Origin of the sequence: Rhodoferax sp. BLA1, from assembly GCF_013416775.1 — a bacterium.
Taxonomy (GTDB): Bacteria; Pseudomonadota; Gammaproteobacteria; order Burkholderiales; family Burkholderiaceae_C; genus Rhodoferax.
In genome coordinates this window covers 57672-112177 of sequence record NZ_SZVI01000004.1, presented here as the reverse complement: position 1 = coordinate 112177, position 54506 = coordinate 57672, and the positions used below count along the sequence as shown (strand labels likewise).

63 protein-coding genes and 1 tRNA gene (2 of these 64 cut by a window edge) are annotated in these 54506 nt (G+C 59.7%); 11 read left to right on the top strand and 53 right to left on the bottom strand.

Going from position 1 to position 54506, the window contains the following annotated elements; all coding sequences use genetic code 11:
- The 5 genes from FDG13_RS05515 to FDG13_RS05495 form a co-directional block, all read left to right on the top strand.
- Nucleotides 1-477 carry the 3' portion of a Vat family streptogramin A O-acetyltransferase gene (locus tag FDG13_RS05515; RefSeq protein WP_180125808.1) on the top strand. It extends 162 nt beyond the left edge of the window, so the window shows 477 of its 639 coding nt (coding positions 163-639); its start codon lies beyond the left edge, outside the window; its stop codon occupies nucleotides 475-477.
- Nucleotides 478-572: 95 nt separating this feature from the next.
- Nucleotides 573-1244, top strand: a complete 672-nt coding sequence (locus FDG13_RS05510) for a class I SAM-dependent methyltransferase (RefSeq protein ID WP_180125807.1) — start codon at nucleotides 573-575, stop codon at nucleotides 1242-1244.
- Between the two features lie 51 nt (nucleotides 1245-1295).
- A complete protein-coding gene (locus tag FDG13_RS05505) occupies nucleotides 1296-1772 on the top strand; it encodes a cupin domain-containing protein (RefSeq protein WP_180125806.1) in 477 nt (158 codons plus the stop codon).
- Nucleotides 1773-1959: 187 nt separating this feature from the next.
- Nucleotides 1960-2616, top strand: coding sequence for a DUF4145 domain-containing protein (locus FDG13_RS05500; RefSeq protein WP_180125805.1), 657 nt, complete (start codon nucleotides 1960-1962; stop codon nucleotides 2614-2616).
- 132 nt (nucleotides 2617-2748) lie between these two features.
- Entirely contained in the window at nucleotides 2749-3219 is a 471-nt protein-coding gene (locus FDG13_RS05495) for a tRNA (cytidine(34)-2'-O)-methyltransferase (RefSeq protein WP_180125804.1), read from the top strand.
- A gap of 45 nt (nucleotides 3220-3264) precedes the next feature.
- On the opposite strand, the gene FDG13_RS05490 is transcribed toward FDG13_RS05495, so the two are convergent.
- The 5 genes from FDG13_RS05490 to FDG13_RS05470 all read right to left on the bottom strand — a co-directional run bounded on the left by FDG13_RS05490 (nucleotide 3265) and on the right by FDG13_RS05470 (nucleotide 9843).
- Nucleotides 3265-3738 carry an NUDIX domain-containing protein gene (locus FDG13_RS05490; protein WP_180125803.1) on the bottom strand — a complete coding sequence of 158 codons (474 nt, stop codon included), beginning with the start codon at nucleotides 3736-3738 and terminating at the stop codon, nucleotides 3265-3267.
- The gene (locus FDG13_RS05485; RefSeq protein ID WP_180125802.1) at nucleotides 3735-4628 is read right to left on the bottom strand and encodes an ATP-binding protein; all 894 of its coding nucleotides are present in this window, start codon (nucleotides 4626-4628) and stop codon (nucleotides 3735-3737) included. Before FDG13_RS05485 ends, FDG13_RS05490 begins: the two co-directional genes overlap by 4 nt.
- On the bottom strand, nucleotides 4625-5854 hold the full coding sequence (argJ, locus tag FDG13_RS05480; RefSeq protein ID WP_180125801.1) for a bifunctional glutamate N-acetyltransferase/amino-acid acetyltransferase ArgJ: 1230 nt from the start codon (nucleotides 5852-5854) through the stop codon (nucleotides 4625-4627). The genes FDG13_RS05485 and argJ overlap by 4 nt, the downstream gene beginning before the upstream one ends.
- An 89-nt stretch (nucleotides 5855-5943) precedes the next feature.
- A complete protein-coding gene (gene secA / locus FDG13_RS05475) occupies nucleotides 5944-8688 on the bottom strand; it encodes a preprotein translocase subunit SecA (protein ID WP_180125800.1) in 2745 nt (914 codons plus the stop codon).
- A 168-nt stretch (nucleotides 8689-8856) separates the two neighbouring features.
- The gene (locus FDG13_RS05470; protein ID WP_180125799.1) at nucleotides 8857-9843 is read right to left on the bottom strand and encodes a M23 family metallopeptidase; all 987 of its coding nucleotides are present in this window, start codon (nucleotides 9841-9843) and stop codon (nucleotides 8857-8859) included.
- Nucleotides 9844-9863: 20 nt separating this feature from the next.
- Between FDG13_RS05470 and FDG13_RS05465 the strand changes: the two genes are divergently transcribed.
- On the top strand, nucleotides 9864-10172 hold the full coding sequence (locus FDG13_RS05465; protein ID WP_180125798.1) for a hypothetical protein: 309 nt from the start codon (nucleotides 9864-9866) through the stop codon (nucleotides 10170-10172).
- 468 nt (nucleotides 10173-10640) lie between these two features.
- On the opposite strand, the gene FDG13_RS05460 is transcribed toward FDG13_RS05465, so the two are convergent.
- From FDG13_RS05460 to FDG13_RS05420, 9 genes are all read right to left on the bottom strand, one after another.
- Nucleotides 10641-10716: transfer RNA gene (locus FDG13_RS05460), tRNA-Thr, on the bottom strand.
- Between the two features lie 41 nt (nucleotides 10717-10757).
- Nucleotides 10758-11165, bottom strand: coding sequence for a ClpXP protease specificity-enhancing factor (locus FDG13_RS05455; RefSeq protein WP_255435113.1), 408 nt, complete (start codon nucleotides 11163-11165; stop codon nucleotides 10758-10760).
- Nucleotides 11166-11172: 7 nt separating this feature from the next.
- The gene (locus FDG13_RS05450) at nucleotides 11173-11784 is read right to left on the bottom strand and encodes a glutathione S-transferase N-terminal domain-containing protein (protein WP_078364154.1); all 612 of its coding nucleotides are present in this window, start codon (nucleotides 11782-11784) and stop codon (nucleotides 11173-11175) included.
- Nucleotides 11785-11885: 101 nt separating this feature from the next.
- Nucleotides 11886-12641: a cytochrome c1 gene (locus FDG13_RS05445; RefSeq protein ID WP_180125843.1), complete on the bottom strand. Its 756-nt coding sequence runs from the start codon at nucleotides 12639-12641 to the stop codon at nucleotides 11886-11888.
- Nucleotides 12642-12673: 32 nt separating this feature from the next.
- Nucleotides 12674-14074: a cytochrome bc complex cytochrome b subunit gene (locus tag FDG13_RS05440; protein ID WP_180125797.1), complete on the bottom strand. Its 1401-nt coding sequence runs from the start codon at nucleotides 14072-14074 to the stop codon at nucleotides 12674-12676.
- A gap of 11 nt (nucleotides 14075-14085) precedes the next feature.
- On the bottom strand, nucleotides 14086-14700 hold the full coding sequence (petA, locus tag FDG13_RS05435; protein ID WP_180125796.1) for a ubiquinol-cytochrome c reductase iron-sulfur subunit: 615 nt from the start codon (nucleotides 14698-14700) through the stop codon (nucleotides 14086-14088).
- Between the two features lie 96 nt (nucleotides 14701-14796).
- Nucleotides 14797-15876 (bottom strand): 4-hydroxythreonine-4-phosphate dehydrogenase PdxA, encoded by a 1080-nt coding sequence (gene pdxA / locus FDG13_RS05430; protein ID WP_180125795.1) that lies wholly within the window; start codon nucleotides 15874-15876, stop codon nucleotides 14797-14799.
- A 7-nt stretch (nucleotides 15877-15883) separates the two neighbouring features.
- Nucleotides 15884-16642: a Nif3-like dinuclear metal center hexameric protein gene (locus tag FDG13_RS05425; RefSeq protein ID WP_180125794.1), complete on the bottom strand. Its 759-nt coding sequence runs from the start codon at nucleotides 16640-16642 to the stop codon at nucleotides 15884-15886.
- Between the two features lie 51 nt (nucleotides 16643-16693).
- Complete coding sequence (locus tag FDG13_RS05420; protein ID WP_180125793.1) at nucleotides 16694-17065, bottom strand: hypothetical protein; 372 nt, start codon at nucleotides 17063-17065, stop codon at nucleotides 16694-16696.
- 66 nt (nucleotides 17066-17131) lie between these two features.
- Here FDG13_RS05420 and FDG13_RS05415 point away from each other — a divergent pair, with 66 nt between their 5' ends.
- Nucleotides 17132-18271: a trypsin-like peptidase domain-containing protein gene (locus FDG13_RS05415; protein WP_180125792.1), complete on the top strand. Its 1140-nt coding sequence runs from the start codon at nucleotides 17132-17134 to the stop codon at nucleotides 18269-18271.
- Between the two features lie 22 nt (nucleotides 18272-18293).
- Here the strand turns inward: FDG13_RS05415 and tatC are convergent, their stop codons facing one another.
- The 14 genes from tatC to FDG13_RS21010 form a co-directional block, all read right to left on the bottom strand.
- Nucleotides 18294-19091 (bottom strand): twin-arginine translocase subunit TatC, encoded by a 798-nt coding sequence (gene tatC / locus FDG13_RS05410; RefSeq protein ID WP_180125791.1) that lies wholly within the window; start codon nucleotides 19089-19091, stop codon nucleotides 18294-18296.
- On the bottom strand, nucleotides 19091-19546 hold the full coding sequence (tatB, locus tag FDG13_RS05405; protein ID WP_180125790.1) for a Sec-independent protein translocase protein TatB: 456 nt from the start codon (nucleotides 19544-19546) through the stop codon (nucleotides 19091-19093). Before tatB ends, tatC begins: the two co-directional genes overlap by 1 nt.
- 25 nt (nucleotides 19547-19571) lie before the next feature.
- Entirely contained in the window at nucleotides 19572-19805 is a 234-nt protein-coding gene (tatA, locus tag FDG13_RS05400; RefSeq protein ID WP_180125789.1) for a Sec-independent protein translocase subunit TatA, read from the bottom strand.
- Nucleotides 19806-19873: 68 nt separating this feature from the next.
- Nucleotides 19874-20236, bottom strand: coding sequence for a histidine triad nucleotide-binding protein (locus FDG13_RS05395; protein ID WP_180125842.1), 363 nt, complete (start codon nucleotides 20234-20236; stop codon nucleotides 19874-19876).
- Between the two features lie 8 nt (nucleotides 20237-20244).
- A complete protein-coding gene (locus FDG13_RS05390) occupies nucleotides 20245-20658 on the bottom strand; it encodes a hypothetical protein (protein ID WP_255435112.1) in 414 nt (137 codons plus the stop codon).
- Complete coding sequence (locus FDG13_RS05385; RefSeq protein ID WP_180125788.1) at nucleotides 20655-21044, bottom strand: phosphoribosyl-ATP diphosphatase; 390 nt, start codon at nucleotides 21042-21044, stop codon at nucleotides 20655-20657. Before FDG13_RS05385 ends, FDG13_RS05390 begins: the two co-directional genes overlap by 4 nt.
- A 5-nt stretch (nucleotides 21045-21049) precedes the next feature.
- Nucleotides 21050-21439, bottom strand: a complete 390-nt coding sequence (gene hisI / locus FDG13_RS05380) for a phosphoribosyl-AMP cyclohydrolase (protein WP_370528168.1) — start codon at nucleotides 21437-21439, stop codon at nucleotides 21050-21052.
- 83 nt (nucleotides 21440-21522) lie between these two features.
- The gene (hisF, locus tag FDG13_RS05375) at nucleotides 21523-22323 is read right to left on the bottom strand and encodes an imidazole glycerol phosphate synthase subunit HisF (RefSeq protein ID WP_180125786.1); all 801 of its coding nucleotides are present in this window, start codon (nucleotides 22321-22323) and stop codon (nucleotides 21523-21525) included.
- Nucleotides 22323-23063, bottom strand: a complete 741-nt coding sequence (gene hisA, locus FDG13_RS05370) for a 1-(5-phosphoribosyl)-5-[(5-phosphoribosylamino)methylideneamino]imidazole-4-carboxamide isomerase (protein ID WP_180125785.1) — start codon at nucleotides 23061-23063, stop codon at nucleotides 22323-22325. The genes hisF and hisA overlap by 1 nt, the downstream gene beginning before the upstream one ends.
- Before the next feature lie 138 nt (nucleotides 23064-23201).
- Entirely contained in the window at nucleotides 23202-23909 is a 708-nt protein-coding gene (gene hisH, locus FDG13_RS05365) for an imidazole glycerol phosphate synthase subunit HisH (protein ID WP_180125784.1), read from the bottom strand.
- Nucleotides 23910-23959: 50 nt separating this feature from the next.
- Nucleotides 23960-24598 carry an imidazoleglycerol-phosphate dehydratase HisB gene (hisB, locus tag FDG13_RS05360; protein WP_180125783.1) on the bottom strand — a complete coding sequence of 213 codons (639 nt, stop codon included), beginning with the start codon at nucleotides 24596-24598 and terminating at the stop codon, nucleotides 23960-23962.
- Complete coding sequence (hisC, locus tag FDG13_RS05355; RefSeq protein ID WP_180125782.1) at nucleotides 24595-25728, bottom strand: histidinol-phosphate transaminase; 1134 nt, start codon at nucleotides 25726-25728, stop codon at nucleotides 24595-24597. The genes hisB and hisC overlap by 4 nt, the downstream gene beginning before the upstream one ends.
- A gap of 21 nt (nucleotides 25729-25749) precedes the next feature.
- Nucleotides 25750-26226 (bottom strand): PIN domain-containing protein, encoded by a 477-nt coding sequence (locus FDG13_RS05350; protein WP_255435111.1) that lies wholly within the window; start codon nucleotides 26224-26226, stop codon nucleotides 25750-25752.
- Nucleotides 26219-26443: a CopG family transcriptional regulator gene (locus FDG13_RS21010; RefSeq protein WP_227330555.1), complete on the bottom strand. Its 225-nt coding sequence runs from the start codon at nucleotides 26441-26443 to the stop codon at nucleotides 26219-26221. Before FDG13_RS21010 ends, FDG13_RS05350 begins: the two co-directional genes overlap by 8 nt.
- A 467-nt stretch (nucleotides 26444-26910) precedes the next feature.
- Between FDG13_RS21010 and FDG13_RS05345 the strand changes: the two genes are divergently transcribed.
- From FDG13_RS05345 to FDG13_RS05335, 3 genes are all read left to right on the top strand, one after another.
- Entirely contained in the window at nucleotides 26911-27498 is a 588-nt protein-coding gene (locus FDG13_RS05345) for a DUF4145 domain-containing protein (RefSeq protein WP_180125781.1), read from the top strand.
- A gap of 81 nt (nucleotides 27499-27579) precedes the next feature.
- Nucleotides 27580-28332: a hypothetical protein gene (locus FDG13_RS05340; protein ID WP_180125780.1), complete on the top strand. Its 753-nt coding sequence runs from the start codon at nucleotides 27580-27582 to the stop codon at nucleotides 28330-28332.
- A 131-nt stretch (nucleotides 28333-28463) separates the two neighbouring features.
- On the top strand, nucleotides 28464-29096 hold the full coding sequence (locus tag FDG13_RS05335) for a cold shock and DUF1294 domain-containing protein (RefSeq protein ID WP_180125779.1): 633 nt from the start codon (nucleotides 28464-28466) through the stop codon (nucleotides 29094-29096).
- Nucleotides 29097-29186: 90 nt separating this feature from the next.
- Here FDG13_RS05335 and hisD read toward each other — a convergent pair whose 3' ends face one another.
- The 3 genes from hisD to FDG13_RS05320 all read right to left on the bottom strand — a co-directional run bounded on the left by hisD (nucleotide 29187) and on the right by FDG13_RS05320 (nucleotide 32023).
- A complete protein-coding gene (gene hisD, locus FDG13_RS05330; protein WP_180125778.1) occupies nucleotides 29187-30512 on the bottom strand; it encodes a histidinol dehydrogenase in 1326 nt (441 codons plus the stop codon).
- A gap of 196 nt (nucleotides 30513-30708) precedes the next feature.
- Entirely contained in the window at nucleotides 30709-31188 is a 480-nt protein-coding gene (locus FDG13_RS05325) for a GNAT family N-acetyltransferase (protein ID WP_180125777.1), read from the bottom strand.
- A gap of 97 nt (nucleotides 31189-31285) precedes the next feature.
- Nucleotides 31286-32023, bottom strand: coding sequence for a metallophosphoesterase (locus FDG13_RS05320; RefSeq protein WP_180125776.1), 738 nt, complete (start codon nucleotides 32021-32023; stop codon nucleotides 31286-31288).
- Here FDG13_RS05320 and FDG13_RS05315 point away from each other — a divergent pair.
- Nucleotides 32022-32321 (top strand): hypothetical protein, encoded by a 300-nt coding sequence (locus FDG13_RS05315; RefSeq protein ID WP_180125775.1) that lies wholly within the window; start codon nucleotides 32022-32024, stop codon nucleotides 32319-32321. The genes FDG13_RS05320 and FDG13_RS05315 overlap by 2 nt on opposite strands.
- Before the next feature lie 33 nt (nucleotides 32322-32354).
- Here FDG13_RS05315 and FDG13_RS05310 read toward each other — a convergent pair whose 3' ends face one another.
- The 22 genes from FDG13_RS05310 to pilQ all read right to left on the bottom strand — a co-directional run.
- Nucleotides 32355-32933: a YfbM family protein gene (locus tag FDG13_RS05310; protein ID WP_180125774.1), complete on the bottom strand. Its 579-nt coding sequence runs from the start codon at nucleotides 32931-32933 to the stop codon at nucleotides 32355-32357.
- Between the two features lie 459 nt (nucleotides 32934-33392).
- Nucleotides 33393-34028 carry an ATP phosphoribosyltransferase gene (gene hisG, locus FDG13_RS05305; protein ID WP_180125773.1) on the bottom strand — a complete coding sequence of 212 codons (636 nt, stop codon included), beginning with the start codon at nucleotides 34026-34028 and terminating at the stop codon, nucleotides 33393-33395.
- A 62-nt stretch (nucleotides 34029-34090) separates the two neighbouring features.
- Nucleotides 34091-35365, bottom strand: coding sequence for a UDP-N-acetylglucosamine 1-carboxyvinyltransferase (gene murA, locus FDG13_RS05300; protein WP_180125772.1), 1275 nt, complete (start codon nucleotides 35363-35365; stop codon nucleotides 34091-34093).
- A gap of 13 nt (nucleotides 35366-35378) precedes the next feature.
- Complete coding sequence (locus FDG13_RS05295; protein WP_180125771.1) at nucleotides 35379-35621, bottom strand: BolA family protein; 243 nt, start codon at nucleotides 35619-35621, stop codon at nucleotides 35379-35381.
- Between the two features lie 57 nt (nucleotides 35622-35678).
- Nucleotides 35679-36434: an ABC transporter permease gene (locus FDG13_RS05290; RefSeq protein WP_180125770.1), complete on the bottom strand. Its 756-nt coding sequence runs from the start codon at nucleotides 36432-36434 to the stop codon at nucleotides 35679-35681.
- A complete protein-coding gene (locus FDG13_RS05285; protein ID WP_180125769.1) occupies nucleotides 36431-37381 on the bottom strand; it encodes an ABC transporter ATP-binding protein in 951 nt (316 codons plus the stop codon). Before FDG13_RS05285 ends, FDG13_RS05290 begins: the two co-directional genes overlap by 4 nt.
- A 12-nt stretch (nucleotides 37382-37393) precedes the next feature.
- Nucleotides 37394-37675, bottom strand: a complete 282-nt coding sequence (locus FDG13_RS05280) for an STAS domain-containing protein (RefSeq protein ID WP_180125768.1) — start codon at nucleotides 37673-37675, stop codon at nucleotides 37394-37396.
- Nucleotides 37676-37677: 2 nt separating this feature from the next.
- The gene (locus FDG13_RS05275; protein WP_180125767.1) at nucleotides 37678-38328 is read right to left on the bottom strand and encodes a phospholipid-binding protein MlaC; all 651 of its coding nucleotides are present in this window, start codon (nucleotides 38326-38328) and stop codon (nucleotides 37678-37680) included.
- Between the two features lie 18 nt (nucleotides 38329-38346).
- Nucleotides 38347-39105, bottom strand: coding sequence for a VacJ family lipoprotein (locus FDG13_RS05270; protein ID WP_180125766.1), 759 nt, complete (start codon nucleotides 39103-39105; stop codon nucleotides 38347-38349).
- A gap of 20 nt (nucleotides 39106-39125) precedes the next feature.
- The gene (gene mlaD, locus FDG13_RS05265; protein WP_180125765.1) at nucleotides 39126-39605 is read right to left on the bottom strand and encodes an outer membrane lipid asymmetry maintenance protein MlaD; all 480 of its coding nucleotides are present in this window, start codon (nucleotides 39603-39605) and stop codon (nucleotides 39126-39128) included.
- A gap of 80 nt (nucleotides 39606-39685) precedes the next feature.
- Entirely contained in the window at nucleotides 39686-40468 is a 783-nt protein-coding gene (gene mlaE / locus FDG13_RS05260) for a lipid asymmetry maintenance ABC transporter permease subunit MlaE (RefSeq protein WP_180125764.1), read from the bottom strand.
- On the bottom strand, nucleotides 40465-41283 hold the full coding sequence (locus FDG13_RS05255) for an ABC transporter ATP-binding protein (RefSeq protein WP_180125763.1): 819 nt from the start codon (nucleotides 41281-41283) through the stop codon (nucleotides 40465-40467). The genes mlaE and FDG13_RS05255 overlap by 4 nt, the downstream gene beginning before the upstream one ends.
- A gap of 88 nt (nucleotides 41284-41371) precedes the next feature.
- Entirely contained in the window at nucleotides 41372-42838 is a 1467-nt protein-coding gene (locus FDG13_RS05250; protein ID WP_180125762.1) for a glutamate synthase subunit beta, read from the bottom strand.
- Between the two features lie 27 nt (nucleotides 42839-42865).
- Nucleotides 42866-47620, bottom strand: coding sequence for a glutamate synthase-related protein (locus FDG13_RS05245; protein WP_180125761.1), 4755 nt, complete (start codon nucleotides 47618-47620; stop codon nucleotides 42866-42868).
- A 176-nt stretch (nucleotides 47621-47796) separates the two neighbouring features.
- The gene (locus FDG13_RS05240) at nucleotides 47797-48501 is read right to left on the bottom strand and encodes a transposase (RefSeq protein WP_180125760.1); all 705 of its coding nucleotides are present in this window, start codon (nucleotides 48499-48501) and stop codon (nucleotides 47797-47799) included.
- 25 nt (nucleotides 48502-48526) lie between these two features.
- A complete protein-coding gene (locus FDG13_RS05235; protein ID WP_255435110.1) occupies nucleotides 48527-48994 on the bottom strand; it encodes a hypothetical protein in 468 nt (155 codons plus the stop codon).
- Between the two features lie 27 nt (nucleotides 48995-49021).
- A complete protein-coding gene (locus FDG13_RS05230) occupies nucleotides 49022-50017 on the bottom strand; it encodes an SAM-dependent methyltransferase (protein WP_180125759.1) in 996 nt (331 codons plus the stop codon).
- Nucleotides 49998-50603 carry a DUF1415 domain-containing protein gene (locus FDG13_RS05225; protein WP_180125758.1) on the bottom strand — a complete coding sequence of 202 codons (606 nt, stop codon included), beginning with the start codon at nucleotides 50601-50603 and terminating at the stop codon, nucleotides 49998-50000. Before FDG13_RS05225 ends, FDG13_RS05230 begins: the two co-directional genes overlap by 20 nt.
- 84 nt (nucleotides 50604-50687) lie before the next feature.
- Nucleotides 50688-51896 (bottom strand): deoxyguanosinetriphosphate triphosphohydrolase, encoded by a 1209-nt coding sequence (locus FDG13_RS05220; protein ID WP_255435109.1) that lies wholly within the window; start codon nucleotides 51894-51896, stop codon nucleotides 50688-50690.
- A gap of 49 nt (nucleotides 51897-51945) precedes the next feature.
- Nucleotides 51946-53052 carry a 3-dehydroquinate synthase gene (gene aroB, locus FDG13_RS05215; RefSeq protein ID WP_180125757.1) on the bottom strand — a complete coding sequence of 369 codons (1107 nt, stop codon included), beginning with the start codon at nucleotides 53050-53052 and terminating at the stop codon, nucleotides 51946-51948.
- Between the two features lie 20 nt (nucleotides 53053-53072).
- Complete coding sequence (locus tag FDG13_RS05210; protein ID WP_180125756.1) at nucleotides 53073-53597, bottom strand: shikimate kinase; 525 nt, start codon at nucleotides 53595-53597, stop codon at nucleotides 53073-53075.
- A gap of 29 nt (nucleotides 53598-53626) precedes the next feature.
- Nucleotides 53627-54506, bottom strand: the final stretch of a protein-coding gene (pilQ, locus tag FDG13_RS05205; protein WP_180125755.1) for a type IV pilus secretin PilQ. Its footprint extends 1175 nt past the window's final position; only the last 880 of its 2055 coding nucleotides appear in the window; its start codon lies beyond the right edge, outside the window — the gene reads right to left on this strand; the stop codon is at nucleotides 53627-53629.

Here is a 54506-nt window from a genome sequence, read left to right as displayed (position 1 = left end):
TTCCCGTTCATTGGCGACCGGCTGATCATCGGCAAATTCTGCGCCATAGCCCGTGGCGTCAAGTTCATCATGAACGGCGCCAACCACAAGACATCCGGTTTCTCCACTTACCCCTTCCAGATTTTTGGCAACGGGTGGGAGAAGGTCATGCCCCAGCCGAGCGAGCTGCCGTACAAAGGCGACACCGTCATTGGCAACGACGTGTGGATTGGGTATGACTGCCTCATCATGCCCGGCGTAAACATCGGCAACGGCGCCATCATTTCATCGCGCTCCGTGGTGGTGGCCGATGTACCGGCCTACACCGTCATCGGCGGCAACCCGGCCAAAGTCATCAAGGAACGCTTCCCACCAGACACTGTCTCGGCGCTGGAGGACGTGGCGTGGTGGAACTGGCCGATTGAAAAGATCACCCAACACCTGCCCGCCATCGTGGCAGCAGACGTTGACGCGCTACGTGCGTGTTCAGAGGCGTGAGCCCAACCGCTCCATCAACTTCACGTCAAAACCGCGCTCACCACAACAAGCAGGCAAGTGGTGGCCTCTCCATCTCCAAATTAAGGCAACACTGCATGTCATCCTTCTCAGATCCCAAGGCCATTTCCGACTACGCACAAAACGCACTGCGCCGTGTTCCTGGCTTGCGTGCCGTTCATCGTATGGCAGGCCTGCTGATGGCCGAAAGCACCCCCGCCGATGGGCGCGTGTTGGTCATTGGCGCTGGCGGTGGTTTGGAACTCACCGCCTTTGCCGAGTCGTTTCCTGGTTGGGCGTTGGATGGTGTTGACCCCTCCGCCGACATGTTGGGTCTGGCCAAGACGGCGCTCGGGCCCCTGGCTTCGCGCGTTCAGTTGCACCAGGGTTATGTTGAAGTTGCGCCCAAAGGGCCGTTTGATGCCGCGTCTTGCCTCTTGACGCTGCACTTCACCACCGAAGCGGAGCGTTACCGCACACTGTGTGAAATCCATGCTCGGTTAAAGCCCGGTGCGGTGTTTGTTGCCATGCACTACAGCATGTCTGATACGCCGGGCGAACGTGATTTGTGGTTGTCCAGATGTGCGGCGTTTGCCATCGCTTCTGGCGTCGATCCAGAGCAGGCCAAGACGGCAGCGGCGGCGATCAGCCAACAGTTGCCGATCCTGACACCGGACCAGGACGAAGCACTCATGAAGCAGGCCGGTTTCTCAGACATCAGCACCTTCTACCAAAGCCTGGCGTTTCGCGGATGGGTCGCACACGCCTGAGCCAAACGACACCTCACAAACCCCTCACACCACCCCTCCCACAGACCCACCATGCAAAACCACCCACTTGCCCTTGTGGCGCTGAACGCCGCGCCACGCACAAAACCTTCCAACTACCCGGAGCCATTTCGTTCGATGATCACAGGCCGGGTGAAACGCCCGCTGGGTGACCTGTTTGGCCTGAGCAACTTTGGCGTGAACATCACCACACTGCCACCCGGAACCATCTCGGCACTGCGGCATGCCCACACCCAGCAGGACGAGTTTGTTTATGTTGTGTCAGGCTGCCTGGTGTTGCTCACCGATGAAGGACGCACAGAACTCAGCGCAGGCATGTGTGCCGGCTTCAAAGCAGGCAGCGGCAACGCCCACCAACTGCGCAACGAATCCACGATGGATGCGGTCTACCTGGAGGTTGGCGACAGGACACCGGTGGACGAAGTGATCTATCCGGACGATGATCTGGTGGCCCGTTCAGAGAATGGGGTTTGGGTCTTCTCTCACAAGGATGGGCGGGTGTATCCGTAGCGCCACAGGGTGGGTGGCATCGTTTGATATGGCGCAACTTCGTCGTCGACACCTTGCTATCAAATGACCGCTGACTGGCTCCCGCGGCAAGCTGGGGAAACCTTGAGGTCCAGAATCATCTGACGCTGTCTGAGGTATTTGCCGGTTTTTTAAAACTGTATTGACATACCATGCAAGGGGCTAGCGAATGCATCTTGATCCAATCATTGTCAGACGCTTTGGCGAACTAAATACTAAAGCTGAGGCTGTGCTGGCAGCGAAAGAGGTGGACTTTGTGAACAACGAAGGCAAAGCCTATTACAAGGTGCCATCTGATCTGTACAAAGAGTGGGCGACAAATGTTCTGAATCTCTTGAACAGAACATTTGGTGAATCCAGCGTTCACTACAAAAATCTAGCCGAGCACTACACGAAATTTGGTGGATGGGTCTCAGATTTCAACGACAGCTATGGAATCTTTCGGGCAGCCCGGGAGGACTATGAAGGTGGCTACCTATTCAACATACGAACTCTTGCAAAAGCAGAGGTTCTATCCGATGCAATTAGCCAAGCAAAAGAACTTTTGGCCTCTGGATATAAAGATCCGGCATGCATCCTCGCCAGAGTCTCACTTGAGTCGGCCCTGAAGGACTTGGCGAGTAGGTATGGCGTGAGCGAAGGCAAGCTAGATCGAATGAATGCCGATCTCACTAAAGTCGGTGCATTCAACATGGCTAAGCAGAAACAAATAACCGCTTGGGCAGAGATCGGCAACAAAGCCGCTCACGGGGAGTGGACGCAATACACCGAGCAGGATGCAGCCGCAATGGTGTCTGGCGTCGAGACACTGGTTGCAGACCTGTAGCACCCTGTAGCGAGTGGGCCATTGGGGTGCACCGATGTCGCAAAGCGAAGCGCGTCTGAGGTGGGCCCCAATGGCCCACCCGCTGCCACCCAAGGCGCAAAACACCTGAGGCCAAGCAGCGACAATCCACCCATGTTTCACATTGTCCTGGTCGAACCCGAAATCCCGCCGAACACCGGCAACGTCATCCGCCTGGCGGCCAACACCGGTTGCACGCTGCACCTGGTGGAGCCGCTGGGGTTTTCGATGGACGACAAACACATGCGCCGCGCCGGGCTGGATTACCACGAGTACGCCACCGTCAAGCGCCACGCCGACTGGGCCACGTTTCTGGCCACCCAAAACCCGCCGCCTGAGCGCATGTTTGCGCTGACCACCCGCGCCAGCCGCAACGTGTTTGAGGTGGCGTTCCAGCCGGGGGACTATCTGGTGTTTGGCTCGGAAACCAAGGGGCTGAGCGACGCGGTGCGCTTGGCCTTTGCCCCCACCACATCGATCAAGTTGCCCATGGTGCCTGGCCAGCGCAGCCTGAATTTGTCCAACGCGGTGGCGGTGACGGTGTTTGAGGCTTGGCGGCAAAACGGGTTTGCCAGCCTCTCTTAAGCCAAATCGGCCTCTAGCCCTTATACATCAAGGGCTAGTAGCTCTTTAATACAGAGCACCCGTCCAGCCGATGTCGGCGGCCAGCCATTGCAAGACGGGAACAGTGCCGGGCAAGACCGGGCCCACTTTCACCGGAATCTGCTGCCAGGCAAAACTCTGTGCCTCGCGCATCTGCAACTCACCCGACCAGTCCAGCACCTTGCAAAAATGCAGGCGCACCAGGGCGTGCGGGTAGTCCACCAGCTCCTCGCGCCAACGCTGGATCTGGCCGGTGGTGATGCCCAGTTCTTCGTGTAACTCACGCGCCAGGGCTTGCTCCACGGTTTCACCGGCTTCGAGCTTGCCACCGGGAAACTCCCAATAACCGGCGTAGACCTTGCCCTCGGGGCGCGAGGTCAGCAAGAAGTGACCATCGGGCTGGATCAGCACGCCCACAGCCACATCGACCACCTTGCGGTTGGGGCCACCTTCTCGCGCCTCGTGTCCATCGGCCACCAATGGCTTGTTTGGCTGGCTCATGGCTGGGCGGCGCCGTGTGCGGCCGATTGGCGGCCCGCCAGATCACGGGCAAACTGGTAAGCGACACGGCCGCTGCGGGCGCCGCGCTCCAGCGCCCAGACCAGGGCCTCGGGCCGGGCGGCTTCGATCACGCTGGTGGCCACACCAAAGGACGTGAGCCACTGCGCCACGATGGCCAGGTACTCGTCCTGGTTGAAGGAGTAGAAGCTGACCCACAGGCCAAACCGCTCGGAGAGCGAGATTTTTTCTTCGACCACCTCACCCGGGTGCACCTCGCCGTCTGGGGCGTGGGTGTAGGTGAGGTTGTCCTTCATGTGCTCGGGCAACAGGTGGCGGCGGTTGCTGGTGGCGTAGATCAGCACATTGGGCGTGGTGGCGGCCACCGAGCCGTCAAGGATCGACTTGAGCGCCTTGTAGCCGGGTTCGCCGTCTTCAAAACTCAGGTCGTCACAAAACACGATGAATTTTTCGGGCCGGTCCGACACCAGCTCCACGATATCGGGCAGGTCTACCAGGTCGGCCTTGTCGACCTCGATCAGGCGCAGGCCCAGGTGGGCGTATTCGTTGAGGCAGGCGCGGATCAGGCTGGACTTGCCGGTGCCACGGGCGCCGGTGAGCAACACGTTGTTGGCCAGGTCACCACGTACAAACTGCCAGGTGTTGCGCTGGATTTTTTCCTTTTGTGGCTCGATGGCTTTGAGGTCGGCCAGCTTCATCGCGCCAATGTGGCGCACCGGCTCCAGGCTGCTGCGCCCGGCACTGCGTTTGCGGTAACGAAAGGCGCTGGAGGCGGCCCAGTCCGGCTGCGCCAGCGGTTGCGGCAGCACCGACTCAATGCGGGCCATCAGCTGCTCGGCACGGGCCAGCAGCTGGTCAAAACGTTCGTTCATGAGCGGTAATCAGCGTTGATGGTGACGTATTCGTGGCTCAGGTCGCAGGTCCAGACGGTGTCTGCCGCGCTGCCCCGGCCCAGCAGCACCCGCACGGTGATTTCGCTTTGTTTCATGACACGCTGGCCGTCTTCTTCGCGGTAGGCCGGGTTGCGGCCACCTTTGACCGCCACATGCACGTCGTCCAGGTACAGGTCAATGCCGGTTTGGTCCAGGTCGGTGATGCCGGCGTAACCCACGGCGGCCAGGATACGGCCCAGGTTCGGGTCGCTGGCAAAAAAAGCGGTTTTGACCAGTGGCGAGTGCGCAATGGCGTAGGCCACCTGGCGGCACTCGGCCTGGGTCAAACCACCTTCAACCTTGATGCTGATAAATTTAGTAGCACCCTCCCCATCCCGCACAATGGCTTGCGCCAGTTTTTGTGCCACACCGAGCATGGCAGCCTTGAGGGCTTGACCAGCCGGGCTGGCCAGCGAGTCAATCACCGGGTGCGCCGCCTTGTTGGTGGCGATCACCACAAAGGAGTCGTTGGTGGAGGTGTCGCCGTCGACGGTGACGCGGTTGAACGAACCTTCGGCCAGCTCGGTGGCCAGTTGTTTCATCAGACCCGGGGCGACATTGGCGTCGGTGGCCATAAAACCCAGCATGGTGGCCATGTTCGGGCGGATCATGCCCGCGCCTTTGCTGATGCCGGTGATGCTGACCGTCACACCATCAATGCTCACCTGCGCGCCAAAAGCCTTGGGGGCGGTGTCGGTGGTCATGATGGCGTGCGCGGCGTTGAGCCAGTTGTTGGGCTTGGCGTCAAGAATGGCGGCGTCCAGCCCGGCCTCGATACGCTCCACCGGCAGGGTTTCCATGATCACACCGGTGGAGAACGGCAGCACTTGCTGCGCGCTGATGCCCAGACGGCTTGCCAGTGCGGCGCAGCTTTGTTGGGCGCGGGCCAGGCCGTCGGCACCGGTGCCCGCATTGGCGTTGCCGGTGTTGATGACCATGGCGCGAATGCCCTGGTTGCCCGCCAGATGTTCGCGGCAAATCTGCACCGGGGCGGCGCAGAAGCGGTTTTGGGTGAACACACCCGAGACCGAGGCACCCGCGGCGATTTGCACCACCGTGAGGTCCTTGCGGTTGGCTTTGCGGATACCGGCCTCGGTGATGCCGATGGTCACACCGGCGATGGGGAAGAGTTCAGCGGGATTCGGGGCGAGCAGGTTGACGGGCATGGTGGTCTTTCAAAACGTCAAAACACATTCGGGGGAGCCAAATAAACAAAATCGGGCGCTAGGCCCGATTTTCATGCAGTCAGTGTGGCTTAGCTCAGCTTGCCGTGGCACTGCTTGTATTTTTTGCCGCTGCCGCAGGGGCAAGGGTCATTACGACCGACACGCGGCACCTCTTGCGCCACGGTGGTCGCGTCCACCGTGGTTTCGACCTCACCGGTCTCAGTAGGCGCGCTGTAGGTGACGTTGCTGACACGCTCGGCCCGGTCTTCCATGGCGGCGGCGGCTTGTGCGGCTTCTTCTTGCGACTGCACGCGCACCGTCATCAACATTTTGGTGACTTCGTTTTTGACCGAGTCGAGCATCTGGCCAAACAGCTCAAAGGCTTCGCGCTTGTACTCCTGCTTGGGCTGCTTCTGCGCGTAACCACGCAGGTGGATGCCCTGGCGCAGGTAGTCGAGTGAACTCAGGTGGTCGCGCCAGTTGCTGTCGATGGTTTGTAACAGCACCATACGTTCGAACTGGGTGAAGTTCTCACTGCCCACCAGCGCCACTTTGGCGGCAAACAGTTCATTAACGTGGGCCTTGACGGTGTCGACCAAGTCGTGGTCGGTGATGGCGCTGGCGGCGTTGACCTGGGCTTGTAACGCCAGGCTGATTTGCCATTCGTCTTGCAAAGCTTTTTCGAGTGCCGCCAGGTCCCACTGCTCTTCCACCGACTCAGCGGGCACAAACTGGCGCACGATGTCTTCAAAACAGCCTTCACGCAGGCCCTGGATCTGTGCGGACAAGTCAGCAGCGTCCAGAATTTCGTTGCGCTGCTGGTAGATCACCTTGCGCTGGTCGTTGGCGACGTCGTCGTATTCGAGCAGCTGTTTACGCATGTCGAAGTTGCGCGCCTCGACCTTGCGCTGGGCACTTTCGATGCTGCGGGTGACCATGCTGGCTTCAATCGCCTCACCTTCGGGCATCTTGAGGCGGTCCATGATGGCCTTGACCCGGTCACCGGCAAAGATACGCATCAGCGCGTCGTCCAGACTCAGGTAAAAGCGCGAAGACCCTGGGTCACCCTGGCGGCCCGAGCGGCCACGCAGCTGGTTGTCGATACGGCGTGACTCGTGGCGTTCGGTGGCGATGATGCGCAGGCCACCGAGTTGGGTGACCAGCTCGTGGTCTTTGGCCCACTGGTCGCGGATGGCCTGGATTTGCTGCTGCTTTTGCGCCGCGTCCAGGGCCTCGTCGGCCTCAATGGCTTCGATCATTTTGCTGACATTGCCACCCAACACGATGTCGGTACCGCGACCGGCCATATTGGTGGCGATGGTGATCATCTTGGGCCGACCGGCCTGGGCCACGATGTCGGCCTCACGCGCATGTTGTTTGGCGTTGAGCACCTGGTGCGGCAGTTTTTCTTTCTCCAGCAGGTCGGCGATTAACTCGGAATTCTCAATCGAGGTGGTGCCCACCAGCACCGGCTGGCCACGCTCATAACACTCGCGGATGTCCTTGATGGCGGCGTTGTACTTTTCTTGGGTGGTTTTGTAGACGCGGTCGAGCTGATCGTCGCGGCGGCTGGGTTTGTTGGGTGGCATCACCACGGTTTCCAGGCCGTAGATTTCCTGGAACTCGTAGGCTTCGGTGTCGGCGGTGCCGGTCATGCCCGCCAGCTTGCCGTACAGGCGGAAGTAGTTCTGGAAGGTGATCGAGGCCATGGTCTGGTTTTCAGGCTGGATCGCCACACCTTCCTTGGCTTCGACGGCCTGGTGCAGGCCTTCGCTCCAGCGCCGGCCGGTCATCAGGCGGCCGGTGAACTCGTCAACAATGGTCACCTCGCCGCCCTGCACCACATAGTGCTGGTCGCGGAAATACAGGTGCTGTGCACGCAGCGCGGCGTACAGGTGGTGCATCAGGGTGATGTTGGCCGGGTCGTATAGGCTGGCGCCTTCGGGCAACATGCCCAGTTCCACCAGGATACGTTCGGCGTTTTCATGACCACGTTCGGTCAGGAACACCTGGCGGCTTTTTTCGTCCAGCGTGAAGTCACCCGGTTTGGTGATGCCCTCGCCGGTGCGCGGGTCGGCTTCACCTTCCTGCTTCTCCAACTGCGGCACGATGCGTTTGATGGCCTGGTACAGGTTGGTCTGGTCTTCGGACTGGCCGCTGATGATCAGTGGTGTACGCGCTTCGTCAATCAGGATCGAGTCCACCTCGTCGACGATGGCGTAGTTCAGCCCGCGCTGCACACGGTCTGCCGCTTCGTACACCATGTTGTCGCGCAGGTAGTCAAAACCGTACTCGTTGTTGGTGCCGTAGGTGATGTCGGCGCGGTAAGCGGCCTGCTTGTCCGGGCGCTGCATATTGGGCAGGTTGATGCCCACACTCAGGCCCAGGAAGTTGTACAACTTGCCCATCCACTGTGCATCGCGGTTGGCCAGGTAGTCATTCACAGTGACCACATGCACGCCGTTGCCAGTCAAGGCATTGAGGTAGACCGGCAGCGTGGCGGTCAGGGTTTTGCCCTCACCGGTGCCCATTTCGGAAATTTTGCCTTCGTGCAAAGACATGCCGCCGAGTAACTGCACATCAAAGTGGCGCATCTTCATGACACGTTTGGAGCCCTCACGCACCACGGCAAATGCTTCGGGCAAGAGGTTGTCGAGCGACTCGCCCTGGCTGATGCGTTGTTTGAATTCGTCGGTTTTGGCGCGCAAAGCCTCATCGCTGAGTTGCTCGTAGCCCGCTTCCAGCGCATTGATCTTGCTGACCGTGTGGCGGTATTTCTTGAGCAGGCGGTCATTGCGACTGCCGAAAATTTTGGTGAGGAAATTGGTGGCCATGAATGCGGTGCGCAACTTGTCCACCAATCACGGCAAACAGACACGCAGTCCTTTATTACGATCTAACTGAAATGGGGCTAAGCAACGCTGTCACAAGCTCGATAAACGGCAATTTTTGACAACAAGGTGGGCAATTTTAGCTGTGTGCCAAGTACCCACCAGAAACCCTCACTTGGGCGAGGCGCTGGCTGCCAAAGCAGCTGGTCGGGCCGCTGCATTGCCCAAGGCTGCCACCGTGGTTGCGGGTGCTTGCGGGTGGACCGCCAGAAACTTTTGCGGGTCTTGCACCACCCCTTGTACCCAGACCTCAAAGTGCAAATGGGCACCCGTGGAGCGGCCGCTGGTACCCACCTCCGCAATTTTTTGCCCGCGTTTGATCAGGTCCCCTTTTTTGACCCATGTCCTGGAAGCATGGGCATAACGTGTGATCAAACCACCGCCATGGTCAATTTCCACCATGTTTCCGTACTCCGCGTGGTACTCCTGCGTCACCACCACACCACCTGCGGCAGCCAGGATCGGGGTACCCGTCGGGGCGGCATAGTCCTGCCCGGTGTGCAGGGCCGAGCGCCCGCTGAAGGGGTCGACACGCCAGCCAAAACCGGAGCCCATGTCGCTGGCCGTCACCGGTTTCTGGGTGGGGGTCATCATGCGTTTCATCTTGAGGTCAAACAGCTTGGACTCCAGCGCGGTCAATACACTGCTGCGTTGTGTGGCCAGTTCCTCAAACCCGACCATGGCGGACTGCACCTCCTCCATGCTCAGCGCGCGCGACGCCACCAAGGGCCCGCCAGAGCCAGTGAGCGCTTTGGCGGCAGGCACCGGCAAACCAGCCAGCCCAGAGACACGTTCACCCAGCGACTCCAGTTGCTGCAGTTTGGCCTGCATTTCACCGAGTTGGCGCGCCATCAGGTCCAGGTTCTCCCGCAGGAAGCGGTCACGCTGCGCGACATCGTCTTTGGACACCAGCTTGACCAGGGACCCCACCACCGGCCAGCCTTCACGGGCACCTTTGAGAATCACCCAGTGGTAAACCCCCAGGGTGGTTAACATCAAGCTGATCACGATGGTTGCCACCACCGCGGCCAGTCGCCCTCCCGTCAAATTGACAACCCGTGACTTGGCAAGCCGGGCATCTGTGATGATCAATTGCATCTGTTACTCCATCCAAGCGCATGAACGTTCGCAGCCAACATCAATTTACCCTGCTTCAGGCCAGCGAAAACAACCCAGGGCTGGCCAAGTTGATGGCCCAACAGAAGGCATCGTTGTCCCGTTTGCGGGCAATCGAAATGCTGATCCCGGCACCCCTGCGCCCGTTTGTTAAAAGTGGGCCGTTCGAAGAGGGCGCATGGTGCCTGATGTTGTCCAACAACACAACCGCTGCCAAACTGCGCCAACTGTTACCCACTTTCGAAGAAAAACTACGGGCTACTGGCCTGGAGGTGAAGTCAATTCGGCTCAAGGTAAGCCGTCAACCGTAAACCCACGCCAGCAAGCAGAGGTGGCGATTTTGGCACGTTGGCAGCTCACCTCATCTGGTCGGCATACTCCAATGGCGGGAACAGCTGGCCCAGCCACCAAAAAAGCAGAGCCAAAACCCCGGTCAGCAACAACAGCCCAACAAAACGGAGCAGCCACTTTTTACCACCGTGGATCAGCTGCCGTCGTGGGGTAAAGCGCACCCCGTTGGCCTGGCACGGCCTGCAGATGTATTCGCCATAACGGTTTTTGTGGCAGTCTCTGCGTCTGACGGCGGTGCCGCAGACTGAACATTTTTTTAACACGTCACCCAGTTCCAACGAGTTATCTTATGGGCTAGCCACACACCTTCCAGCGCCAGTCCGATGGGCCTGAGCGCAACAGCGCTGTTCGAGGTGTGAGAGCCCCCTGCTGTACCCACCAAAAAAAGCCCCCGCGTATCACTACTTGGAGGCTTTTGAGGTGTTTGATGGTGCCGATTATCGGATTCGAACTGATGACCTACCGCTTACAAGGCGGTTGCTCTACCAACTGAGCTAAATCGGCACGGGGCATAGTTTACACGAGCAGGCAAGCTGCTCTGACCACTATTTGATGCGTTTGAGCGCAGGGCGTGGGCTACTGGTCGGCTTGGGCGCCTCTGGCTCTGGTGTTGGCTCAGGGCGGCTGATTTGCGGGAAGGCCATGCCTTGCCCGTTTTCACGCGCAAAAATGGCAATCACCTGGTCCACCGGCACCATGATGTCTCTGGCCACACCGGAAAAGCGGGCCTTGAACACAATGTAGTCATTGCCAAGCTGCAAACCCGTGGTGGCGGTCAAACCCACGTTGAGCACAATTTCGCCGTCCTTGACGTACTCCAGCGGCACCTGCACCGAGTGATCAACAGAAACGGTGATGTGCGGTGTGTAGCCGTTGTCACAACACCATTCGTGAATAGCGCGGATCAGGTAAGGACGGGTCGACGTGGACTCGGTGTCATTCATCTCACTCATCGTCTGCCTATTTGCGCATCACTTTTTCAGAAGGTGTCAACGCCTCAATGTAGGCCGGACGCGAGAAAATGCGCTCTGCATATTTCAGCAGCGGTGCCGCGTTTTTGCTGAGCTCAATGCCGTAGTAATCCAGACGCCACAACAAGGGTGCAATGGCCACATCGAGCATGGAGAAGCCATCACCCAGCATGAACTTGTTCTTCAGGAACACCGGGGCCAGCTGGGTCAGCCGATCACGGATGTGGGCGCGTGCTTTTTCCAGAGCTTTTTCGTTGGCCTTGGCGGTGCGCGACTCCAGGGTTGACACGTGGGTGAACAGCTCTTTTTCGAAATTCAGCAGGAACAAACGAACCCGGGCGCGGTCGACCGGGTCGCCCGGCATCAACTGCGGATGCGGAAAACGTTCATCAATGTATTCATTGATGATGTTGGACTCGTACAGGATCAGGTCACGTTCGACCAGAATCGGCACTTGCCCGTAGGGGTTCATGACACTGATGTCTTCGGGTTTGTTGTAGAGGTCAACGTCCCGAATTTCAAAATCCATGCCTTTTTCAAACAGGACAAAGCGGCAGCGGTGAGAGTAAGGGCAGGTTGTTCCTGAATAAAGCACCATCATGGTGAAGGCTCCTAAAAAATAAAAAGAGCGGGGTGCACAAAGCAGCCCCACTCTGAGTCATCAGGATCGCCTGATTCAGCGATCCGGAAAATGTAAACGGACTACTTGATGTCTTTCCAGAAAGACTTGTTCAAGCGCCAAGTGACCACCGTCAACCCAGCCAGGAAAATCAAGACCCAGATGCCCAGCGTCTTGCGTGTGGATTGCACTGGCTCACCCATCCACTGCAGGTAGTTGACCAAGTCACCCACCGTCTGATCGTACTGCTCGGTGGTCAAAGTGCCCGGCGTGATCTGCTCGAAGCCCTTGAACACATGGGTTTTTTGCCCATGCTCTTCAACTTCTTCGAAAACCGCCTTGCGGTCACCTTGCATTTCCCACAGGACGTGCGGCATACCCACATTGGGGAACACGATGTTGTTCCATCCGGTCTGGCTTGCACCATCACGGTAAAAACCACGCATGTAGGTGTAGAGGTAGTCAGCACCCGAGCCATTGGCACCAGCGCGCGAACGGGCGATCACACTCAAATCAGGGGGGTTGTTGCCAAACCAGGCCTTGCCCTCTTTCATGGAGATCACCGACTTCATGGTGTCACCCACCTTGGCGTCGGTCAGCACCAGTTCGGTTTTGATTTGATCCGGCGTGAACCCAATGTCTTGCAAGCGGTTGTAGCGCATGTACTCTGCGCCGTGGCAGCTCAGACAGTAGGCCACAAAGGTCTTGGCGCCGTTTTGCAAAGAGGTCTGGTCGGAGATTTTGCCTGGGGCCTTGTCCCAGGCCGGTCCCGCCGTGTTGGCGAACGCAGACAAAGACAACGTCGAAACCAGAGACACACCCAGGGCGACTTTTTTGATGAAACTCGTTTTCATTGTGAAAATTCTCCGGGTCAGTGAGGCTTGTAAACAACGCGACTCGGCACCGGCTTAAAGACTCCCATGCGGCTCCACCAAGGCATCAACAAGAAGAAACCAAAATAAAACAGCGTACCGGCTTGTGACACGCGGTTGGCAATATCAGAAGGCGGCTGGATACCGAGGTAACCCAGCACCAGGAAGTCGATCACAAACACGGCATACAGGTACTTGTGCCAAGTGGGGCGATAACGAATGGACTTGACCTGGCTATTGTCCAGCCAAGGCAGGAAGAACAGGATCACCACGCCACCCCCCATGGCAACCACACCCCAGAACTTGGCTTCGATCAACAACATCAAGGCCACGATGACCACGGCACCCACCGCAATCACACCCTTGAACAGGGTCGGCATCTTGACCTTGACTACCGCCAAGACTGCTGCCAGCACGGTCACCGCCATCAGCACATACATCAACTCAGAGGTGACCGCACGCAGCATCGAATAAAACGGTGTGAAATACCAGACCGGCGCAATGTGCAACGGTGTCACATACGGGTTGGCGGGGATGAAGTTGTTGTACTCCAGGAAGTACCCACCCATCTCAGGCGCAAAGAAAATGATCGCCGAGAACACAAACAGGAACACACTGACGCCAAAAATGTCGTGCACCGTGTAGTACGGATGGAACGGGATGCCGTCGCGCGGGATACCGTTCTCGTCTTTGTTGGCCTTGATTTCCACACCATCCGGGTTGTTCGAGCCCACCTCATGCAAGGCAATGATGTGTGCCACCACCAGGCCCAGCAACACCAGCGGCACCGCAATCACGTGGAAACTGAAGAAGCGGTTCAGCGTGGCGTCACCCACCACAAAGTCACCACGGATCAGCAACGCCAGGTCAGGGCCAATGAAGGGGATGGCAGAGAACAGGTTCACGATCACCTGCGCGCCCCAATAACTCATCTGTCCCCAGGGCAGCAGGTAACCCATGAAAGCTTCGGCCATCAAGGCCAGAAAAATACCGCAGCCGAACAGCCAGACCAGTTCACGCGGTTTGCGGTAACTGCCGTACAACAGACCACGGAACATGTGCAAATAGACCATCAGGAAGAAGGCAGAGGCACCGGTGGAGTGCATGTAACGAATCAACCAGCCCCAGGGCACATCACGCATGATGTACTCCACCGAGGCAAACGCCAGCGCAGCGTCCGGCTTGTAATGCATCACCAGGAAAATGCCGGTAACGATCTGAATCACCAACACCAGCAGCGACAAGGAACCAAAGATGTACCAGACGTTGAAGTTCTTCGGTGCGTAGTACTCGCTCATGTGCTCTTTGAAGAGCTTGGACAAGGGGAAGCGGTTGTCCACCCAGTTCAGCGCCTTGGCGGACAAGGGCGCGTTCGGGGAAATTTCGTGGAATTCTGCCATGTCAATAATCCTCAGGCTTTCTTGTCGTCACCGATCAGCAACTTGGTGTCTGACAGGTACATGTGGGGAGGAACTTCAAGATTGTCGGGCGCCGGTTTGTTCTTGTAGACACGACCAGCAAGGTCAAAAGTCGAGCCGTGGCAAGCGCACAAGAAGCCACCAGCCCAGTCATCGGGCAGCGACGGCTGAGGGCCGCTTTGGAATTTATCCGACGGCGAACAACCCAGGTGCGTGCAGATGCCCACGGCCACCATGAACTCGGGTTTGATCGAGCGTGTGGCGTTACGTGCATAAGCAGGCGCTTGCTCTTCTGGCTTGCGGGTGGAGGCGGGATCAACCAGTTGACTGTCCAGCTTAGGCAAAGCAGCCAGCATTTCAGGCGTACGGCGGATGATCCAAACCGGCTTACCGCGCCATTCCACGGTCATTTTTTCGCCTGGTTTCAAGGTGGAAATATCTGCCTCGACAGATGCACCAGCAGCCTTGGCCCGCTCAGAGGGCTGGAACGACGCCACAAAGGGGACCACTGCTGCTGCCGTCCCGAGTGCTCCCACGGCACTGGAAGCGATCAGCCACGTTCGTTTTTCGGCGTCAACCAAACCGGTTTTAACAACAGATTCACTCATGGGCATCCTCAATGATAAAAACCACACCAAATCAAAGGGTAGGATTGTAGCTGAGCCACTTTTTGCGCCGGAGAGCCCAACAGGCAGAAACCCGCCTTATCGAGCATTTTCCGTACGCAAACGTCCCAGTTGGCGCGCCATACGCAACGCCTCGATCAAGCTGGATGCGTCCGCACGCCCACTGCCTGCCAAGTCAAAGGCCGTGCCGTGGTCCGGGCTGGTGCGCACCAGTGGCAAACCCAGGGTCACATTGACCCCTTTGTCCACCCCCAAATATTTCACCGGAATCAGGCCCTGATCGTGGTACATCGCCAACACCACGTCGAATTCACCGGCCTGCCCGGCTTTGGCGCGCGCCCGCATGAAGATCGTGTCAGGGGCTTGCGGCTCGCTGGCGTTGACTCCCTGCAGACGCGCCGCCGCCACGGCCGGGGCGATGATGGTCTGCTCTTCGGTGCCAAACAACCCGCCCTCACCCGCATGCGGATTCAGAGCTGCCACACCAATCCGAGGGGCACGCCCCAAAATCGGCAGCAGCGCATGGTGGGTGATCAGCAAACTTTGCAAAACATTGTCAAACGTCACCGCCGCCAAGGCATCCCGCAAGGACACATGGATGCTGACCAGCACCACACGCAATTCGTCATTGGCAAGCATCATGCGTACCGGGCATTGGTCCAGCGCCAGCCCTTGGTGTTTTGCGGCCAGGGCCTGCAGCAACTCGGTGTGACCCGGATAGGCCGCATATGGAGCCCCCGCCAGCGACAACGCTGCCTTGTTGAGCGGCGCCGTCACCAGCGCCGCCACTTCGCCACGCAAGACCGCATTGGCCGCCCACACCACCGCATCCCCCGCCATCTGGCCAGCGCGAGCACTCAGTTGCCCAAACGGCTCGGGCGGCAAGGTGGAAGCGTCATCCAAAGGCAACACCGGCACACACAGGGGCGGGCAGGACAGCGCCTCCTGGGCATGCGACAACACCAGCACCGGCAGCGCCACACCCTCGCCCGCCACACAGCGCGCGGCACGACGCAGCGTGGCCACATCACCCACCACAAAACAGTTGCGCGTCTCCTGTGGAGCATCCCGAAACGCCTTGACGATGATCTCCGGGCCGATACCGGCCGGGTCGCCCTGGGTGATGGCCAGAGGCCGTTGTGGGTTGGATGTGGTCATGGTGTGCTCAGGCCGGGTTGTCAATGTCAATGAACTCGTGCGCCAGGCCCCACAGGCCCGCCACATGGGTCGCCACAGCGGGCGCGCCATAACGCTCGGTGGCATGGTGACCACAGGCCAGATAAGCCACACCACATTCGCGAGCCAGATGCGCTTGTGGCTCGGACAACTCACCAGTGATGAAGGCATCAGCCCCCGCAGCAATGGCTGCCTCAAAATAGCTCTGCGCCCCTCCGGAACACCACGCTATTTTTTGAATAGCTTTTGACCCTTGATCAACAAGGGTTACAGGCCGATTTAACACACAAGCCACATGGTCTGCCAAAGCCTGTGCCGAGACAAAACTTTGCCCGTCCAGGCGCGCACCGAGCCAGCCCAGGTCTTGTTCACCAAAACGGGCCGTGCCCACCAGTCCGAGTTTGAGGCCGAGCTGGGCGTTGTTGCCCAACTCCGGGTGAGCGTCCAGCGGCAGATGGTAGGCCAGCAGGTTGATGTTGTGCGCCAGCAGCAAAGCCAGACGTTGTTTCATCCAGCCGGTGATACAACCGTTCTGTCCGCGCCAGAACAAGCCGTGGTGCACCAGGATCGTGTCGGCCTCAGCGGCAATGGCGGCATCGATCAGCGCGCGACTGGCGGTCACACCCGACACAATTTTGCGGACCTGGGCACAGCCTTCAACCTGCAGACCGTTGGGGCCGTAATCGCGAAACCGCTCAGGTTGGAGCAAGGCATCCAGTGTGCCCAGAAGTTCGGTACGGTGAATCATGAAAAGAGCCAGGGGAAAGGATAGCCACGATGATAAGCCCGTGCATCAGCACTAAGGCAGCTGTGCGGGGGGTGATTCGGCTTCCAATTCGGCATCACAGTCACACCCCACCCCTGCGGCCACCCAGCGCTTGGCCAGCCGGCCCAAGCCGACCGCCAGCAGCGAGGTGCTTGACTGCAGCCAGGGCGGCAGGCGCTCAGCCAGCACCTCCTGCGGCGAGGTGATGGCACCACACCGGTACAAGCCGCCCTCGGCCTGCCAGCGCAGGGCGCGACATGGCCCCTGGCGGTGACCCGACAGCAACACCCCGAGTGGACACGGCGCCAGCAGGCAACACACACCGCAGCCATTACAAGGCGCGCCCAGCGCGGGCTTGGCCGGTGCGTTGGCAAAAATAAGAACGTGTTCTGTCGGGGTGGGCATTGAAAATGGGCGCTAAACCTACAATTTGATTCCATCACAAAAGTGGGCTGCGCCCCAGAAAATTCCATGAAACGTCTTTGGTTGTTGTTTTCACAAACGGTCACCGTCTTGTTGGCCGCTTATTTTGTGGTGGGCACCCTCAAGCCAGGGTGGTTGCCAACACGCGGCGTGAGCTCGGCGGTGGCGGTGCTGGAGGCGCCCGAACCCAGCGCCGGGGTGGCGCCTGCGGGCAGCTTCCGGCTGGCGGCGCAGAAAGCGTCGTCGGCGGTGGTCAGCATCAACATCAGCAAAAATGCCCGACCCAATCCCCAAAGCAACGACCCCTGGTTCAAATTCTTCTTTGGTGAACAACAAGACCAGGCGCAAATGGGCTTGGGCAGCGGCGTCATTGTCAGTGCCGACGGTTACATCCTGACCAACAACCATGTGGTCGAAGGTGCCGATGACATTGAGGTGTTTCTCAACGACAGCCGCAAAGCACGCGCCAAGGTGATTGGCACCGACCCAGACTCTGACCTGGCGGTACTGAAGATCGACCTGGACCGGCTGCCGGTGATTGTGCTGGGTAATGCCAATTCTCTGCAGGTGGGCGACCAGGTGCTGGCCATTGGCAACCCGTTTGGTGTGGGGCAGACGGTCACCAGCGGCATTGTCAGTGCGCTGGGGCGCAACCAGCTGGGCATCAACACTTTCGAGAACTTCATCCAGACCGACGCCGCCATCAACCCGGGCAACTCGGGGGGGGCGCTGGTGGACACCAACGGCAACCTGCTGGGCATCAACACCGCCATTTATTCACGCTCCGGCGGCAGCATGGGCATTGGTTTTGCCATCCCTGTGTCCACCGCCAAGATGGTGTTGGAGGGCATTGTCAAAGACGGCCAGGTCACCCGCGGCTGGATTGGTGTCGAACCCAATGAACTCAATGCCGAATTGGCGCAGACCTTTGGTGTCAAGGCCGAGCATGGGGTGATCATCACCGGTGTGCTGCAAAACGGCCCGGCCGCCCAGGGCGGCATGAAACCGGGCGATGTGGTGACCCGGGTAGCCAACCAGGACGTGCACAACGTGGCCGAGATGTTGTCCCTGGTGGCGGCATTAAAACCCGGCCAGGCGGAAAGTTTTGAAGTTCAGCGCGCCGAAGGCCGGGTCACCCTCAACATCGCACCAGGTATTCGCCCCAGACCGCGCCAGCGTGCGCAGTAAGACCTGAGGGGGAAAACAAGACTCAGGATGACGAGGTGCTTGTCTTGGCCTCGTCGTCCGGTGCCTTGGTGTGTTTGATGAACACCTGCGCCGCGATGATGCCAATTTCGTACAGCGCCACCATCGGGATCGCCAAGGCCAGTTGTGACACCACGTCGGGCGGCGTCACGATGGCAGCAATGATGAAGGCCAGCACCACAAAATAGCCGCGAAATTCCTTGAGCTTTTCGATGCTGAAAATGCCCATACGCGCCAGCACCACCACCACCACCGGCACCTCAAAGGCCAGACCAAAGGCCAGGAACATCGACAACACAAAACTCAAATAAGCCTCAATATCAGGAGAAGCCGTGATGCTTTTGGGCGCAAAACTCTGGATGAACGCAAACACCCGGCCAAAGACAAAAAAGTAGCAAAACGCCACCCCCAGGAAAAACAGCACAGTGCTCGACACCACCAGCGGCATCACCAGTTTTTTCTCATGCGAGTACAGGCCCGGCGCCACAAAAGCCCAGATCTGGTACAGCACCACCGGCAGCGCAATCAAGAGCGCAGCCATCATCAGCACCTTGAGCGGCACCATAAAAGGCGAAATCACCGAGGTGGCGATCAGCGTGGAACCAGCGGGCAAATGAGACACCAGCGGCGCCGCCAACAGGTCATACAGGGCACTGGGGCCGGGGTACAGCGCCAGCGCCACAGCCACCACCACAATGGCGATGGTGGCCTTGACCAGGCGGTCACGCAGCTCAATCAGATGCTGCACAAACGGCTGTTCACTGCCGGCCAGTTCGTCGTCTTTTTTGGAGGGATCTGACATTACTTGAAGGAAGTCGGCCGGTAACGCGCCACACGCGCGGCACCCGACAAAGCCTTGGTGCGAACACCAGCGCGGGCTTTGTACCAGTTGGGCACAGCACCTTGTTTGAGGCGCCAGTTTTTCTTCGGGTGCCGGTATTCGGGTACCGGCGAGAAGTCGGCGGCAGCGGTGCTGTCGCCGGACGATTCGGCCCAGGATTTCTCGAAGTCTGCGGCGTTGTCACGGATGGTCTGGTTAACGTCCTTGGCCGCGTCTTCCACCGTTTCTTTCATGCGCTTGAGCTCATCAAGCGCCATCGAGCGGTTGACCTCGGACTTGACATCGCTGATGTAGCGTTGCGCCTTGCCTAACAAGGTGCCCACCGTGCGGGCGACACGAGGCAATTTCTCCGGCCCGATCACCACCAAAGCCACGGCACCAATCAGCGCCAGCTTGGCAATACCCAGATCAATCATGCGAACCTAACACTGAACCAGAGCATCAGGACTTTTGCTTGGCTTCCACGTCGATCGTGGTTTTGTCGGCTGCGGCAGTGTTTGCAACTTGGGCTGCTGCTTTTTCTTCTTCAGTGGTGCCGCCGTCTTTCATGCCGTCCTTGAAACCTTTGACGGCACCGCCCAGATCACTGCCGAGGTTCTTGAGTTTCTTGGTGCCAAACACCATGACCACAATCAGCAAAACAATCAACCAGTGCCAAATTGAAAATGAACCCATCTTGTTGCTCCTAACGAATGCTGAAATTTTAGACGGGCAAGTGCGACGTCTGCGGCCAAAGGAAGGGATTATCCCCGCAACCACGGGCGCGGACCGCCCATGACATGAATATGCAGGTGGTGCACCTCTTGGCCCCCTTCTGCCCCAGTGTTACAGAGCAGGCGAAAGCCACCGGCCGGGTAAGGGTTACAACCCAGCTGCAACGCCAGCTTGGGCGCCAGCACCATCAAGCGCCCCAGCAGACCGGCATGCGCATCGGTGACCTGGGCCATGGACGGGATGTGTCGCTTGGGGATGATCAAAAAATGCACCGGCGCCGACGGATGGATGTCGTGAAAGGCGTAAAACTCCTCATCCTGGTACACCGGTTTGGACGGGATCTGGCCCGCCACAATTTTGCAGAACAGGCAGTTCGGATCATGCTCAAGCATCGTCTCACTCATGCGGGGATCTCCATGGGTAAACCTTTGTTCAGCTTCGTCAAACCGCTGACGATGCGGTACAAAAACCAGATCGACACCGCGAGCCAGGCCAGCCAACCCGGCAGGATGAACAGCAACCACAGCGGTGCCGTCACCGCGTACAACAACCCGGCGATGATCACCGTGCGGATACGCCAGCGAAAGTGTGAGGCGTGCCAGGTGCCCACCGCATCACCGCGCTTGACCAGGTCAATCACCAGCGCCACCACCAGCAACAACGGCCCCATCTGCGCGCCTGGAATCAGCGCCGCCACCGCCACCACCAGGTGCAGGATGTAGCTGACCGTGCCCCAGGCGTTCAGGCCATTGAGGGTTTGCACGTCGAGTTCGCGCGACTCGCCGCTTGGGCCGTTTGAAAAATCCTGGGTCATGAGGTTTCTCCTTGTGGCGACTGGTCAGGCGATTTGGCCTGGCGCTGCGCCTTTTCCGTGATGCCACTGGTGCCAACACGGCGCTCCAGCTCGGCCAGCACATCGGCCGGGCTCAGGCCGTAATGCGCCAGCGCAATCATGCTGTGAAACCACAAATCGGCCACTTCGTAGACGATCTTGGCAGGGTCGCCACCGTGGTCCGCGTCTTTGGCGGCCATCACCACCTCGGTGGCTTCTTCACCAATTTTTTTCAAAAAGGCGTCCGGTCCCTTGTGCAACAGACGCGCCACATAACTGGCCTCCGGGTCGCCACCGTGTGCGGGCAGGCGGGACTCGATCACGGCAGCCAGCGCGGCCAGGGAATCGGAAGAAGAGGTAGACGACATGGCACTCATTTGTAGATGGTTTCGGGATCTTTCAAGACCGGGTCGGTCACTTTCCAGGCCCCGTTCTCATACACGCTGAAAAAACAGCTGTGCCGGCCAGTGTGGCAGGCAATACCGGGTGTGTGGCCGGTCTGGGTGACCTTGAGCAACACCACGTCGGCGTCACAGTCGATTCGGATTTCATGCACGATCTGCACATGGCCGGACTCTTCGCCCTTGAACCACAGCTTGTTGCGCGAGCGGCTGAAATAGACAGCCCTGCCCAGTTCGGCGGTTTTTTGCAGGGCCTCGCGGTTCATCCAGGCAAACATCAGCACGTCGCCCGTGCCCTGCTCCTGTGCGATGACCGGCACCAGGCCTTGTGCGTCCCATTGGATGGTGTCGAGATAGTTCATGGAAGAATTGTCCATGATCAGGATGACTTATAAAAAATATAGCTATCAGCCCTTATTGCATAAGGGCTAGAGGCCTATTTGGCTTAGATCCGAACGGGGATGCCGCGCCCGGCCATGTGCGCCTTGGCCTGCGCCACGGTGAACTCGCCGTAGTGGAAGATGCTCGCCGCCAGCACCGCGTCGGCGCCGCCGAGCTGGATGCCGTCGGCCAGATGGTCGAGCGTGCCAACACCACCCGAGGCAATCACCGGCACACTGATGGCGTCGCTCACCGCGCGGGTCAGCGCCAAATCGAAGCCAGACTTGGTGCCATCACGGTCCATGCTGGTGAGCAAGATCTCTCCCGCGCCAAACTCGGCCATCTGGGTTGCCCAGGCCACCGCGTCCAGCCCGGTGTTCTTGCGCCCACCGTGGCTGTACACGTCCCAGCCCTCACCTAGCGGCTGGCCGTTGGCGCCGAGTCGCAAGGCGTCTTCAGCGCTGCGACGTTTGGCATCAATCGCCACCACAATGCACTGCGCGCCGTATTTGCGCGAGGCATCACGAATGACCTGCGGGTTGGCAATCGCTGCCGAGTTGAAACTGGTCTTGTCGGCACCCGCATTGAGCAGGCGGCGCACGTCTTCCACGGTGCGCACACCGCCACCGACGGTGAGCGGGATGAACACTTGGCTGGCCACCGCCTCGATGATGTGCAGGATCAGGTCGCGCCCGTCGCTGGTGGCGGTGATGTCCAGGAAAGTGAGTTCGTCCGCGCCCTGGTCGTTGTAACGTGCGGCGATTTCGACCGGGTCACCGGCATCACGCAGCTCGACAAAATTGACACCTTTAACAACCCGGCCACCCGTGACATCCAGGCAGGGGATGATGCGTTTGGCCAGCATCAGCCGTTCAACTCGTCAGCACGCGTCTGAGCAGCTTCAAAGTCAAGGTCACCACTGTAGATGGCGCGGCCACAGATGACACCTTCGACACCGTCGTCTTCCACCGCGCACAAGGCTTCGATGTCGGCGATGTTGGACAGGCCACCCGAGGCAATCACCGGAATGGTCAGCGCCTGTGCCAGCCGCACGGTGGCTTCCACATTGATGCCGCTGAGCATGCCGTCGCGACCGATGTCGGTGTAAATGATGGATTCGACACCAAAGTCTTCAAACTTTTTGCCCATGTCGATCACATCGTGGCGAGTGAGTTTGCTCCAGCCGTCGGTGGCGATCTTGCCGTCTTTGGCATCGAGCCCGACGATGATGTGGCCACCAAAGGCGGTGCAGGCGTCCTGCAGGAAACCGGGGTTGCGCACCGCTGCGGTGCCGATGATGACGTAGCGCAAGCCAGCGTCCAGATACCGCTCGATGGTGTCGAGGTCGCGGATGCCGCCGCCCAGTTGCACATCCACCTCGCTGCCCACCGCCTTGAGGATCTTGCGGATGGCGGCCTCGTTTTTCGGGTGCCCGGCAAACGCGCCGTTCAGATCGACCAGATGCAGGCGCCGGGCGCCCTTGTCCACCCAGTTGCGGGCCATCACCGATGGCTCCTCGCTGAAGGTGGTGGCAAGTGCCATATCGCCCTGTTGCAGGCGCACACAATGGCCGTCTTTGAGATCAATCGCAGGAATTAAAAGCATGATGCTTCGTGGTTGAGAGTGGGGGAAAAACGAGAAGAAACCGATAAGCTGAACGGGAGGGTGCGCTAGTTCATGCCCGGCGCAGGGCGATTGCCAAACAGTGGTTCGCAGACATGACAGGTGTCAGATGAAACTTTATCAGGGGTGCCAGTGGAGAAAGTTGCGGTACAGGGCCAGGCCGTGGTCGGCGCTTTTTTCAGGATGGAACTGTGTCGCAAAAATATTATCACGTGCAATGGCCGAACTGAAGCGCTGGCCGTAGTCCGTCTGGCCTACGCTGTGGCGTGTATCTGACGGTTTGGCGTAAAAACTATGGACAAAGTAGAAATAGCTGCCGTCGGGCACACCGTCCCAGATCGGGTGCGGCTTGTTGGTGCCCTCGTGGGTTTGGTAGACCTGGTTCCAGCCCATCTGCGGCACCTTGTAGCGGCTGCCGTCGGGTTGTATCTGTCCGGTCAGGTCGAACTTGATGACCTCGCCATGGATCTGGCCGAGGCAGTTTGTGCCCAAGCCGCTGTCTGTGTCATCCCCTTCCTGGCTGTGGTCCAGCAGCATCTGCATGCCAACACAGACCCCCATCACCGGCTTGTTGGCCAGCGCGTGTGTCACCGCCGAGTACATGCCGGAGTCGTGTAATTCGCGCATGCAGTCGCGGATGGCACCCTGACCGGGCAACACCACACGTTCAGCCGCCATCACTTCTTCGGGGCGCTTGGCCCAGACCACGTCGACCTGCGCCCCACGGGCGGCGGCCAGCACCGCGTTGGTGACGGATCGCAAATTGCCCATGCCGTAGTCGACCACGGCCACGGTTTTTCTGAAACTGTTCTTTACTATTACATCCATAGCTACCTAGGCAACATCAACAAGGGCCAGAGGTCGATTATGCATATTATTTACAAAGAACCCTTGGTGGACGGGATGCTGCCCAAGGAACGCGCATCCAGCTCGATAGCAGCACGTAACGCGCGGCCAAAGGCCTTGAAGATGGTCTCAACCTGGTGGTGCGCGTTAACCCCCTTGAGGTTGTCGATGTGCAGCGTGACAAAAGCGTGGTTCACAAACCCCTGAAAAAACTCGTGCACCAGCTGTGAATCAAAGGTGCCGATCATGCCGCTGGAGAACTTCACGTCCATCACCAAGCCGGGGCGACCCGAGAAGTCGATCACCACACGCGATAGTGCCTCGTCCAACGGTACATAGGCATGGCCGTAGCGGCGGATGCCTTTTTTGTCGCCAATCGCCTTGTGCACCGCCTGGCCCAGCGTGATGCCCACGTCTTCCACCGTGTGGTGGCCGTCGATGTGCAAGTCGCCCTCGGCGTCGATGTCCAGATCAATCAGACCATGGCGGGCAATCTGGTCGAGCATGTGGTCAAAAAACCCGATACCGGTGTGTAAGCGGGACTCACCGGTGCCGTCCAGGTTGACACGCACCGACACCTGGGTCTCGGCGGTGTTGCGCGCCAGCTCGGCGATGCGTGGCACGCTGGTGGCCGGGGTTTCAGGAAGTTCAGTCAGCGGGTAGTTGGTCATAGTGAGGCTTCCAGGGCTGCCAGCATCTGGTGGTTTTCGGGCGAGGTGCCCACCGTCAGGCGCAGGCAGTTGTTCAACAGTGAATGCATTTTAGAAACGTTCTTGACCAACACACCCCGGGCTTTCATGCCCTCAAAGGTTTTCTGGGCGTCTGGCACCCGGATCAGGATCATGTTGGCCTGGCTCGGGAACACCGTCACACCGGGAAACTCGGCCAGCACGGTGAGCAGCTGCTCACGCTGGCGGCAGATGTCCTGGGCCTGTTGTTCAAACACGGCCTGGTGTTCCAGCGCGAACAGCGCGGCCTCGCAGTTGAGCACACTCACGTTGTAAGGCGGGCGCACCTTGTCGAGCTGACTGATCAGGGCTTGCGGGCCGATCAGATAACCCAGGCGCACACCGGCCAAGCCAAACTTGCTGAGCGTGCGCAGCAGCAACACGTGGGGGTGGCGGGTCAGGCGATCGGCGTAACTTTTGGTCGCAAAGGGTTGGTAGGCCTCGTCAATCACCACCAGTCCACCGTGCTCACCGGCTGCGCTGATGACCGCCTCCATGGCCTCGTCGTCCCACAAATTGGCCGTGGGGTTGTTGGGGTAAGCCAGGAAGGTGATGGCGGGCTGGTGCTGGTCGATGGCGGCCAGCATTGCGGGCACATCCAGCTCGAAATCTGCCGTCAAGGGCACACCCACATAGCCCAGCCCCTGCAACTGGGCGCTCATGGCGTACATGACAAAACCCGGCTCGGGCGCCAGTACCACGGCCTTTTTGTGCCCGTTGGCAGCCGACGGTGGCACTGCGCAGGCCAGCGCAAGCAGGCTGATGAGCTCGTCCGAGCCATTGCCCAGCATCAGGGCGTAACCCTCGGGCAGCGCGGCGTGCTTCTGCAGCGCAACCATCAGGTCGGTGATGCGGGGGCCGGGGTAACGGTTGAGCGCCACCGCGCCCAAGCGCTGGCCCAGTTCGGCCTGCAACTCGGGTGAGAGCCGGTGCGGGTTCTCCATGGCGTCGAGCTTAACCAGGCCGGTGGCGTTTTGCACGGTGTAGGCGTGCATGGCTTGGACGTCTGCGCGGATGCGGCGCTGGATCAGCGTGTCCAAAGCAGGGCTTGTGATGGGGTCGTTCGCAGACATCAGGCAATCACTTTCAAAAATTCAGTCCACCAGCGCCAGTGTCAGACCCAGCTCTAGCGGCGTGGCTTGCAGCGGGCTCAGGATGGTCACGCCGTCGACCTGCTGGCCATGCGTCAAGTCGAGCGACAACACATGGCTGGCGCCACTTTGTGCGGCGGCAGCGACGATCAGCGCGTCCCAATAAGGCAGGCCAAAACGGGCCTCCACCCCCCAGGCGGTTTCCACCGTCTGGTGGTCAATCTGCCAGGGCTGCCAGAGCTGGTAACGACGCAGCTTGGCGCGGGCGTCACCCAGCGGCATGCCAAAGTGCTGCGTGGCGCTGACGTAATACGCACTCAGCACCTGCGTGCTGACACGCCCGGCGCGGCGCTGCCACAGTGCCTGCAACCAGTCGCGCACACGGGCCTGGCGGGTGGCGTCAAACGCATCGTCGGCCATCAACAACACGTTGGTGTCCACAAAAACGATGGCGCCGGTGGCGTCCAGCGGGCTAGCCATGTTGGCCCCCTCGCACTGGGTAGGCCTTGCCGCCGGCGTTGAAGCTGGAGGTGTCGGCCTCCCAGTCGCGCTGCGCACGGGTGTAGGCGTCGTCAAACTGCATCTTCTCGGTGAGCATCTCGCCCACCAGCCGCGACACACTGGTGTTGCGCCGCGCCGCCTCGATCCGCACCCACTCCAGGGTGCTGTCTTCGACAGTGATGGTGACGTTTTTCATGGCGGAATCAGTTTACACGAAATTCGTGTTGCACGAAATTCGTGCTTATCCATATTCAAACTTGCTTTAATAGCGACAGCAGCTATTAAAGAATGCTTTAAACCATGCCGCCAAGGCAACTGGTGAGGCAGTTGAAAGATCGGGACATTGTGGTGACCAGGATGCGGCGGTTATCTGGCGGCGAGCTGCCAAATTGTTGTTTTCTTCACCCACTGCGCGTGGCTGGCGGGCCAGATGAAAATACCGGCGGCTGTAGTCAGATCAATAATGGGGGAGAAACACATGACGGCCCTGGAAACCACTCTACACAACTGGCATCTGCCGGGTTTGCCACTCTTTTTATCAGAGCAGATCAGACATACAAAACAAGGGCTAACGCCTGATTTTTTCATTCAAGATGCCAGAATATCCGGCAACATTTTGCCGTCTACATTACGTTGGACGTCATCAATTATCGGAATACGCCCATGAATCACGGAAATCAACTTGAGCTTGATCGCTGCCCCCATTGCAACGTCGCAAAGCCGCTGCTTGGTCGACAATGGGCAATGGATTCTGCGGACCATGGTGGACGAAACAAACGTTTTTGGTCTGTTTTCAAGTGCGTCTCATGCGGAGGCTTGGTGATGGGTAGTTCACCAAGCGATCAGAACCATGCGATTAATCAAATATGGCCTTCACCTCAGACTGTTGCGAACGAAGTGCCTGTTCGTGCGCGCAACTTCCTATCACAAGCTATCGCCAGCCTCCACGCACCGGCCGGAGCGGTAATGCTCACCGCAAGCGCAGTTGATGCAATGCTTAAAGACAAAGGTCTAAAGGAGGGGAGCTTGAACTCAAGAATCGATGCGGCGGCTAAAAACCATTTGATTACTGCCGAGATGGCAGCTTGGGCACATGAAATCCGGCTTGACGCAAACGACCAACGGCATGCTGACGAAGAAGCCGAACTTCCCGACGGCGCAAACGCCGCAAAAGCAATCGAGTTCGCCAACGCTCTGGCCCAGTTTCTATATGTCCTTCCCGCGCGGGTCGAGCGCGGCCGGAAGGCATAGCGCCGCATGCCGACCATCCCATCATTCCACCGGACCTGCGCGAAAAGCTGCGCAGGCCGGTGAATTCAAACTTTAGGCCTCATGAACACAATCCTGCTTCACCTTGAGAGACTTCGCCGGCACTACCAAGCCGCAGTGAAAGACTACGATCAGGTGTCACTACTCGACCTTTCACACACACTTAGACTCTGGGCCGAGCTGAAGAAGCCCCTAGAGACCCTCGCCCCGGACTTCTCAAGGTCAATCCATTTCCGCACGGGCTTGCCCGCAAAGAAGGTATTGCGTGCAGCCCGTGGCCATAGGTATGTCTTCTCATACATGCCCGGCGGCGTCCGAACCTACGCGAGCAACGGCCACCTTGCTTCTGGCCCGGAAATGGACGACGGAGCAGGTGACTTCGCGGCAGGAATCGCCGTGAAGGTGTCACCCCCGCTTGTAGAGATCGGCAAGTTCTGTGTTGTAGGCACGTCGTTTGATCAACCGCTCATCAAAGCGCTAAATGAAGAGACCGTTACTCGTTGCGGCTTCACGCAATGGCTGGGGGCAGAGGCCGTCCGCCTGTCGTTTCATCGAGACGCCGGACCGCTCGAGATGGTCTCAATTTCTCGAGAAATGATGATCAAGCGAGTTGCGAACACGCTTGACGGGTCACACCCTTCGGCAGCTGGCGGCGCAGACGTCGACAATACCTTCGATGCTCCTGTGCAGCATCTTCTTAGGTACAAGATGGGCGGCTTGCCGTTGCCGTACTTCATTCTCTTGAAGATTGCTCAAGACATTCTGCATGTGTCACCCAGAATTCCCGGCGCGCCGCCCGCGCACGATGCGGTCTAACTCAAACGTTTCCAACCTTCCACTCACGACTGAAATCCAACAGCGTCGTCATGCTCCATCACGCGGCTGTAGCCAAAGCCTGAGAAGGTTTCCCAGACTTGGTTCACTGCAAGCAGATAGATTACTGCCCCATGACCCCCACCCGTTTCACCGGCACCCTCACCACCTGGCATGACGACCGGGGCTTTGGCTTTTTGCAAGCCGACCAGGGTGGTAATCCGGTGTTTGTGCACATCAAGGCGTTTTTGCCGGGCAGCGGGCGGCCACAGTTGAACCTGGCCTATACCTTTGAGGTGGAAACCGGCGCCAAGGGCAAGCGGGCCATAAATGTGGCTCCGGTGCGTGCGGCACGGGTGGCACAGGCCACCGGCCCCAGCCGACAGCGCCCCTCAGCGGCCCCGTGGGGCACCGCCACGCTGTTGGTGATTCCTGTGTTTCTGGTGCTGTACGCCGTCGTTGCGGTGTTATGGCGCCCACCGCTGTGGGTGGCGGGCGCCTACCTGGGTTTGAGCCTGCTGACCTTCATCGTCTACGCCATGGACAAGTCGGCGGCGCGGGCGCAGGGCTGGCGCACGGCGGAGTCGACCTTGCACCTGCTGGCGCTGGTGGGGGGCTGGCCTGGTGCACTGCTGGCGCAGCAGTGGCTGCGGCACAAGTCCCGCAAGCAGGAGTTCCGCGCGGTGTTCTGGGCCACCGTTTTGCTCAACGTGGCGGGCTTGGTGCTGCTGTGTTCGCCGTGGGCACGGCGTTTTCTGAGCCTTTGAAGCCAAATTGGCCTCTAGCCCTCGTTGAATGAGGGCTAACCACTACAAGTTATATAGCGATTTGCACCTACCAGAGGCGCCAGGCGACTGTCAGGATTTGGCGTGCAGGCGCATCTCCGCCGCCCTTGCGTGGGCTTGCAGGCCTTCGCCGTGGGCCAGCACCGAGGCGATCTGGCCTAGGGTCTGGGCACCGGCTTCGCTGACCTCGATCAGGCTGCTGCGTTTCTGGAAATCGTAGACCCCCAGCGGTGACGAGAAGCGTGCGGTGCCGCTGGTGGGCAACACGTGGTTGGGGCCAGCGCAGTAGTCGCCCAGGCTCTCAGAGGTGAACGCACCCAGAAAGATGGCGCCCGCGTGTTTGAGCAGCGGCTCCCAGCGGTGCGGGTCGCGGCTGGAGACTTCCAGATGCTCGGGCGCAATGCGGTCGCTGATGGCGCAGGCCTCTTCCATGCTGCGGGTGAGGATCAGCGCACCACGGTCGTTGAGTGACTTGGCAATGATCTCGCGGCGGGGCATCTCGGGCAGCAGCTTGGTGATGCTGGCTTGCACCTGCGCGATGTACGCCGCGTCGGGGCACAACAAAATGCTTTGCGCCAGCTCGTCGTGTTCGGCCTGGCTGAACAAATCCATCGCCACCCAGTCGGGCGGGGTTGTGCCATCGGCCAGCACCAGGATTTCGCTCGGCCCGGCGATCATGTCGATGCCAACCACCCCAAACACGCGCTTTTTGGCGCTGGCCACATAGGCGTTGCCGGGGCCGGTGATCTTGTCCACCTTCGGTACAGTGGCCGTGCCGTAAGCCAGCGCGGCCACGGCTTGTGCGCCGCCGATGGTGAAGGCGCGTGTGACACCCGCCACATAAGCGGCGGCCAGCACCAGCTGGTTTTTTTCGCCGCGCGGGGTGGGCACCACCATGATGATTTCACCCACACCGGCCACATGCGCAGGGATGGCGTTCATCAGCACGCTGCTCGGGTAGGCGGCCTTGCCACCGGGCACGTAGATGCCAACGCGGTCCAGCGGGGTGACCTTCTGGCCCAAGAGCGTGCCGTCGTCGTCGCGGTAACTCCAGCTCTCGCCACAGGCCTTTTTCTGCGCCTCGTGGTAGCTGCGTACACGGCGTGCGGCAGATTCGAGCGCGCTGCGTTGCACCTCGGGCAAGGCTTCAAACGCAGCCTGGAGTTCGGCCTGGGTCAGCTCCAGCTCGGCCATGGTGGCGGCTCGCAGACTGTCAAAACGGGTGGTGTAGTCCAGCACGGCGGCGTCACCACGCGCCTGCACGTCGGCCAGGATATCGGCCACACGTTGCTCGATGCCCGCGTCGGTCTCGGCAGACCAATGCAGGCGGGCCTTGAAATCAGCCTCAAAAGAGCTGTCGGCGGTGGATAAACGGGCGGGGGTGGCGGTTGTGTTCATGGTGGCAGGCTTCGGGTTGACCCAAGTTTAGCGGGGTGCTCGCTCCGGTCCGCAGCGGCAAGAGTCATCCACGGGGAAACAGCCATCAAAACGCTACCAAAGATAGAGCATATTGCCCTTACTCAACGAGGGCTAGCGCCTCAAAACATCAAAATCTCCGAACCTGCCACCTGGCCGGTGATGCCTCCACAGCGGCTCAACTGGCCACAGCGGTGGTGGGGAGGGGTTTGCGATAGAAGATTTGGCGCCCGTTCCAGCGCTTGGACACCGCGTTGAAGCCCAACTGGGTGTAGATCGCGTTGGAGGCGACGTTGAGCTCGTTGGTATCCAGGCACACCGACAAACAGCCCTGTGCGGTGGCAGCTTGCAGAGCTGCCTCGATCAGCGCACGGCCCACACCGTTTTTGCGGCGGCTGGGGTCCACAAACAGGTCTTCGATGGTGGCCTCGGCACCGCCCACCCACATGGAGTACCTGAAGCGAAGCAGCACATACCCGATGGGGCCGTTGTCATCGGACGCGATCAGGAACCGCGCATCGGGCGAGTTGAGCAGCACCGTGATGCTTTGCTCAAACTGGGCCTGTGTGGGGGTGGTTCTTTCAAGGTGGTTGCGGAAAGTGAGCGCCATACCCACGAGCGCAGCAGCATCCGCCATCGTGGCTGTTTGAATATTCATCGGCAAGTTTGAAGTCAGAAGTCAGTGGCCATCCAACTGGCCCGTTAAAAAATGCTGGCTGCGGGCCAGCGCATAACTTGTGTGAACCACAACGTCCTCAGGGCATGTAGCCGGTGAGCAAAGCGTGCTCCCACTCGGGGCGGCCGCGTAATCGGGCCAGTTGGGCCATGGACTGGTGGTCATAGGGCACTGACAGCAAAGACACACACCAGCCGTCCTTGTGCTGCTCAACAATGGCGTAACGCGCGTCAGGCGAGCCGGTCTCCACCACATGGGGCACCGGGTGGGTGTCGTCATACGCTGGCTGGCCCACACTGCCCGGATTCACCACGCGCTGCCCACGCCGGGTGTGCACCACCCGCGCCACATGGGTGTGACCGCAGGCCACCAGGGGCGCAAGTTCGCCACTCAGGCGGGTATCGACCTCGGCGGCGGTGGCCTGGCGGACAACGCCCTCCTCCAGGGTTTCCAGAAAATACTCGACATCACTGCGCGGTGAACCGTGGCATAAAAACACATCGGGGCTGAGACGCACGCTGGGTGGCAAAGACCTGATCCAGTCCAACTCCGGGGTGCTCAGTTGGGAGTGGGCGTAGGCGTCAGAGAGCCCCATCTGCTCGGGATTTTGTGTGAGCAACTGACGCTCGTGGTTACCCGCCAGGCTCAGCCAGCCCTGGGCCATCAGGAACTGGGCGGTCTCACGCGGCAACAGCGGGCCAGACAGGCTGTCCCCCAGGTTCACCACCTGATCCACACCCCGGCGGCGCAGGTCGGCAGTGACGGCCTCCAGAGCGGCAAGATTGCCGTGGATATCGGAGAGAAGGGCTAGGCGCATGTTGTTAGGTTTGCGTTTGTTGGATGCCTATTTTCAAGCTTGGAGCATGGCATGGCGTCAACTTCTGCCATGGACGGGAACCATGGACTTCAGCTGTTTTTGCGTCAGGGGCTGCGCGTCAGGATCACTTCTGGCAGCTGCCGTGATGGCTTTGTCCTCTTCGGCGGTTGGCATCAGAATCATGGAACGCTTAGAGAATTTCGACATCGTGTTTTGCCTCGCGACGATTGGCCCGGCGCAGACTGATGACTCTTCGCGCTGCGCCACGGCCTACAAACGCCACGTCGTTGTGGAGTGATTGTGTTGGCTCAGAATACGGGTGGACATCGGATCAGTAGATGGAGACGAGTGTTGCATTGCCTGCTCGTACCGTGTGCTCAAAGAAGGCCCGAAGCTCCTGAACCATACGCCACAACTCTTGCACTTGCAGCTGCCGCTCAGTGTCGTCTGAGGAGGCTTGCCAATAGATCTCGGCCGCTTCAATATCGCTGACAACATAAGCGGCGTCCAGTTTCTGCAATGACTGTGCATCAAGAAAAGTAGCCACCGCACGCGAAAGTTCAGGGTCGAGCAGACGGACTGGCCCGTAGCCCTGGTCGGGCCCGACCTCCTCGCCCCCAGACATGAGAAACCCACTTGGCCACGGGCCTTCTGCGCTGCTGCCAGAAAACAGGTAGTGCAAGATGTGCCAAGCTTGATCGAGTTCGAACGTGTCGGCTTTGGCAACAGGCTCAAACTTCTGTCCCGAAGAATGTGCCTGTTTCGCAGGTTTGCCGAAGAGTTTTGACAGGAAGCCGGCCTTCGGAGGAGGCGCAGTCAAGCCAAGCAACTCGCCAACAACGTCCGGGGAGTTCTTCAGACGCGTGACCAGTTCGGGGGAAATTCGGTACAGACTGCACAACATGCTCATGATCCACGTCTCCAGGCGAGTGTTGATGATGTCCCACGTTTGATGTGGGGTGCCACCGCAGCGGCAAAGGGAACCCACAAGAGCAACTTGTGAAAGATTCCATGTCCGACGGATTAGGCCGCATTGTCATGAATTGCCTCCCTCCCTGTGCATTCGTATCTACAAGTCGTTGCAGCAACAGCAGCGACTCAGAAATAAGTTCCTCGCTACGGTCTGGAGTCGCAAGCTATCCAACGATGAGAGCAACTCACCCTTGTTGCAAAAGGGCTAGAGGCATAAAAAGGCTTCAACTTTTGGATACCTCCAGTCAGACGGCGACCCAAGCCCTGTGCCAGGAGAATGGCGCACGAAGAACGCCGTCCCGGGTCAACTACAAGGCAGCTAGCAAGGGCTTTTCATCCAGCGCGCGCCTGCTGCCGGTGGCGCGATCAACACCCCCCCAAGGCGCTCAAAAACCAGTCAAGCGATAGCTGACTCAAACGCGTCAATGATGTGGCGCATGGGCGCCTGTTTGAGCTTGAGTGCGGCCTGGTTGACCACCAGGCGCGAGCTGATGTCCATGATGTGTTCGACCTCAACCAAATGGTTGGCCTTGAGCGTGTTGCCGGTGGACACTAGGTCCACAATCGCGTCGGCCATGCCCACCAGCGGCGCGAGTTCCATGCTGCCGTAGAGTTTGATCAGGTCAACGTGCACACCTTTGCTGGCAAAGAAGTCGCGCGCAATCGCCACGTATTTGGTGGCCACCGTGAGCCGTGAGCCTTTTTTGACCGCGCTTTTGTAATCAAAGTCCGAACGCACCGCCACGCTGATGCGGCATTTGGCAATCTGCAAATCGAGCGGCTGGTACAGGCCCTGGCTGCCGTGCTCCAGCAGCGTGTCTTTGCCGGTGATGCCCATGTCGGCACCGCCGTATTGCACATAGGTGGGCACGTCGGTGGCGCGCACCACCAGCACCCGCACATCGGGCTGGTTGGTGGTCAGGATGAGTTTGCGCGAGGTGTCCGGGTCTTCCAGCACCTCAATGCCGGCGGCTTTGAGGAGAGGAATGGTTTCTTCAAAAATCCGGCCCTTGGACAGTGCAATAGTGATCATTTTGGCCTCTAGCCCTTATTTAAAAAGGGCGGGTAGCTATAAAAACAGGAATACTCAACCGCTTATTTAACACGCTCGATGTCGGCACCCAGCGCACGCAGCTTGTTTTCCATCTGGTCATAACCCCGGTCCAGATGGTAGATGCGGTCCACGCGGGTTTCACCTTGCGCCACCAGACCGGCAATCACCAGGCTGGCCGAGGCGCGCAGGTCGGTCGCCATCACGGTGGCGCCCGACAGCTGGGGCACACCTTCGACCAGGGCAATCTTGCCGTCGATCTGGATCTTGGCGCCCAGGCGCACCAGTTCGTTGACGTGCATGTAGCGGTTCTCGAAGATCGTCTCGGTGACCTTGGCCGTGCCTTGCGCCACGCTGTTGAGCGCCATGAACTGCGCCTGCATGTCGGTCGGGAAACCCGGGTACTCGGTGGTGCGGAAACTCTGCGCCTTGAGCTGGGCCGCACCGCTGGACTGGACACGGATGCCGTCTTCCACAGCGGTGATCGTCACGCCAGCTTCGCGCAGTTTTTCGACCACGGCCTCCAGGTGGTCGATGCGGGCGTGGCGCGCCAGCACATCCCCACCGGCAGCAGCCACCGCGCACAAAAAGGTGCCAGCCTCGATGCGGTCTGACACCACCTGGTGGGTGCAGCCGTGCAACTTGTCCACGCCCTGGATGTGGATGCGGCTGGTGCCGTGGCCTTCGATCTTGGCGCCCATCTTGATCAGCATCTCGGCCAGATCGGGGATCTCAGGCTCTTGGGCTGCGTTTTCCAGGATGGTTTCACCTTCGGCCAGGCAAGCGGCCATCAGGAAGTTTTCGGTGCCGGTCACCGTCACCATGTCGGTGGTGATGCGTGCGCCTTTGAGACGGGTGCGGCCCTCGGGCAGTTTGGCGACCATGTAGCCGTGCTCCACCACAATCTCGGCGCCCATGGCGGTCAGGCCCTTGATGTGCTGGTCTACCGGGCGTGAGCCAATCGCGCATCCACCGGGCAGCGATACCTTGGCCTGGCCAAACCGCGCCAGCAGTGGCCCCAAGGCCAGCACCGAGGCGCGCATGGTTTTCACGAGTTCGTAAGGGGCTTCAGGGCGGATCGGGTCAGCCGCATGGAAACCCATGCCACCGCGTTCACCAAAGGTTTCGGTCTTGACACCCATGTGTTCGAGCAGGGTGCGCATGGTGGCCACGTCTTTCAGGCGCGGCACGTTGTGCAGGATGACCGGCTCGTTGGTGAGCAGCGCGGCGCACAGCTCGGGCAGGGCGGCGTTTTTGGCACCGGAGATGGTGACCTCACCCAACAAAGGGCGGCCACCACGAATCAGAAGTTTGTCCATGGCTTAGGGGGATTTAGCGGGGTTGGGCGGCCCATTCGGCCGGGGTGAATGCCTTGATCGACAGGGCGTGCACCTCGTCGGTTTTCATTTTGTCGCCCAGCGTGGCGTAGACACGCTGGTGGCGCTGAATAGCACGTTTGCCTTCAAATTCGGTCGACACCACCACCGCATACCAGTGGCGGCCGTCGCCATCGACCTCAAGATGCGCGCAAGGCAGGTGGGCGGCAATCAGGGCTTTGAGTTGGTCAGCGTTCATGGGATAGAGGTGTTGGTCAGGCAGTGCATGCGCACGGCCTGTGGCGGTTAAAGAAGCTCAGGAACGGATACGGTAACCGATACGCAGCAGGTACAGCGCAGTCAGGCTGACCACCATCAGGGTGGCACTGACCACGCCCAGGCTGAGCCAGGGGGACACGTCGCTCACCCCAAAAAAGCCGTAGCGAAAGCCGTCGATCATGTAGAAAAATGGGTTGACATGGCTGACCTTCTGCCAGAACGGTGGCAAGGAATGGATCGAGTAAAACACACCACTCAAAAAGGTCATCGGCATGACGATGAAGTTCTGGAAGGCGGCGAGTTGTTCAAACTTCTCCGAGTGCAGCCCGGCAATCAAGCCCAAAGCCCCCATCAACGTGGCTCCCATCAGCGCAAACACGGCGATCCAGACCGGCGCGACAAAACTCAGCTCAGTGAAAAAGAACGCAACCGCAAACACCCCCAGCGCCACCACCAGGCCACGCACGATGGACGCGCCCACGTAGGCCACAAACCAGTGCCAGTAGGACAGCGGTGTCAGCAACAAAAACACCAGGTTGCCCATGACCTTGCTGGCGATCAGCGAGGAGGAACTGTTGGCAAAGGCGTTTTGCAGCAAGCTCATCATGGCCAGACCGGGCACCAGAAAGGCGGTGTAACTGACCTGACCGTAGACCTTGACGTGGGATTCAAGCGCATGGCCAAAAATCAGCAGGTACAACATGGCGGTGAGCACCGGGCCGCCCACGGTCTGGCCGACCACACGCCAAAAGCGCATGACTTCTTTGTAAAACAGCATCTGCCAGCCGGTCATGTGATCACCTCGGCGACGGGGGACTCGGCCGGTGCGTGGCGTTTCATCACTTCGAGGAACACGTCTTCCAGGTCCGCGCGGCGGATCTCGATGTCCTGCAGCGTCAGACCGGCCTCACGCGCGGCGGCCAGGTAGCGTTCAATCGCCAGCGCGTCGGTGGCCGGGTACTGCACAACCCGGCCCGTTATACGGGCTCCGACCTTCAAAGACGGGGGGAGTTCGCTATCAATCTTGAATTGCAGCACATTGCCGGAGGCGGCCTTGAGCAAGGCACTGGTGGTGTCAAGCGCCACCACCCGCCCCTGCTTGAGCATGGCGATGCGCCCGCATAGGGCCTCGGCCTCTTCCAGGTAATGCGTGGTCAGCAGCACGGTGCTGCCCTGCTGGTTGAGTTTGGCAATAAAGGCCCACAGGGTCTGGCGGAGTTCCACGTCGACCCCGGCGGTGGGTTCGTCCAGCACAATCACCGGTGGCTTGTGCACCAGCGCCAGCGCCACCAGCACGCGGCGCTTCATGCCGCCTGAGAGCGCACGCATGTTGACGTGGGCCTTGTCGGTCAGGCCCAAGCTCTCCAGCAGCTCGTCGATCCAGGCGTCGTTGTGTTTGACACCAAAGTAGCCGGACTGAAAACGCAGCGCCTCGCGCACATTAAAAAACGGGTCAAACACAAGCTCTTGCGGCACCACGCCCAGCTTGCGTCGTGCGGCGGCGTAGTCGGTTTGGACATCACTGCCCAGCACCGACACCCGCCCCGAAGTGGCTCGGGCCAGACCGGCCAGGATGGTGATCAGGGTGGTTTTGCCCGCGCCGTTGGGGCCGAGCAGGCCGAAAAACTCGCCGGGCTCAATGTCCAGACTGACCCGGTCAAGCGCCAGAAAGGTGTCGCTCTGAGAACCACGGGGAGAAGGATAGGCTTTGGAGACAGACTGGAAGGAGATGGCGGACATGGGGCCGCTATTTTACCGGGGGGTCTGCCGCCTGTCGGGCAGCAGCTCCTCAATGCCATACAAATGCGCCAGATCGGTCAAGCGCTGTGGCAGCTTGGTCACCGCAAAGGTTTTGCCCAGTGCCAGAGCGTCGCGGCGCAAGGACAACAGCACCGCCAGCGCTGCCGAATCAAAACGCCCCAGCTTGGTCGCACTGACCACCACCTCGGCAGGCTGATCGGGCACAGCCGCCGCCAGCTCACGCAGACAGGCGCTGGCGCTGGTGTGGGTCAATTGGTCAGGCAGCTCCAGCACGTTTAACCCTTGTTCGCCTTGGTGTCGCCAGCGGCGTTGGACTTGTTGCGCTCACTCAGGGTGGCGATCAGGCCGTCAATGCCCTTGGCATTGATCTCCTGGGAGAACTGGCTGCGGTAGGTGTCCACCAGCCAGACACCGAGCACGTTGAGGTTAAAAATCTTCCAGCCAGCACCTTCGCCCGGCGTTTTCTCCAGGCGGTAGTCCAGCTGCACCGGGTCACCACGGCCCTGGATCAGGGTGCGCACAATCACTTCCTTGTCTTCGGGCGCATAACGCATCGGCTTGATGCTGAAGGTCAGGTTTTTAGCCTGGCTCATGGCGCCGGAATAGGTGCGCACCAGCAGGGTTTTGAACTCGGCCTGCAGGCGTGCGCGCTGTTCAGGCGTGGCCTGGCGCCAGGCCGGGCCTACGGCCGATGCGGTCATGCGCTGGAAGTTCAGGTTGGGCATGATCTTCTGGTCGATCAGCTGCATGATGCGTGTCACATCACCGGCCTGCACGCCTTTGTCGGCCTGGATCAGGTCGATCGCTTCTTTGGTCAGCCGCTGGATCAGGACGTCGGGGGCTTCGTCAGCCGCCCAGGCCGAGCCCAAACCCATGAAAGCCGCACCAAACACCAGCAAACTACTTAGCAAAAAACGTCGTTTCATCGTGATTCCATCCAAAATTTATTGACCGGCCACATCGTTGGCAGGCACATACGCCTCTTCGTCCGGGGGGTTGCCGTCATACACCTGGTTGCGCCTGCGCTGCAAATACGCGTCGCGGGTAAAGCTGTAGGGATCCAAAGCCACCTCATCCAGCATCTGCGAAGCATCCAGCAGCTGCGAGCGCCGGTTCACCAAGTTCAGGACTGTGGCTGAATTGCGGGTGGGCACGTGGTCCACCTGCGACACCACATTGCCCTTCATGTCCACCGGCATTGCAGCAGTGTCGCGCACCGTGGAGGGGCCAAACAATGGCAAGACCACATACGGACCCGCCCCGACCCCCCAACGCCCCAGGGTCTGGCCAAAGTCTTCGGGGTGACGCTCAATGCGCATCTCGCTGGCGATGTCGATCAGGCCACCCAGGCCAAACACGGTGTTCACCCCAAAACGCACAATGCTGTTGCCAGCACCTTCACCCTTGAGCTGCAGCGTGTTGTTGACAAACGACCACAGGTCTTGCAGGTTGTTGAAAAAATTGCTGACGCCAGTGCGCACGGGTGAGGGCAAGACGTCGCGGTAAGCGGTGGCCACCGGTTTGATCACCGCGCGGTCAACCGCATCGTTGAAACCGTAGACACCGCGGTTGAACGGCTCCATCGGGTCGCGCGGGTTGGCATTGGGACCACTGGCGCAGGCGGTCAGCAACAGCGCTGCGGCCACCAGCACAACACGGGTAGAGAAACGGTGGTATCCCTGAGTGATTTTTTTTGAATTCATGTTTGGGGTTATCCCTTTAACTATTTGCTGGCTTCGGGCGCCGCCGGTTCAGCCGCCTTGCTGTACAAGAACTGGCTGATCAGATTTTCCAGCACCACGGCAGATTGGGTGCTGGAGATAACATCCCCTTTTGCCAAGTTTTTATCATCTGCACCCGCTTCGATGCCCAGGTACTGATCACCAAGCAGACCACTGGTCAGAATCTTGAGTGAACTGTCCTTGGGAAACACATAACGGTCTTCCAGCGCCAAGGTGACACGGGCCTGGAACGACTTGTCGTCAAACGCGATGTCTTCCACCCGGCCCACCACCACACCGGCACTTTTGACCGCAGCCTTGGGCTTGAGGCCACCAATGTTGTCAAACTTGGCCGTCACCATGTAAGTCTTCTGGAAATTGAGGCTCAGCAAATTGGCCGACTGCAGTGCCAGAAACAGAATTGCGACCGCACCCAGCAGCACAAACATCCCCACCCAGACATCATTTTTAGAGCGTTGCATTCATATCCCTTCTTATCGGTTAACACCTGGCTTAGTGGACTGCGATCGTGCTGCCGCCCAACCCAGCCTTTGTGTATCTGTCATATCGTGAACATCATCGCGGTCAGGATGAAGTCCAACCCCAGCACCGTCAGCGACGCCATTACCACCGTGCGGGTGGTGGCCTTGGCCACACCTTCGGGCGTGGCCTGTGCGTTGTAACCCTGCAGCAGCGCTATAAAGGTCACCGCCACACCAAACACAAAACTCTTGATGACGCCGTTACCGAGGTCCTGGAACACATCCACGCCACCCTGGATCTGACTCCAGAAGGCGCCACCGTCCACCCCGATCATCAACACCCCCACCACCCAGCCACCAATCACACCGGTGGCGCTGAACATCGCGGCCAGCAGCGGCATGGTGATCACACCGGCCCAGAAACGTGGCGCCAGCACCCGCTCAATCGGGTCGACTGCCATCATTTCCATCACACTGATCTGCTCACCGGCTTTCATCAGACCAATCTCCGCCGTCAGCGAGGTACCGGCACGCCCGGCAAACAGCAGGGCCGACACGACCGGCCCGAGTTCACGCAACAGGCTCAGTGTCACCATCAAGCCTAACGACTCGGCGGAGCCATAACGTTTCAAAACGTAATAACCCTGCAGCCCGAACACAAATCCGACAAATAACCCGGCCACCGTGATGATCGGCAAGGAATAGTTGCCCAGAAAATGGATCTGATCACGCACCAGCACACTGCGTTTGAACGCGTAACCCACCGTTGCCAGCAAACGGCCAAACAGGCGTGCGGCATAACCCATGGCGTCCAGATGACTGCGCACGGCAAAACCAATGTTTTTGGGTTGGTACCAGCTCATGGCGCCACCTCGCCACCAAAGTCTTGTTTCACACTGGGGCCTGGATAGTGGAAATGCACCGGCCCTTCTGGCAAGGCGTGGACATACTGATGCACCAGCGGGTCGGTGCTGTGGCGCACCTCGTCAGGGGTACCCTGGGTAGCAATTTTGCCGTTGGCCAGGATGATCACCTGATCTGCAATCGCAAAGGTCTGCTCCAGATCGTGTGAGACAAAAATGCTGGTCAGGCCCATGGCATCGTTGAGCTCCCGGATCAGTGTGGCCGCTGTGCCCAGCGAGATCGGATCCAAACCGGCAAAGGGTTCGTCGTACATCACCAGTTCCGGGTCAAGCGCAATGGCACGCGCCATGGCAACACGCCGCGCCATACCCCCCGACAGGTCGCTGGGCATCAAATCACGTGCACCACGCAGGCCAACGGCATTGAGTTTCATCAGCACGATGTCTCGGATCAGGGCATCCGACAGATCGGTGTGCTCGCGCAGCGGGAAGGCCACGTTCTCAAACACACTGAGGTCGGCAAACAGCGCGCCAAACTGGAACAACATGCCCATACGCCGGCGCGCCGTGTACAACTCAGGCTGAGTCATGTGGGTCACATCCTGCCCGTCAAACAGGGCCTGGCCTTGTTGCGCACGGATCTGACCACCAATCAGGCGCAAGATGGTGGTTTTGCCACCGCCCGAGGCGCCCATCAGGGCCGTGACCTTGCCGCGCGGGATGTCCAGCGAAATGTCGTCCAGGATCACACGTTCACCGTAGCCGAAGCTCAGGTGACGTATTTCAACCAGTGAATGTGAAGAAGTGGCGGTCATGGGTCTTGGGGTCGGGGTAAACCCGAACCCTTGATCATAAAGGAAAGCCCCTGGGGCCGCCCGGCCACACCCGGTCGCGGTCTGCCACTCAACGTGGCAGGTCGCTGAAGCCCATCAAAAACTCGTCGATGGCGCGGGCTGCCTGACGGCCTTCGCGGATGGCCCACACCACCAGGCTCTGACCCCGGCGCACGTCGCCAGCGGCAAACACTTTGGGCACATTGGTGGCGTAACCGCCGACAAAATCTGTGCTCGCCTTGGCGTTGCCACGGGCGTCCTTCTCGATGCCAAAGGCGTCCAGCACGGTGGCGACCGGGTTGACAAAACCCATGGCCAACAGCACCAGATCGGCTTGGTAGGTCTTCTCGGTGCCGGGAACCTCGACCATCTTGCCGTCTTTGAGTTCGATGTGGACCGTCTTCAAGCCGGTGAGTTTGCCTTTTTCACCGATGAACTCCTTGGTGGAGATGGCGAACTCGCGGGTGCAACCTTCGTCGTGGCTGGAACTGGTGCGCAGCTTCATCGGCCAGTAAGGCCAGGTCATCGGGCGGTTTTCTTGTGCTGGCGGTTGTGGCATCACCTCAAACTGGGTGACGCTGACCGCGCCATGGCGGTTGCTGGTGCCCACACAGTCTGAGCCGGTGTCACCACCACCAATCACGATCACATGTTTGCCGTCGGCGCGTAACTGGTTTTTCAGTTTGTCGCCCGCATTGACCTTGTTTTGCTGCGGCAGGAATTCCATCGCAAAGTGGACCCCGTCGAGATCACGCCCAGGCACCGGCAAATCACGCGACTGCTCGGAGCCACCGGTCAACAACACCGCATCAAACTCGGCCTGCAATTGCTCGGGCGACACGGTCTCTTTGGCCCAGTTGGTGACCTTGCTGCCCTTGGGCAGTGCACCCACCAGCACGCCGGTGCGGATGGTCACACATTCCGCCTTGAGTTGCTCGACCCGACGGTCGATGTGCAACTTCTCCATCTTGAAGTCCGGAATGCCGTAACGCAGCAGGCCACCGACGCGGTCGTTCTTCTCGAACAAGGTCACATCGTGGCCCACGCGTGCAAGCTGCTGCGCCGCCGCCATACCGGCAGGGCCGGAGCCAACCACCGCAATTTTTTTGCCGGTTTTGTGTTTGGCAGGTTGGGGTTTGACCCAGCCCTCGGCCCAAGCCCGATCGATGATGGCGTGTTCGATGGACTTGATGCCCACCGCGTCATCGTTGACGTTGAGTACACAGGCCGCCTCACACGGTGCCGGGCAGATGCGCCCGGTGAACTCGGGGAAGTTGTTGGTGCTGTGTAACACGTCGATGGCGTTTTGCCAGTCCTCGCCGTACACCAGATCGTTGAAGTCCGGGATGATGTTGTTGACCGGGCAGCCGTTGTTGCAGAACGGCGTGCCGCAGTCCATACAGCGGGCGGCCTGGGTTTTGGCCTGGGTGTCGTCCAGACCAATCACAAACTCTTTGTAATTCTTCAGGCGCTCGGGCACCGGCTTGTAGCCCTCTTCGATGCGCTCGTATTCCATGAAACCAGTGACTTTTCCCATGATGTGTTCCTGATACGTTGGTCTGCTTCAGACTTTGGATACTTCTTTTTTTGTAGCTGGATGTGCAAGTTCAGAAAGGGCTAGAGCCGATTTTCTTGCATGAATTTCACCCAGGGCGCGTTTGTATTCGAGCGGGAACACTTTGACGAACTTCTGGCGGCTGGTGTCCCAGTTGTCGAGCAGTTCGCGTGCGCGTTTGCTGCCGGTCCAGCGGTTGTGTTCTTCGAGCAACTTCTTGAGCTGGGTTTCATCGGCCAAACCACGGTGCCAGTGCTTTTCATTGATAGTGAGCTTTTGCTCGTCCACACTGAGCACCTTCTCAAGCGACACCATCGCGGTGTTGCAACGTTTGGCGAACTGGCCGTCTTCGTCATAAATGTAGGCAATGCCACCACTCATCCCCGCCGCAAAGTTGCGCCCGGTTTTGCCCAACACCGCCACAGTACCGCCGGTCATGTATTCACAACCGTGGTCACCCGTACCCTCGACCACGGCCGTGGCGCCTGACAAGCGCACCGCAAAACGCTCGCCAGCGACGCCGCTGAAGAAGGCCTCACCACTGGTGGCGCCAAACATCACGGTGTTGCCAACGATGGTGTTTTTGGTGGATTCACCGCGGAAGTCGATGCTCGGGCGCACCACGACACGGCCGCCAGAGAGGCCCTTGCCGGTGTAGTCATTGGCATCCCCAATCAGGTACAAGGTGATGCCCTTGGCCAGGAACGCGCCAAAGGACTGGCCGCCAGTGCCCTCCAATTGGATGCGGATGGTGTCGTCAGGCAGGCCTTCGGGGTGCACCTTGGTCACCGCGCCCGAGAGCATGGCCCCCACCGAGCGGTTCACATTACGTGCCACCTCGATGAACTGAACCCGTTCACCCTTGTCAATCGCCGGGCGGGATTTGGCGATCAGCACGTTGTCGAGCGCCTTCTCCAGACCGTGTTCCTGGTTTTCGATGTGAAACTTGGGCACATCGGCTGCGACGTTGGGCATCGCAAACAGGCGGCTGAAATCCAGGCCACTGGCCTTCCAGTGCTCAATACCGGAACGTGTGTCGAGCAGGTCGGCACGGCCGATCATGTCGTCAAACTTGCGGATACCGAGCTGGGCCATGATCTGGCGCACTTCTTCGGCGATGAAAAAGAAATAGTTGACCACATGCTCGGGCTTGCCCGAGAACTTCTGGCGCAGCACCGGGTCTTGGGTGGCGACACCCACCGGGCAGGTGTTGAGGTGGCACTTGCGCATCATGATGCAGCCTTCCACCACCAGCGGTGCGGTGGCAAAACCGAACTCGTCGGCACCCAACAAGGCGCCAATGACGACGTCACGGCCGGTTTTCATCTGACCATCGGTCTGCACCCGGATACGGCTGCGCAGGCGGTTGAGCACCAGGATCTGCTGGGTTTCAGCCAGGCCGATCTCCCACGGGCTGCCACAGTGTTTGATGGACGACCAGGGCGAGGCGCCGGTACCACCGTCATGGCCTGCAATCACCACATGGTCCGCCTTGCACTTGGCCACGCCAGCGGCGATGGTGCCCACACCAATCTCGGACACCAGCTTGACACTGATGGAGCTGTGCGGCGCCACGTTTTTCAGGTCATGGATCAGCTGCGCCAAGTCTTCAATCGAGTAGATGTCATGGTGCGGCGGCGGCGAGATCAGGCCCACACCGGGCACCGAATAACGCAGCTTGCCGATGTACTCGGACACCTTGCCACCCGGCAGTTGACCGCCTTCACCTGGCTTGGCACCTTGCGCCATCTTGATCTGGATCTGGTCCGCGCTGCTGAGGTATTCGGCGGTGACACCAAAACGCCCAGATGCCACCTGTTTGATGCGTGAACGCAGCGAGTCGCCGTCTTGCAGCGGCATGTCGACCTCGACCACATCGGCACCAATCACGCTCTTCAGGCTGTCGCCCTTTTTGATCGGGATGCCTTTGAGTTCGTTGCGGTAACGCGCGGGGTCTTCACCACCCTCGCCGGTGTTGCTCTTGCCGCCAATGCGGTTCATGGCCACGGCCAACGTGGCGTGCGCTTCGGTAGAGATGGAGCCCAGTGACATGGCGCCGGTGGCAAAACGTTTGACGATTTCGGCAGCGGGCTCAACCTCATCAACGGGAATGGCCTTGGCCGGGTCGATCTTGAACTCGAACAGGCCACGCAGTGTCATGTGGCGCTTGCTCTGGTCGTTGATCAACTGGGCGTATTCCTTGTAGGTGTTCCAGTTGTTGGCACGGGTGCTGTGCTGCAGCTTGGCAATCGCATCGGGCGTCCACATGTGTTCTTCACCACGGGCGCGCCAGGCGTATTCGCCACCGGCATCCAGGCGGGTGGCCAACACCGGATCGGGACCAAACGCGTCCTTGTGGCGACGGATCGCTTCCTCGGCGATCTCGAACACGCTGATGCCTTCGACCCGGCTCGGTGTGCCGGTGAAGTATTTCTCAACTGTGGCGGTCGACAAGCCGATGGCCTCAAACAGCTGCGCGCCGCAGTAGCTCATGTAGGTGGAGACACCCATCTTGGACATGATCTTGGACAGGCCCTTGCCCACTGCCTTGACGTAGTTGTAGATGGCCTTGTCCGCACTCAGGTCACCCGGCAGGTCTTTGCAGATGCTGGCCAGGGTTTCCATGGCCAGGTAGGGGTGAACCGCTTCGGCACCGTAACCGGCCAACACACCAAAGTGGTGGACCTCACGCGCCGAGCCAGTTTCCACGACCAGACCGGCAGTGGTGCGCAGACCTTCACGCACCAGATGCTGGTGGATCGCAGAGAGCGCCAGCACCGCCGGAATGGCTACCTGAGTGGCGTTCATGGCGCGGTCGCTGATGATCAGGATGTTGTGGCCACCCTGGATGGCGTCCACCGCTTCGGCACACAATGATGCAAGCTTGGCCTCGACCCCTTCACGGCCCCAGGCCAGCGGGTAGGTGATGTCCAGCGTGTAACTACGGAACTTGCCCTGGGTGTGGGTAGCGATGTCGCGCAGCTTGGCCATGTCGGCAAAGTCCAGCACCGGCTGGCTGACTTCCAGACGCAGCGGCGGGTTGACCTGGTTGATGTCGAGCAGGTTGGGTTTGGGGCCGATGAAGGACACCAGGCTCATCACAATCGCTTCGCGGATCGGGTCGATCGGCGGGTTGGTCACCTGGGCAAACAGCTGCTTGAAGTAGTTGTAAAGCGGTTTGTTCTTGTCGCTCAGCACGGCCAGCGGGCTGTCGTTGCCCATGGAGCCAATCGCTTCTTCGCCGTTGGCGGCCATTGGGGCGATCAGAAACTTGATGTCTTCCTGGGTGAAGCCAAAGGCTTGCTGGCGGTCCAGCAAGGTGCTGCCGGACTCGTAGGCACTGGCTGGCTCACTGCCTCCGGGCACGTCGCCCAGGCGGATGCGCAGGTTCTGGATCCACTGCTTGTAGGGCTTGCTGTTGGCCAGGCTGGACTTGAGTTCCTCGTCGTCGACCATGCGCCCCTGCTCCAGGTCGATCATGAACATCTTGCCGGGCTGCAGGCGCCATTTGCGCACGATCTTGTTCTCGGGGAAGGGCAACACACCCGACTCGGAGGCCATCACCACCAAGTCGTCGTCGGTGATGCAATAACGCGAGGGGCGCAGACCATTGCGGTCCAGCGTGGCGCCGATCTGGCGACCATCGGTGAACACAATGCTGGCCGGGCCATCCCAGGGTTCCAGCATGGCGGCGTGGTACTCATAAAAGGCACGGCGACGCTCGTCCATGCCGGTGTTTTGTTCCCAGGGTTCGGGAATCATCATCATCACCGCCTGGCTGATCGGGTAACCGGCCATGGTCAGCAATTCCAGGCAGTTGTCGAAGGTGGCGGTGTCGCTCTGGCTGGCAAAACTGATCGGGTACAACTTTTTGAGGTCGTCACCGAGCACGGGTGAGCTCATCACACCTTCGCGGGCTTTCATCCAGTTGTAGTTGCCCTTGACAGTGTTGATTTCACCGTTGTGCGCGACATAGCGGTAGGGGTGGGCCAGCGGCCACTCAGGGAAAGTGTTGGTGGAGAAGCGTTGGTGCACCAGACCCAGGGCTGAGACACAGCGCGGGTCCTGCAGGTCCAGGTAATAGGTGCCGACCTGATCGGCCAGCAGCAGGCCCTTGTAGATGACCGTGCGGCTGGACATGCTAGGCACGTAATACTCTTTGCTGTGTTTGAGCTTGAGCGCTTGGATGTGGGCGCTGGCAGTTTTGCGGATCACATACAGCTTGCGCTCAAGCGAGTCCTGCACGATCACGTCGGCGCCACGGCCAATGAAGATCTGGCGCAGGATGGGTTCTTTTTTGCGCACGTTGGGCGACATCGGCATGTCGCGGTTGACCGGCACATCGCGCCAGCCGAGCAACACCTGACCTTCGGCCTTGACCGCACGCTCCAGCTCCTGCTCACAAGCCAGACGCGAGGCGTGTTCCTTTGGCAAAAACACCATCCCCACACCGTATTCACCGGGTGGCGGCAGGGTCACGCCCCGGCTACCGTCAGGGCCCATGCCATGTTCGGCCATTTCTTCGCGGTACAGGGCATCGGGCAGCTGGATCAAGATACCGGCACCGTCACCCATGAGTTTGTCGGCACCAACCGCCCCCCGGTGGTCGAGGTTTTCAAGGATCTTCAGAGCGTTTTTAACGATGTCATGCGACTTGACACCTTTGATATGGGCCACAAAACCCACACCGCAGGCATCGTGCTCCTGGGCGGAAGAATACAAACCATGGTCCTGAAGATGCTGGATCTCGGCTGCCGTCGTCATGGGGCGCGCTCCTAAAAGTATCGAAAAGGGCTTGACTGTACCGCATTGCAACAAGGATGCCAAAGCAATTAATAGGGGTCAGATACCAATTGCAAATTATCCGACTTTCAGGAAATTAAATTAGGGACATATTAATAAACATAGCAATAATCTCTTTTGATTTAAGGGCTGGAGCCCTATTTCATGATTATTTTGGGGGCTGATACGGGTCGCCCGGCGGCTTTTTTGACCACTCGACGCTCGGTGTTTTTTTGCAAATTTGCCACAAAATCCGGCTCCCCCAGGGCCCAACCGGCCAGGGTGGACTCGGTCAGCGCCGCCTGTTGCACCGAGTTGATGCCTGAGCGCACCAACTCGGCGTAAGCGGATTCACGGGCAAACGGGGTGTTGCCCAGCTGCCAGAACACGGCGTGCGGCGTGATCAACCGGTCCACCCGCTGCCCCAGGCAATGTCCATGGCTGGACCAGGGGTAGTCCTGGGCCTGCGCCACCAGACCGGCGCGCACCGGGTTCAGGTCCATGTAGACCATACAGGCCAGCAGATAACGCTCGGGTTGGATCACGGTTGAGCGGTAACGCCCCTCCCACAAGGTGCCGGTGCGTTGCTGGCTTTGGTTGAAGTACCGCACATAACTGCGCCCCACGGCCTGCATCAGTTTGGGCAGGCCGTCAGCGGTCTTGGGGGTGGCCAGCAGATGGAAGTGGTTGTCCATCAGCACATAGGCGTGGATCAACACCTCATAACGGGGTGCCTGCTGCGCCAGCAGGTCCAGCCAGAAACGGTAATCCGCCGCGCTGGCAAAAATGGCCTGGCGGTTGTTGCCACGCTGGATGATGTGGTGTGGCCAGCCCGGCAGGGTCAGGCGGAGCAGGCGTGACATGGTTCCGGCAAAAACCGACCCGCGTTTACTTGGGGGCCTTGGTCACACGCACCTTGCCACCGGTGGTGACAATGATCACCGAGTCACCCGGCACCAGGGTTTCACTGCCCTTGGCCTGCACAATGGCACGGCGCTCACCGCCCTTGAGTTGGATCAGCAGTTCATTGGCTTCTTCTCGGGTGGACATACGTTCGATGGTGTTGCCAGCCACAGCACCGGCCACGCCCACCAACAGACCAATCACCTGACTCTCGCCGCCGCCAGCACCCCGGCTGGCGCCCGCCACAGCGCCGGTGACACCACCCACGGCGGCACCAATACCACTCTGGCTGCCGTCCACGGTGACGGTGCGAATCGACAACAGCACCCCATCTTGCACTTGCGACATGCGCTGGGCATCACCGCGCTGGATCACGTCCGGGCTGCTGGTGGCGCAGGCGCCCAGGGCCAGCACCAAGGCGGTGGACAAACCCATTTTCATGATTGCTTTCATGCTTCTCTCCAAAAAACGCTTACCAATTCAAACCAATTCGCCCGACAAAGGCGGCACGGCATTGTCCGGCAAGGATGTAAAGCGTGTATGAAGCAGGGACAGCAGGCCAAACTCGGACAACAAGTTGTGCAGCCGTTCGGCGCTGGCGCGTTTTCGGGCACCGGTATAACGGGCAATGATCAGCTCGTTTTTCATGCTGTGTTCCCAGCCGACCAGCTCGGTCACCGTGACCTGGTAACCACAGGCCTCCAGGTACAGGCAGCGCAGCACATTGGTGATCTGGCTGCCCATCTCGCGCGTGTGCAAGGGATGCCGCCACAACTCGGCCAGCGGTGTGCGTGACAAAGACAGCGCCTTGTGCTGGCTCAGCACCCGCGCCACCTCGGCCTGGCAGCAGGGCACCAACACCATCACCCGCGCCCGTTTTTGCAGACCAAAAGCAATCGCATCGTCAGTAGCGCTGTCGCAGGCATGCAAAGCGGTGACCACGTCGATGTGTTCGGGCAAACGGCTTGACGCTGTCGACTCGGCCACCGTCAGGTTCAAAAAGGACATGCGCTCAAACCCCAGGCGGCTGGCCAACGCCTGCGACTTCTCCACCAGCTCGGAGCGTGTCTCGATGCCGTAGATGTGGCCCTGGGCTTGCTGCCGGAAAAACAGGTCGTACAGGATGAAGCCCAGGTAGGACTTGCCAGCGCCGTGGTCGGCCAGGGTGAGCCCGGCGGGGCTGGTGTCAGCACTGGTGTCGCCCGTTGTGCTGGGCGCCCTCCCCTGCTGCGGCAGCTCCAGCAACAGTTTTTCAATGAACTGGTAGAGGTGGTAGACCTGCTTGAGCTTGCGCCGCGAGTCCTGGTTGAGTTTGCCCTCACGCGTCAGGATGTGTAGCTCCTTGAGCAACTCGATCGACTGACCCGGGCGCAGTTCATCGGCCAAGGGTTGGGGACTGGGCGCCGTCGCACCAGAACGGGCAGAAGGGCGCTCGCCCTGCTTTGGGCGGCGGGTGTCAGGGTGTTTTGAGGTCATGCGGGGATGATGCCACGTCGAGCGCGTCGACTGAGACCGGGCTGGCGTCCACCTGCAAGGCCTGCCAGCCCGCCAGACCGAGGTTCTCCATGGTCTGCATATTGGTCTCAAAAATCGTCTGCGGGTCGGGAAAAGCCGCCACCGCGCGGTCGATGCTTTCCTCGCGCAGCAGATGCAGGCTGGGGTAAGGTGATCGGTTGGTGAAGTTGGTGATGTCGTCCAGCTTGGTGCCGGCAAACTGGTACTGCGGGTGCAAGGAGGCAATCTGCAACACTCCGTCCAGGTCCAGATCCACCAGCGCCTGGTCAGCCAGGTCGAGGAAATCGTTGTAGTCCAGAAAGTCCTGCAAACATTCCGGCGCTATCAACAACGTAGTATCCCGCTCTTTGGCATCCAGGTCTTGAAGCTGTTTGAGCTCATGGATCAAATCTTCCAGCAACGCCTCTGGCGTGGTGGCGTGGCTGACGGCGTAGTGAACTTGACGCTTGACATGCACACTCTTGGCAAACGGGCACAGGTTCAGGCCAATCACCGCACGCTCGAGCCAGGCCACGGTATCGGCCACCACGGTTTGATCATCGAACATGTATGTTCTCCTGAAGGCTTAGACGGGCTGTGACCCATAACGGTGGTCGGCCACGCAGCCGCGCTGGTTGTACAGTGGCGGCCCTCATGACAGCAGCCGCTTTCCGGTCAGGCGCTCATGCTCACGCAGGGCAAAACGGTCGGTCATGCCGGCAATGTAGTCGGCCACCACGCGCGCGGTCAGGCGCGGGCCATCTGCCGACAAATCGGTCGCCGACTGATGGGCTTGTTGGATGTGGTGCTGGTACGACTCGGGCAGTTCGTCGGGCGAGCGGGTGTAGGTGGTAAACAGCTCGGTCACCACCACCCGCGCCTGGCCGGTGGTGTGGGCCACCTGCGGATGCCGGTACAGCTGTTCCAGCAAAAAGGCCTTCAGGGCTTTGGATTGCGCGCGCATCTCCGGGCCAAATTGCACCAGCGGTGGCAAGGCCCGCACGGCTTGCACATCGGCAGGTTGAGCTGCGTCCAACGCGGCCTGGGTGGCGGCAATCACGTCATAAATCTGGCTGCTGAGCATGCGCCGGATCGACTCGTACAACAGGCGCCGCCCCTGGTGCCGCTGACCCAGCTGGGGATGCTCTTTGAGCGCCTGCAGCCGGAACTGCTCAAACAGCGTCAGCGCCTGCAGCTGCTCCAGCGTGATCAGGCCCGAGCGCACACCATCGTCGATGTCATGGGCGTTGTAGGCAATCTCGTCGGCCAGGTTGCACAGCTGGGCCTCCAGGCTGGGCTGCTGGTGCACCAGAAAACGGTGGCCAACCCCGCCGGGCTCGGCGCGCTCCAGGACTTCGGCATCCCGACGTGAGCAGTGTTTGAGAATACCTTCGCGGGTCTCGAACGTGAGGTTCAGCCCGTCAAACTCAGGGTAGCGCTCTTCGAGCTGGTCGACGATGCGCAGGCTTTGCAGGTTGTGCTCGAAACCACCAAACTCTGCCATGCAGGCGTTGAGCGCATCCTGCCCCGCGTGGCCAAACGGGGTGTGCCCGACGTCATGCACCAGCGCAATGGTTTCCACCAGGTCCTCGTTGAGGCCCAGCGTGCGCGCCACCGAGCGCCCGAGCTGCGCCACTTCCAGCGAATGCGTCAAGCGGGTGCGAAACAGGTCCCCTTCGTGGTTCAGGAACACCTGGGTTTTGTAGACCAGCCGCCGAAACGCGGTGCTGTGCACAATGCGGTCGCGGTCGCGCTGGTACTCGGTGCGCGTGGGCGCGGGCGGCTGTGCAAAGCGCCGACCACGTGACTTGGCCGGGTCACAGGCGTACGGTGTCAGCACCATGTTTGTATGAAAAATCATGCTCTAGCCCTTGTAAATAAAGGGCATATTGCTACCGTTTAAGGGACTGTCAGGCGCAACAGGCATCAATCACCTGGCGCACCACAGCGTCCGGTGCGCCACGCACACAGGCGCTGCCGGGTTTGTCGATCAACACAAACTTGATCTCGCCAGCTTCCGACTTCTTGTCCACACGCATCAGTTCCAGATAACGCCCGGCGTTGTCGGTATCTGACAGACGTGGCGCCCTGACCGGCAATCCGGCTTTGGTGATCAAGGTGCTGAGACGGTGAACAAAGAAGGCGTCCACCAGACCCAGTCGCGCCGACAGCTGCGCGGCCATCACCATGCCACAGCCCACCGCCTCACCGTGTAACCAGACACCAAAACCCAGACCGGCTTCGATGGCATGGCCAAAGGTGTGGCCAAAGTTCAGGATGGCACGCAAACCGGACTCGCGCTCGTCCTGCCCCACCACCCAGGCCTTGATCTCACAGCTGCGTTTGACAACATGCGCCAGTGCCACCGGCTCACGCGCCAACACCGCTTCCAGGTTGCCCTCCAGCCAGGCCAGGAAATCCATGTCAGCAATCGGACCGTATTTGATGACCTCGGCCAGACCGGCGCTGAGTTCACGCTGCGGCAGGGTCTTGAGGGTGTCCAGATCACACACCACCTTGAGCGGTTGGTAAAACGCGCCAATCATGTTCTTGCCCAGCGGGTGGTTGATCGCGGTTTTGCCGCCCACCGACGAGTCCACCTGCGCCAGCAGCGTGGTGGGCACCTGCACAAAAGGCACACCACGCATGTAACTGGCAGCGGCAAAACCGGTCATGTCCCCCACCACGCCGCCGCCCAGGCCAAACAGTGTGGTTTTGCGGTCGCAACCGTGACTCAGCAGCGCATCAAAAATCAGGTTCAGACTCTCCCAGGTCTTGAAGGCTTCACCGTCCGGCAAGACCACGGTGAACACCTTGCCGTAGTGCGCGGCCAGTGCCTTTTCCAACTGCGGCGCGTACAGTGGCCCCACGGTGGTATTGGTCACAATCAGCGCGGCCGCCGACTTGGGCAACTGGGCGTAACTCAATGGGTTGTCAAAGAGCGAGCCACGGATGGCAATGTGGTAACTGCGGTCGGCCAGCTCAATGGCCACGGTGTGAAGATCTGAAGCTGTCATGCCTCAGAGTTTAGAGGGTTTCACACCACGCCTGCGCTGCCGTCGAGCTCCAGTTGCATCAGGATCATGTTGACCAGGCTGGCCACCGAGGGCCGCCCTGTGTCCACCTGGAAATGGGCAGTTTCCTTGTACAAAGGGTGGCGCTGGCTGTAGAGGTCACGCAGTCGGCCCAATGGGTCCGCCACCTGCAGGAGCGGGCGATTCTTGTCATGACGCAGTCTGCGAAACAAATCGTCTGGCGAAGAGTTCAGGTAGACCACCTTGGTGCGCGCGTGCAGATTGGCCCGGTTCTGCGGCCTGAGCACCGCACCGCCACCGGTGGACAACACCCCCTCGGGGGCCTGGGTCAGCTCGTTGATGACATCGGCTTCGATGTCGCGAAACCGCGCCTCACCTTCGCGCTCGAAAAATTCGCGAATGGAGCAGCCCAATTGTTGCTCAATCACCGTGTCCGAGTCGAGAAACGGCAGCCGCAGGCGCCGTGAGAGCAAACGGCCAACCGTGGTTTTACCCGAACCCGGCAGGCCGATGAGACTGATGGTCAATTTAAAGGGACATCCTCAACAACAAGCCCTCAACGGGCCACCTTGTCTTTGAGGACCCGAGGGGTGATAAAGACCAGCATCTCGCGCTTTTCGGTTGAGTTCACGGTCCGTTTGAACAAGTTCCCCACCCCTGGCAAATCCCCAAGGAGTGGCACCTTGTCAATCGTGTTCGAGGTGTCTTCGGTAAAGATGCCCCCCACCACCACCGTGCCGCCGTTTTCCACCAGCACCTGGGTCTGGATGTGTTTGGTATCGATCGCATAACCGGCATCGGTGCTGATACCACGGGTGTCCTTGGTCACATCCAGCGCGAGAATGATGCCACCCTCGGGTGTGATCTGGGGAGTGACCTCCAGCTTCAGGTTCGCCTTGCGAAAGGCGATCGAGGTGGCGCCACTGGAGGAGGCCACTTGGTACGGGAACTCGGTGCCCTGCTCGATCAAGGCCTTGATCTGGTCCGCCGTGATGAGGCGCGGGCTGGAGATCACCTTGCCCTTGCCATCCGCCTCCAGTGCGGAGATTTCAAGGTTCAAGAACTTGGTGGCAGCCGAGTTGAAAATCGAGAAAGCCACGGCAGCACCACCCGCCACCGGGAAGTTTACAAAACTACCTGAGGTGGTGCCCGCAGAACCGCTGGTATAACTTGAACCAATCGACGCATTTGTGCTGCTGCTGCCCCCACCCAAACGCACCCCGAGCGACTTACTGAAGGTATCAGAAGCCTCCACAATCCGCGCCTCAATCATCACTTGGCGCACCGGGATATCCAGTTTGTCAATCAGCTGCTGCACTTGCTCCAACTTCGATGGAATGTCGGTGACAAACAACTGGTTGGTGCGAGCCTCCGCAATCACACTGCCGCGTGCACTGAGCAAGCGAGACGACGCACCAGAACCACCACCAGTACCG

Excerpts from the sequence above, each read along its gene's own strand:
- FDG13_RS05335 (WP_180125779.1), top strand. The coding sequence starts at position 28,464 with ATGACCCCCACCCGTTTCACCGGCACCCTCACCACCTGGCATGACGAC.
- FDG13_RS05275 (WP_180125767.1), bottom strand. The coding sequence starts at position 38,328 with ATGAAACGACGTTTTTTGCTAAGTAGTTTGCTGGTGTTTGGTGCGGCT.
- FDG13_RS05440 (WP_180125797.1), bottom strand. The coding sequence starts at position 14,074 with ATGGCAGAATTCCACGAAATTTCCCCGAACGCGCCCTTGTCCGCCAAG.
- tatB (WP_180125790.1), bottom strand. The coding sequence starts at position 19,546 with ATGATTGATCTGGGTATTGCCAAGCTGGCGCTGATTGGTGCCGTGGCT.
- FDG13_RS05505 (WP_180125806.1), top strand. The coding sequence starts at position 1,296 with ATGCAAAACCACCCACTTGCCCTTGTGGCGCTGAACGCCGCGCCACGC.
- FDG13_RS05240 (WP_180125760.1), bottom strand. The coding sequence starts at position 48,501 with ATGTCACGCCTGCTCCGCCTGACCCTGCCGGGCTGGCCACACCACATC.
- hisC (WP_180125782.1), bottom strand. The coding sequence starts at position 25,728 with ATGTCTGCGAACGACCCCATCACAAGCCCTGCTTTGGACACGCTGATC.
- FDG13_RS05420 (WP_180125793.1), bottom strand. The coding sequence starts at position 17,065 with ATGCCCACCCCGACAGAACACGTTCTTATTTTTGCCAACGCACCGGCC.
- hisD (WP_180125778.1), bottom strand. The coding sequence starts at position 30,512 with ATGAACACAACCGCCACCCCCGCCCGTTTATCCACCGCCGACAGCTCT.
- FDG13_RS05325 (WP_180125777.1), bottom strand. The coding sequence starts at position 31,188 with ATGAATATTCAAACAGCCACGATGGCGGATGCTGCTGCGCTCGTGGGT.
- hisF (WP_180125786.1), bottom strand. The coding sequence starts at position 22,323 with ATGCTGGCCAAACGCATCATCCCCTGCCTGGATGTCACGGGTGGCCGG.
- FDG13_RS05470 (WP_180125799.1), bottom strand. The coding sequence starts at position 9,843 with ATGCAATTGATCATCACAGATGCCCGGCTTGCCAAGTCACGGGTTGTC.
- FDG13_RS05490 (WP_180125803.1), bottom strand. The coding sequence starts at position 3,738 with ATGAGCCAGCCAAACAAGCCATTGGTGGCCGATGGACACGAGGCGCGA.
- hisH (WP_180125784.1), bottom strand. The coding sequence starts at position 23,909 with ATGGATGTAATAGTAAAGAACAGTTTCAGAAAAACCGTGGCCGTGGTC.
- hisB (WP_180125783.1), bottom strand. The coding sequence starts at position 24,598 with ATGACCAACTACCCGCTGACTGAACTTCCTGAAACCCCGGCCACCAGC.
- mlaD (WP_180125765.1), bottom strand. The coding sequence starts at position 39,605 with ATGCAACGCTCTAAAAATGATGTCTGGGTGGGGATGTTTGTGCTGCTG.
- FDG13_RS05390 (WP_255435112.1), bottom strand. The coding sequence starts at position 20,658 with ATGACCCAGGATTTTTCAAACGGCCCAAGCGGCGAGTCGCGCGAACTC.
- FDG13_RS05310 (WP_180125774.1), bottom strand. The coding sequence starts at position 32,933 with ATGAGCATGTTGTGCAGTCTGTACCGAATTTCCCCCGAACTGGTCACG.
- FDG13_RS05425 (WP_180125794.1), bottom strand. The coding sequence starts at position 16,642 with ATGATTCACCGTACCGAACTTCTGGGCACACTGGATGCCTTGCTCCAA.
- pdxA (WP_180125795.1), bottom strand. The coding sequence starts at position 15,876 with ATGACCACATCCAACCCACAACGGCCTCTGGCCATCACCCAGGGCGAC.
- FDG13_RS05315 (WP_180125775.1), top strand. The coding sequence starts at position 32,022 with ATGTTGTTAGGTTTGCGTTTGTTGGATGCCTATTTTCAAGCTTGGAGC.
- FDG13_RS05485 (WP_180125802.1), bottom strand. The coding sequence starts at position 4,628 with ATGAACGAACGTTTTGACCAGCTGCTGGCCCGTGCCGAGCAGCTGATG.
- FDG13_RS05340 (WP_180125780.1), top strand. The coding sequence starts at position 27,580 with ATGAACACAATCCTGCTTCACCTTGAGAGACTTCGCCGGCACTACCAA.
- FDG13_RS05270 (WP_180125766.1), bottom strand. The coding sequence starts at position 39,105 with ATGAATTCAAAAAAAATCACTCAGGGATACCACCGTTTCTCTACCCGT.
- murA (WP_180125772.1), bottom strand. The coding sequence starts at position 35,365 with ATGGACAAACTTCTGATTCGTGGTGGCCGCCCTTTGTTGGGTGAGGTC.
- tatA (WP_180125789.1), bottom strand. The coding sequence starts at position 19,805 with ATGGGTTCATTTTCAATTTGGCACTGGTTGATTGTTTTGCTGATTGTG.
- FDG13_RS05455 (WP_255435113.1), bottom strand. The coding sequence starts at position 11,165 with ATGAGTGAGATGAATGACACCGAGTCCACGTCGACCCGTCCTTACCTG.
- FDG13_RS05255 (WP_180125763.1), bottom strand. The coding sequence starts at position 41,283 with ATGACCGCCACTTCTTCACATTCACTGGTTGAAATACGTCACCTGAGC.
- FDG13_RS05320 (WP_180125776.1), bottom strand. The coding sequence starts at position 32,023 with ATGCGCCTAGCCCTTCTCTCCGATATCCACGGCAATCTTGCCGCTCTG.
- argJ (WP_180125801.1), bottom strand. The coding sequence starts at position 5,854 with ATGCCCGTCAACCTGCTCGCCCCGAATCCCGCTGAACTCTTCCCCATC.
- FDG13_RS05510 (WP_180125807.1), top strand. The coding sequence starts at position 573 with ATGTCATCCTTCTCAGATCCCAAGGCCATTTCCGACTACGCACAAAAC.
- mlaE (WP_180125764.1), bottom strand. The coding sequence starts at position 40,468 with ATGAGCTGGTACCAACCCAAAAACATTGGTTTTGCCGTGCGCAGTCAT.
- FDG13_RS05415 (WP_180125792.1), top strand. The coding sequence starts at position 17,132 with ATGAAACGTCTTTGGTTGTTGTTTTCACAAACGGTCACCGTCTTGTTG.
- FDG13_RS05220 (WP_255435109.1), bottom strand. The coding sequence starts at position 51,896 with ATGATTTTTCATACAAACATGGTGCTGACACCGTACGCCTGTGACCCG.
- FDG13_RS21010 (WP_227330555.1), bottom strand. The coding sequence starts at position 26,443 with ATGAAAAACGTCACCATCACTGTCGAAGACAGCACCCTGGAGTGGGTG.
- FDG13_RS05450 (WP_078364154.1), bottom strand. The coding sequence starts at position 11,784 with ATGATGGTGCTTTATTCAGGAACAACCTGCCCTTACTCTCACCGCTGC.
- FDG13_RS05295 (WP_180125771.1), bottom strand. The coding sequence starts at position 35,621 with ATGAACGCTGACCAACTCAAAGCCCTGATTGCCGCCCACCTGCCTTGC.
- FDG13_RS05350 (WP_255435111.1), bottom strand. The coding sequence starts at position 26,226 with ATGGCTAGCCCGCTGGACGCCACCGGCGCCATCGTTTTTGTGGACACC.
- FDG13_RS05465 (WP_180125798.1), top strand. The coding sequence starts at position 9,864 with ATGAACGTTCGCAGCCAACATCAATTTACCCTGCTTCAGGCCAGCGAA.
- FDG13_RS05290 (WP_180125770.1), bottom strand. The coding sequence starts at position 36,434 with ATGACCGGCTGGCAGATGCTGTTTTACAAAGAAGTCATGCGCTTTTGG.
- FDG13_RS05345 (WP_180125781.1), top strand. The coding sequence starts at position 26,911 with ATGAATCACGGAAATCAACTTGAGCTTGATCGCTGCCCCCATTGCAAC.
- secA (WP_180125800.1), bottom strand. The coding sequence starts at position 8,688 with ATGGCCACCAATTTCCTCACCAAAATTTTCGGCAGTCGCAATGACCGC.
- FDG13_RS05500 (WP_180125805.1), top strand. The coding sequence starts at position 1,960 with ATGCATCTTGATCCAATCATTGTCAGACGCTTTGGCGAACTAAATACT.
- FDG13_RS05495 (WP_180125804.1), top strand. The coding sequence starts at position 2,749 with ATGTTTCACATTGTCCTGGTCGAACCCGAAATCCCGCCGAACACCGGC.
- FDG13_RS05385 (WP_180125788.1), bottom strand. The coding sequence starts at position 21,044 with ATGTCGTCTACCTCTTCTTCCGATTCCCTGGCCGCGCTGGCTGCCGTG.
- FDG13_RS05230 (WP_180125759.1), bottom strand. The coding sequence starts at position 50,017 with ATGACCTCAAAACACCCTGACACCCGCCGCCCAAAGCAGGGCGAGCGC.
- tatC (WP_180125791.1), bottom strand. The coding sequence starts at position 19,091 with ATGTCAGATCCCTCCAAAAAAGACGACGAACTGGCCGGCAGTGAACAG.
- FDG13_RS05225 (WP_180125758.1), bottom strand. The coding sequence starts at position 50,603 with ATGTTCGATGATCAAACCGTGGTGGCCGATACCGTGGCCTGGCTCGAG.
- aroB (WP_180125757.1), bottom strand. The coding sequence starts at position 53,052 with ATGACAGCTTCAGATCTTCACACCGTGGCCATTGAGCTGGCCGACCGC.
- FDG13_RS05285 (WP_180125769.1), bottom strand. The coding sequence starts at position 37,381 with ATGTCCGCCATCTCCTTCCAGTCTGTCTCCAAAGCCTATCCTTCTCCC.
- hisG (WP_180125773.1), bottom strand. The coding sequence starts at position 34,028 with ATGATCACTATTGCACTGTCCAAGGGCCGGATTTTTGAAGAAACCATT.
- petA (WP_180125796.1), bottom strand. The coding sequence starts at position 14,700 with ATGAGTGAATCTGTTGTTAAAACCGGTTTGGTTGACGCCGAAAAACGA.
- FDG13_RS05235 (WP_255435110.1), bottom strand. The coding sequence starts at position 48,994 with ATGAAAGCAATCATGAAAATGGGTTTGTCCACCGCCTTGGTGCTGGCC.
- FDG13_RS05395 (WP_180125842.1), bottom strand. The coding sequence starts at position 20,236 with ATGCTTGAGCATGATCCGAACTGCCTGTTCTGCAAAATTGTGGCGGGC.
- FDG13_RS05245 (WP_180125761.1), bottom strand. The coding sequence starts at position 47,620 with ATGACGACGGCAGCCGAGATCCAGCATCTTCAGGACCATGGTTTGTAT.
- FDG13_RS05250 (WP_180125762.1), bottom strand. The coding sequence starts at position 42,838 with ATGGGAAAAGTCACTGGTTTCATGGAATACGAGCGCATCGAAGAGGGC.
- hisI (WP_370528168.1), bottom strand. The coding sequence starts at position 21,439 with ATGAACTATCTCGACACCATCCAATGGGACGCACAAGGCCTGGTGCCG.
- hisA (WP_180125785.1), bottom strand. The coding sequence starts at position 23,063 with ATGCTTTTAATTCCTGCGATTGATCTCAAAGACGGCCATTGTGTGCGC.